This is a genomic window from Brevibacterium sp. HMSC063G07 (genome assembly GCF_001810665.1).
In the GTDB taxonomy this organism is placed as follows: domain Bacteria; phylum Actinomycetota; class Actinomycetes; order Actinomycetales; family Brevibacteriaceae; genus Brevibacterium.
On record NZ_KV802350.1, the window covers coordinates 67,635 to 125,305 of the forward strand.

A 57,671-nucleotide genomic window follows, 5' to 3' on the forward strand; every position below is an offset into this window, starting at 1 on the left:
CCCCTCCACTGTCGCTCACGCCGTGTCAGCGGCCGCAAGGCGACGGGCCGCTGTGACAACAGCCGCGCGTCGCCTGCAATGCTCCTCCTCGGTGGGCGGACCACACAGCATCCGGGCCACCTGAGGCACCGTGGACCACCAGCCCGCGATCGAGAGCACGAACAGAATCAGATGGGCGGCATCAATGTCGCGGGTGATCGTGCCCGCCTCCTGCCCCCCCACGACAGCAGCCGACTTGTAGCCGTAATACTCCCTCCGCTGGGCCTCGTCGGGCACTTCGTCGTCGAATGCCAGAGCCTCCCAACGCAACAGGCGGATCAGCTCGGGCCGCTCACGGTGATAGTCGTAGACCCGCCCGGCGTAGTCCCCGACGTCCTCCCTGGCGAACGAGGCCACGGGCACCGACTGAGCGACCTGCGCCAACTCGTCACGCAACACCGCAGCGAAGAGCTCCTTCTTGCCTCCGAAGTAGTTGTACACCCGCTCCTTGTTGACACCTGCCTTCTTCGCGATCTGCTCGATCGTCGTGCCATCCGGCCCGCGGTCGGCGAACTCCACCGTGGCCGCGTCCTTGATCTTGCGCTTGGTTCCCTCTGTGTCCCAGGCCACAGTCTGCGTCACACTCCTAAATTGCATCTCCAACGTTGAGGTTGCACCCCACGCCCGAGCATACTAGGGTAAATTCCAACGATTGCGTTGGAAGGAGACGTGCATGCCCTCGAACCTCCCACATCCCGAAACGACGGCTCCGGAGAGGTCGCCCTCACGTGACATCGCCAGCCCGGACTTCCCGGCTGGCGGGGTCGCCGTCGTCATCCTGGTAGTGACGGCCCTGTTCGTCCTGACACAGCTCTACGCGGCGATCCCGCTCTTGAGTCCAGTGGCTGCCGACCTCGGGGCTGATGCGACCTTCGCCCTGTCGACGAGCTTCAGCCTCACCTACGCCGTGGGCTTCCTCATCTGGGGGCCGATCTCCGACCGGTACGGTCGAAAGCGGGTCATGGCCGTCGCCATCGGGGTGCTCGCGGTTGCCACGCTTGTGTGCGCGACGGCTTCCTCCGTGCCGGTGATGGCGGCGCTGCGTGCTCTCCAGGGCCTCTCGGCAGCCGGGTTCGCCCCCGTTGCGCTGGCCTATCTGACCGAGGCTGTCGCACCCAACAGACGGGCTGGAGCGATCGGAGCGATGTCGACCGCGTTCCTGGTCGCGGGCATCTTCGGCCAGGTCGTAGCCTCCACGGTGGCGCTGCAAGCGGGCTGGTCGTGGTTCTTCGTGCTCTGCGGTGTCGTTCTCGCGATCACCTTCGTGCTGATCCTCACGCTCGTGACCGAGGCGCCCAAGCATGCCCCGTCGATGTCGCTCCTCAAACAGTTCGGCAACCTTGCGCGACTGCTGGTCATGCCAGCGATCGTGCTGCTCAGCATCGCGCACGTGACGCTTCTGCTGTCCTTTGTCGCCCTCTACACCGGCATCGGACAGCACCTGGAAAGCCTCGACGTGCCTGCCTCCGACATCATTCTCATCCGATTGGCCGCCCTGCCAGCGATGTTCGTCAGCCTCGGCGTTGGGGCTCTCGCGAAGCGTTTCGGCATCGTCCGGGTCGCCCAGACCGGCTTCACGCTCGCGGCTGTGGGCATGCTCGGAGAATTCTTCCTCTCCGGCACCTTGCCCGGCCTGATCGCCGCGAGCATCGTCTATGTCGCGGGCGTCGCCCTGGCTGTACCGTCCATGATCAACCTGTACGGAGAGACAGCCGCCCCGAATCGGGGCAGCGGGATGGCCATCAACGGATTCATCCTCTTCATCGGAGCCAGCATCGGCCCGATCGTAGGTGGTGCGATCACCAACCTCAGCACTCTGGCTATCGTTCTGGTCGCGCTTCTGGTCATTGCCGCAGTGTCCATCCTCTGTGTCTCCATGCTCAACCGAAAGGCGACCCGGTCATGACTGATGTCCTACTCCTGGGGGCTACTGGCCGCACCGGCAGTTTCCTGCTGAACCATCGCCCCGCGGGTATACTTCTGCATGCGGGAGTTCGACCCGGAGACGCCACGCGACCACTGCCGGTACCTGAGCACGCCGACGATGCGCGGGCCATCGACATCGATGACCCCACCCGTATGCGAGAAGCACTCACAGGCATCGACATCGTCGTCAACACCATCCGGCTGCGAGAGGAGATCGCGGCGACAGCACTGATCGATCTCCATGACCGGATCGTCGACGCTCAAGACGAGTCTAAGACTCCGTTGATTGTCCACGTTGGCGGAGCCGGGGCGCTCCATATGGGCAACGGCCGACGTTTCTGGCAAGACCCCGCCTTTCCCACCGTGACTCTCCCGCGCGGAGTCGCCCATGCCGCACTCCGAGACCACCTCGAATCCGAGACGGCGCCACACCGATGGGCTTACCTCATCCCGCCACCCAGCTACCAACCCGAGGGGCAGTTCACCGGCTCTTTCCGGAGACGGCCGCCCGCCGCCGACGAACGCACGTTTCTTCAGTCCAGCATTAGCTACGAGGACTTCGCCCTCGCCCTCGCCGACGCGATCCGCGACGCCTGGACTGGAACACATCTGATCTCAGCCTGACCGCACCAGCTGTTGGCGCATCGCCGAGCAACGATGGTCGACGCCAAATAGCAGCGCCCGCTGCAGGCCGGTGCGGAGCACGAATCCAGTCGCGTCTGTGCAGTCGGCAGGCTCTTGCGCAATACGTGACGCGACACCCAAGGTGGCACATCCCAACATGCCTGGCCGTTCAGGGAGACCCCTCGACCCCAGCTTCACCCCAGCACTTCGACAAGCCGCGGCCGAGATCCTCGCCGAGGGCAGCAAGCTCACGGTGCACGCCCTCTCGGAGCGCACAGGGGTGGGCAAACCGGCGATCTATCGCCGCTTTCCGAACACCGCTGCGCTCGCTCTCTCCGTCGTCGCCGATCGTCTCACCGGGGGACAGGGGCCAGACACAGGCAGTCTTCGTGGTGACCTCACCGCGACCCTCCGGCGACTACGCGACAGTCTCGCCGACCCCGCGATATCCGCTGGCCTGGCCCTAGTCGTCGCAGAACGGCGTCTGCCCGGGGTCGACTTCGGTCGAACCCTCATCGACCCCTGGTCGGACTCCATAGCGCTGATGATACGGCGCGCGGTCGAGCGCGACGAGATTCCTCCGGGAGTCGATACCGAGGCCGTGTTCCTTCTCCTGCTCGGGCCCCTTCTGCTACACGTGATGCTGCCCGAGCGTCCCGCGCTCGACGACGACTATCTCGAGTGGTTCGCCCAAGCCGTACTGTCCGGCCTGGGGCATCTCCCCGAACTCGCGCATCCCCGATGTGCCAGCCAGCGCATCCTTGATGCCGCAGGAGCCGAGTACGCTGCTCATGGCTTCTACGCGACCACTTTGGATCAGATCAGCGAGCGAGCAGAGGTCGGCCCCCGCGAGATTCGCGCCCGATTCGGCGATACGAAGCAGCTCGCTCGGGTGCTCCTGGACTACGAGCGCACCGCATGGGCGGCATGGGAGAAGACCATCCGCGGCCGATCACTGACTGGCGTCGCCGCCGTTCGCGAACTCCTCCTGCTGGCCGCCAACCATTACGCCACCGATCAACGCCTCCAAGGCGCAGCCAGGCTCGCCGTCGAGTCTCATCACATCGATCCACGCCGTCCTCACCCCTACAAGCGCCAGCTCCAGGTACTGCGCAGAGCGGTAGGCCGGGACCTATCGGGCCTACCCGACGGGACAACCGCAGACGGATTCACCGCCACTGTCCTGGCCACCTTCGCCGGCCTGACCACTGCGGTGAACGGCCAATGGGCCGACCTTCCTGAACGGATCGGACAGTTCTGGGATCTGCTCAAAACCACCATTTAGGTGAGGCATCTCGCCGGCTCCTTCCGCGCGTCCCCGATGCCAAAAACCGCTTCGCTTGGAGCGAACTTGCGTGCCTGCTCCGCCCAGTCCTCGTCTCTGGCGAAGGAGGTCTCGTACGGAGAGTCGGGCGGCAGCGACAAGCCCTCCTGGCCACGAAAAACACATCGCGGCCAGGAGGGCAGGGCGTTCGAGGAGATGCTGCAACGGCTGCTAGGCCGCGTTGGCGTCCGCATCCCCGCCGGAGGCGGTGGTGGCCGGGCGGTCGCTCTCCCCGTGGAGCTGTTCGAGGATGGTGTCCGAGAGGAGGTCTTCGGTGCCCTTGAGGGCGTCGGCGACTTCCTGGTCGGTGGGGAAGACCATCTCCGCGGCGACGTTGTCCTGCACGATGCGGGCGAGGTTGTCGAGGGCGACGAAGACGTAGTCCTCGGGGATCTCGGCGGCGGGCAGGTCGATCAGGTGCGTGTCGACGCGGGCGGGGTCCATGAGCTCGCGGATGATGATGGAGTTCTGGTTGAGTACCGAGGTCGTCCAGATCGAGATCACCACGACGTAGAGGTCCTTCCACTGCTGGTGGCCGATCTTCTTCTTCCACCGCTTCATGATCTTCTGGACCCCGGTGATCTGGGCATCGGAGGCGTACCACATGTTGGTGCGGATGCTGTCGTAGACGCTGCCGGAGAACGCCTCGAACGACCGGATGGAGAAGTAGCCGAGCTCGATCGACTTCTCGATGAACCGGATGCCGGAGTCGAGGATGTGCCGGCACGAGCGCTCCAGCTCGCCCGGCAGGTCCGCGTCCCGCAGCTGTTGGCGGGCGGCGCCGAGGGTGTCGGCGAACGCGGAGAGCGGGGCGACCCAGTCGCTGGTCTCGGACCCCTTGAGGTAGGGCGCGATGATCGAGAAGATCCCCAGCGGGACGTGCGCGATCGACTTGGCCAGCTCGAAGGTCTCCGGGATCGGGTGGAGGGTCTCGGTCTTCCCGTTGTGCACGAGCGTGTACTCCCCGCCCTGCGGATCGTTGTTCACGATGATCACCGGGGACAGGTGCTCGATGAGCTCGGCCTTGAGGGCGGCGTAGTTGCGCTGCATGTCGGTGTCGATCTGGAAGATCGCGTTCCGGGCGCGCACCGTCGGGCTGGACCAGTACGCGGTCATGTCCAGGTCGTGCGGGTCGATGTCCTCGGCGCGACGGTGCGGCGAGCGTGACGGACCCTGTGGGCGCGGCTGCTGGTGGTGGCTGGGGTTTCCGCCGTGGTCGTGGCGGACCGGGCATCCCTGGTTCTCGTAACCCATGGGTCTCTTCCTCCTTGAAGATGCAGTGTGATGTGACCTCTGGTGCCCGGCCCCCCGGGGTCGGGGGTCGGGCACCAGAGCCGTGGCGAGTTCGGGTTACCGTCTCGCCGGGTTCGGGGTGTTACCGGAGGTTGCCGGGGTCGGCAACGACGACGCCGTAGAGGTCGGCGATCGTGGCCAGCGCGCTGTTGTGCAGCTGGGTCGAGGGCACCTCGGCCACGGCGGTCTGCAGCGGGCGGGTCGCGCAGGCGCTGGCGACCACGGTGGGCTTCTTCCCGTGCAGGAAGGTGCCCTCGGCGGTGAAGGTGACGCACATGTTGGTCATGAAGCCGGCGATGATGACGTCGTCATGGCCGGCGGCGGCGACGAGCTCGCCGAGGTTGGTGCCCACGTAGGCGTTCGGCGCGGTCTTGGCGACCACGGCCTCGCCCTCGATTGGTGCGACCCTCGGGTGGATCTGGCCGATCTCGTCGTGGATGTCGTACGGGGTGCCGTCGCCACCGTCGTTGACGATGTGGATGACCGTCGCCCCGGCCTGGCGTGCGCGCGCCAGGAGATCGGCGCCCGCGTCCAGGGCCGGTTCCCAGCCCTCGAGTTCCATCACGCCGCGGGTGTAGGTGTTCTGGAAGTCGACCATGACCAGGGTCGAGTCGGCCAGGGTGGCCGGGGTGTCGTCGAAGCCGTTGAGCTGGCGGAGTGTCGTGCGTGCCATCGTTCTCCTCGTCCTAAGAGTTCCGGGTTCCTCCCGTGTCCGGGAGGGGGTACTTCGACGCTATGATCCGACCCAGCGCGTCGGCAATGTCATGTAACCTGCAAATACCGACATGTCGAGGAGTGGGTTCAGCTGAGAAGGGGTGAAGGGCGTGGTTGAACGTCTCGTGGTGGTGGTGCTGTTCGAGCGGGTCGATCTGCTCGACGTGACCGGCCCGCCGGAGGTGTTCGCGCTCCTGCAGCGCGAGATGGATGAGCCGACCGGCTACGAGGTCCTTCTGGTCGCACCGTCGATGGAGCCGGTGACGACATCGGCGGGTGTGCGTGTCCTGCCGGATGCGACCTTCACCGATCTCGAGGGCCGGTCCATCGACACCTTGGTCGTGCCCGGGGCGGTCGATGTCGATGAGGACCGGCGGGTCACCGCGCTGGTCGATCCCGAGATCGCCGCGCATGTCGCGGACCTGGCGCCGCGCACCCGCCGGGTCACCTCGGTGTGCGTCGGCGCACACGTGCTCGCCGCGACGGGATTGCTCGACGGCAAGCGGGCGACGACGCACTGGTCGACGGCCCAGCAACTCGCCGCCGAGCATCCCGCGATCACCGTGGACGCCGACCCGATCTTCATCCGTGACGGGGACGTGTGGACCGGTGCCGGTATCAGCTCTTGTCTCGATCTTGCCCTGGCCCTGGTCGCTGATGACTTCGGTGAAGCGCTCGCGCAGAAGGTCGCCCGCCAGTTGGTCGTCTACCTCAAGCGTCCCAGCGGGCAGAGCCAGTTCAGCGTGCCCTTGGAACCGGCCTCGACGACGCGGCGGGTGGACGAGCTGCGCCACTACATCCGGGAGCACCTGGCCGAACCGCTCACGGTCGCCGAGCTCGCCGAACGGCTCCACGTCAGCGACCGGCAGCTCACCCGGATCTTCAAGACCGAGCTGGGCATGACCCCGGCCGCCTACCTCGAATCGGCCCGCCTGGAAGTCGCGCGGAACCGGTTGGAGACCAGCGACGACACCCTCACCCGCATCGCAGCTGCCTGCGGATTCGGCACCGTCGACACCCTCACCCGCGCCTTCCGCCGCGCTCTCAACGTCACCCCGGCCGAATACCGCGCCCGCTTCCGCATCCACTGACCAACCCGACCCGGTCCCTTGCCGGTCCTCGCGTCGTCCGGCGCCTAGAGAGCTGCCGTCCCTACTACAGCCCCGCGCACCCCACACACTGTTGGCACCAGGGGTGCCCGGGGTGCGCTGACGCGCACCTAACCCCCGAGGCGGCCCCTCTCCGAGGCCTTCTCGGGGAGGGGGTACGTGATGGTGATGACGATCCGCGTGATGTCGTCTGGATCGGGCTACGAGTACCTCCTGAAGTCTGTCGCCACTGCCGACGTGCCCCGCGAGGCCGGTTCATCCCTGACTCGCTACTACACCGAGACGGGCTGCCCGCCCGGCACCTGGGCCGGCCGCGGACTCGACAGCCTCGACACCGGACAGGGCCCAGCGCTCGCGATCGGTGACACGGTGACCGAGGAGCATCTCGAGAAGCTCCTCGGCCGCGGCGTGCACCCCCTGACCGGTGCGAAACTGGGCCTGCCGTATCCGAAGATGCGTTCGGCGCAGGAACGCATCGCTGACCGCATTGCGCGCCTGTCCGACGAGCTGCCGGCCCAGGCGCGCGAGCGGGCGATCGAGGAGATCCGCAACGAGGAGATTGCACGCAAGCAGCCCAAGGCCGTTGCGGGATTCGATCTCACGTTCTCGCCGCCGAAGTCGGTGAGCGTGCTGTGGGGCGTTGCCGATGCCGCCACGCAATCCCGCATCGCCGAGGCCCACCATGCCGCCGTGCGCGACGTGCTGGCCCTGCTCGAGGAACGGGTCGCGGCAACCCGCGTCGGGCACGGTGGCGTGGCACGTATGCCCGTGACTGGCGTGATCGCTGCGGGTTTCGATCACTTCGACTCGCGGGCCGGGGATCCGCAGCTGCACACGCACCTGGTCGTGTCGAACAAGGTCCAGGGCATCGACGGCAGGTGGCGCAGCCTGGACTCTCGCACCCTGCACCGGGCCACCGTCGCCTTGTCGGCGACGTACAACGCGCTGCTGGCCGATCACACCACGCGCATGCTCGGCCTCGCCTGGACGGATGTCGACCGCGGCCAGGACCGCAACCCCGGATGGGAAATCGACGGGGTGCCCGCTGAGCTCATCGCCGTGTTCTCCCAGCGCACCACCGGCACTACCGACGGCGAGGGCATCGCACAGGCCACTCAGCGGCTGATCGAGGAGTACACCACCACGCACGGGCATGCACCGTCGAAGGCGGCGATCGCGCGGTTGCGCCAGCAGGCAACCCTGGAGACCCGTCCGAACAAGGAACTGCACTCCTTGGCCGAGCTGACTGCGCGGTGGCGTGCCCGCGCGACCGAGCTGCTGGGCGAAGACGCAACCGGCTGGGCGCACGGCGTGCTTGCACGCAATCCCCACACCGTGGTGCGCGCCGACAACATCACCCCGGAGCAGATCAGCAAGGTGGCGGAGAAGGTGCTGGCCGAGGTCGGCGACCGGCGCGCCACCTGGTCGCGGTGGAACCTCCACGCCGAGACCGCCCGCCAGCTCATGGGCGCACGGTTCGCTACCACCGAGGACCGCACCACGGTGCTCGACCGCATCGTGCACCAGGCCGAGGAGGCCTCGGTACGGCTGACTCCCGGCTACGACCGGCTCGTGCCTGATCACTATGTCGATGCGGAGGGGGCGAATCGGTTCCAGCCGGTCGACCAGATCGCCTATACCTCGCAGGAGATCCTCGACGCCGAACAGCGCCTGCTCGACCACTCCGACCGCACCAAGGCTCCTGCCGTAGACGAGCGGCGGATACGCCGCCATACCCGGCGGAAGATCGACCGGGTTCGGCTCGCCACTGACCAGGTGAGCGCGGTGACACGGATCGCGCGGTCCGGTCTCACGCTGGACCTGCTGGTCGGTCCCGCCGGGTCCGGCAAGACCACCGCGCTGAGGGCCTTGCGGCGGGCGTGGGTCGCCGAGCACGGCAGAGACTCGGTGATCGGGCTGGCGCCGTCAGCTGCGGCTGCCGAGGTCCTCGGTGACTCGTTGGGGGTGCGGGCGGAGAACTCGGCGAAGTTCCTCTACGAACACGACAAGGGCCGCTGGGACCTCGCCGCCGGGCAGCTCGTTCTCCTCGATGAAGCCTCGCTGGCCGGCACCCTGACCCTTGACCGGATTGTCACGCATGCCGCCGAGGTCGGTGCGAAGGTCGTGCTGATTGGGGACTGGGCGCAGCTGGCCAGCGTGGAGACCGGTGGGGCGTTCGGCATGATCGTGCGCCACCGCGGCGCCGTTCCCACGCTGACTGGTATCCACCGGTTCACCCACGACTGGGAGAAGAACGCCAGCATGGGCCTGCGTCTCGGGAAGACCGCGGCCCTCGACACCTACGAGGACGAGGGCCGCCTGCACGATGGCGAGCTCGAGAACATGCTCGATGCGCTCTACCAGGCCTGGCAGGCCGACCGCGAGACCGGACTGTCCACCCTCATGATCGCCGGCAACGCCGAGACCGTCGCCGAACTCAACCAGCGCGCCCGCGCCGACCTCATCGCCACCGGCGACGTCAAAGAGCAGGGCGTCGCGCTGCGGGACGGAACCGAGGCCGGCGTCGGCGATCTGATCGTCACCCGCCGCAACGAGCGCCGCCTGACGACCGGGAGCATGAACTGGGTGAAGAACGGCGACCGCTGGCAGGTCACCGGCCGCGGCAAAGACGGGTCGCTGACCGTCCGCCGCCTCGGCAAAGGCGACCGCCCCCACGGCAGGGCCCTCACGCTGCCGGCCAGCTACGTGGCCGAAGACGTAGAACTCGGCTACAGCACCACCGCACACCGCGCCCAGGGGGCGACGGTCGACACCGCGCACGCACTCATCGACCCCAACAGCGCCTCCAGGGAGCTGTTCTACGTCGCGATGACCCGCGGACGCGAGTCCAACCATGCCTACGTCGTGCAGCCAGATCCGCACGAGCTCGAACCCCACCTCGACCCGCCCGAAGAGCTGACCCGAGTCGAGCAGCTGGCCCGCGTGCTCGCGCGCAGCGACGCAGACCTCTCAGCCACCGAGACCCTGAAGGCCGAGATCGACAGGCACGCCTCCCTGAAGACTCTGATGGATGAGTACGACGTGCTCGCCCGCGAAGCCGACCACGACCGCTGGGAGGCCCTGCTCGACGTCGCCCCATTCACCCCCGAGGTGGCCGACGCCGTGTTCACCAGCGCCTACTACGAGCGCCTCGAAGCAGCACTGTCCCGCCACGAAGCCGACGGCCACTACCTCACCACGCTCCTCACATCCCTGGCCCCGACCATTACACCCGGGGACGATCAGAACGATCCTGCCGCGCAGCTGGCGTCCATCGTCGAGAAGGCAACCCGGTCGCTCCCGCGACGCCGCGACGCTCGGCCCCGCGTCGCCGGCCTCATCCCCACACCAGCCGGACCCCTCGACGACGACATGCAGGCAGCGCTAACCGCTCGCCAGGACCTCATCGAAGCAGGAGCACGCAGGCTTCTCCTGCATGCACTTGATACTGGGGAAGACTGGACGAAGGAACTGGGAACCCCACCGACGCGGGGGCGGGTCCGGACAGCGTGGATGGAGAACGCCGCTACCGTCATGCTGTATCGGTACCGCAACGACATCGAAGATGCGGCGCCGCTGGGTGAACCGAAGCAGATCCGCGGTACCGCGCAGGACGCCCAGTACCGGCACGCTGCGGCTGCTCTCCGCAACGTCAACGAGATCAACAGCGGATTCGAGGCGGACGCTCGCCGGAGCCCTATCCGACGAGACCAAGGACGCTCTCTGTGACCGTGAGCGCCGAGCTGCCTCACAAGAAGGCGCCCATGCTGACGAACGCGCCGGCCACGGCGCCGCGCTGAGCGAGCCCCGTGAGGATTTTCGGCTTGTGATGGCGACGTGGCGCTGCCATCCCTTACTGGTCTCGCTGGTTTTATAGACCGGCACATTCTTTTGGCGGACATCGCAGACTACGACAGCGCCATCCTCCTCGTTTCTCGACGGCAGAAAACCGCGCCGCGCAACACGATCGCCATATATCTCCACGAGTCACTAGAGCCTGAGAAATCAGCCTAGAGAGCCGTTGAGGGCCCCGCGGATGTATGGGTGAAGGCGTTCTATCCTTGCAGGGAGTGATGCCCAGGAGTCAGCGAGACCCGCGAGCACCTGTTCTCCGATGAACATGGCATTGATGACTTCGGCAGCCTCAGCAGTCGCGACATGTGAGGGAATGGAACCGTCGCCTTTTCCGGTATCGATAACATCTTTCACGATATCGATCCACCGGAAGAACGGGTTGCTCGTATTCGTCGGAAAGTCGACGCTCGGCTGGTTTATGAGGCGAATGCCGCCTTGAACCAAGGAGTCATCGGCGATCAGGCGTGCCAGATCGTCGGCCAGCCGGAGGATCGTTTCGGGTGCCGGGAGGTCACTCTCGAGTGCTGCGTCGAGCACGCTGAGCATGCGTTCTTGCTGGGCTTCGATGACAGCGGCCGCGATGTCTTCCTTCTTTCCAAAGTGGAAGAAGAGAGCGCCTTCGCTACTGATGCCGGACTCTTTGCTTATGTCCTTAAGTCGCGCCTCGGCGAATGTGAGTCTCGCAAACACTCGGCCTGCGGCGTCCAGGAGCTTTGCTCTCGTTGCGATCGAGCGCTGCTGCCGGGGCCGGGCAGGGCCCTCGCGCAGCATTGCATCTTCTATTCGGTTGGTCATAGACACCTGCCGTTGCTCATCGTGTGAGCACCTCTCTTCGTTGCTTCGGGCTGACGCGACACGCACCCGCCCAACTCTACTTGGGGCGGCCGTTGGTGGCCTGGCTCCAGCTTGACCTGGGCTCCTGCATGCTTCGACGATGCCCGTCATCGGTCCCTCACGAACTGGTTCCTAGCAAGCCCCTGGTACAGGCTCGAGGTCCTGAGTAGCTCCTGGTGGTCCCCGACGGCGGCGACCGAGCCTTCGTCAAGGACGATGATCTGGTCTGCCTGCTGGACCGTTGCCAGCCTGTGGGCGACGACGATCATCGTACGAGTGCCGCCGAGTTGCTTAAGCGCGATTTGGATGGCTTCTTCGTTGCCGGAGTCCATTGCTGACGTCGGTTCGTCAAGGAGGAGCTGGGCGGGGCTGAGCAGGGCTCGAGCGAGCGAGAGGCGCTGCTTCTCCCCGCCGGAGAGGTTGACTCCGCGCTCACCCAACACCGTGTCGAGGCCATCGTCGCGCTCGAATCTTTCGCGGAGGTTGACCATGTCGAGGACTTCCTGGCATGCCTCTTCGGTGACCGTCGGGAAGCCCAGCTGCAGGTTCTCGCGCACGGTGCCGGAGAGAACCACAGGATTCTGCTCGACGTAGGCGATACGGCCTCGGAGGTGATCACGATCGACGGTGCTGATGTCCTCGCCGCCTAGCTCAATCCGTCCGAAGTCTGGCTCGTAGAAGCGCTCAATCAGCGAGAGCAAGGTCGACTTGCCTGACCCCGAGGGGCCGACGATCGCGGTTGTGGCGCCTTCTTCCAGTCTGAAGGACACATCGTCGAGGACAGGAGCCCCATCGTCGTAGGAGAACGTGACGTGCTGAACCGAGAGGTGCGGCGTGCGTGTGTCTGCGCCGTCTGCTTCGACTGCACCACCACTGGGGCGCTCGCCCTCTCCTTCGATCGGGATCCCCATGAGCCTGTTGATCCGTTCCATCGCGCCCTGCGCGCCACGGATCGTGACCAGCGACGTGAAGACGCGCCCTAGGGGGTTGATGAGCATGAACAGGAACAGGACGAATGTGACCAGATCGGCGAGAGACAGCGCGCCGGAGGCCACACGCATCCCGCCGATTCCGATGACGATGAGTAGCGCGGCTTGTACGACGACGCCGCTTACGGGAGATAGCAGGGCCTCCGTGCGAGCGATCCTGAGACCTCGGTCGTACGCTTCTTCCGCGTCAGCGACGATGCCCTTCTCGAGCTGCGATTCTGCGCGGGTCGCCTTCACCGTGCGGATGGCGAAAAGGGCGCGTTCCATGCTTGCGGCGAGCCTGCCTACAGCGTCTTGGGCGGCTACCGTCGAGCTGCGGATACGGCGGGAGGCGAGGATGACGACGGCCACTCCGGTACCAGCGACGGCGAGGACCACGACGAGCATGGGCGGGTCGATGGTCGCCATGGCGATGATCGCACCGACGAACAGGAACACGCTTCCGACCGCGTCGACAGCGCCCCCGGTGAACACGGCGCGGACCATCGATGTGTCGGCGCTGAGACGGGTGGTCAGGTCGCCGCTGTGGCTGGTGTCGTAGACCCGCAGCGGCAGACGGATCATCCGACGGACGATCCGCTTGCGCAGGTCGAGAACGGTCTGCTCGGCAGTTCGGGTCAGGAGGTACTTCTGCAGGGCTGCCAAGATGGAGCCGAGCAGCAGCAAGGCGATGAGCAGTGCCACCCACCCTGCGAGGTGCCCGGACCCGAAGAGGGTAATGAGCCTGTTCACCACGAGTGGCTGAGCCAGGGTTGTGGCAGCTGTGAGAACGGAGAGCACCGCGACAGCGATAAGGGGCCGGGTGCGTGCCTTCACGAGCGGAAGTAGAGCGACGAGGGCAGCAGAATCCTGTGTCGTGCGGGTCATGTCCCCACCTCCTCCCGTGATGCTGGGCGCTGCTGTGCAGGGGATGGGCGGTGACCATGGTGGTTGCACCACGGTCACCGCCCATCGGATTGCCCGAACCACTGCCTGGATCAGGCATCGGAGCAGATGTCAGGGAGCAAGAGCTCGCGGGACCTTCCGTCCGATGATCGGCGGGACTGCTCACGCGGAGAAGTCCCGGATCGGGAGAACCGTCTCGATCTCCGGCGCCCAGGGGAACTCTCCCGTGCTGGCGTGGAAGTCGCCGAGCTCGACGATCTCCGGAGTGATGTAGGTGGTCTTCATCGTGGATTCACCTCCTCTCGGTGCTTGCCGAGCCGTGACAGCTCGGGTGTGTAGTCACGTGCTGGTCCGGCCTCAGCCGATCGACCGGTCCGCGATCGCGACGAGGAACTCGGTCTGACCTCCGAGGCCGAAACCGGTCTCGGCGTGGAAGTCGCCGAGCTCGACGAGCGCGGGGCTCTCGTATGCCTTCTTCACGATGCTCACCTCCTTTCCGTGATCGTGGGATGCCCTGGCGGTCGCCAGGGCAAGCTCAGGGACGGGCCGCGCTCCTTGAGGAACGACCGGCCTCGACTTTGTAGAACGTCCGGTAGTCGCCCACCAGCAGGATGTCCTCGACGACGCGGTCTTCCGCTTCCACCCACGCGTGTGCGGTGAACGGGGGCGTCAAGGACACCCCGACACACCAGGACGGCCATCTGCCGCGCAAACGGCAGAGCAGCGCGATCGTGATCGAACGGGTCAAACAGGCATCGTTCCCGCGGCACTCGGGGCTCGCCGTCAGGACCTGTTCCTTGATAGCGTTCGTCTCTTCGTAGGCAGCGGGGCGGGCTCGACACGCAATCGTGGTCAGCAGCTCGCGCAGACGGGCGGAGTCGCGCCTTTGGATGATCGAGGCGACACGGACAGTGAGCTGGATGAGCACCCTTCGAGGGAATCTCACCGGCACTACTTGGCGAGGGAGTACGTAGCTCATCGCAGCCCCTTCTCGTCCAGCGCGCGGCAGAAGGCCTCGACGTCGCGGCGAGCGGTGTCGGCGTCCACGTCGTACTCGTCGACCAGCGCACGAACGATCGCGTCCGTGTCATCACCAGCGTCGAGTCGAGACTTGATCAGCGCCGCGGTGGCATTGAGGTGCAGATAGGCGCCGTCCGCTTCGTTGAGGAGCACCTGACCGTACTCGGTGTCGACGACGTGGACCTTGGGAGAGGAATCCTTCTTCCGCGGCATGGCATTTACCTCGCTTCTTCACTGCTCTGTGGGACGGGGGAATGATGGACATCGCGGAGGAACAGTGCGAGATTGGTCAGGGTGATGACCATCGGCGAGGGGATCCGCGTGTCATTGGGCCGGCTGGCTTCGACCAGGGCCTGTCGGTCGATTAGGCCCTGGTCCAGGACACCGGACTCCTCCCAGATCGCAGCGAGCGTCGGGTAGTGCTTGGCGTAACCACGTACAGCCTGTGGTCCTCCACCGACCTTCGTCGCCCGGTGCAGGTAGTCATCCGGTAGCAGCCCCCGCATCGCCTCCTTCATCAGCGGCTTCCACTCCATCGGGGTGTCGCGCTCGTCGTACCTGACGGCGAAGACGGCTTCGATCACGTGGTCGTCGATGAGCGGAGAGTCGAACAAGACATCGTCGGGCTGGCCGAGATAGGACATGCCCCTGGCTACACGCCCGGCCTCGTGCATGGTGTAGAGGTCGAAATGCTCGGCCACGCTGCTGCTGAGACTGGATGCGTCGCTGGCCAGCTCGATCATCCTGGCGATGACGGCGTCGACCGCGTCGTCGGTCATCCATGCTGGGAAGGCCAGCGGCGCGCCCCAGTCGCTGAGCCCAGGAGGGGCGATCGTGTCCGACCGCTGACTGGCGTCACGGAGTGCGGTTCTCAGCCAGGTCGCATAGTCCTGCCGGTCGGTGAGCTGCCGCAGTGTCGTCCGGAAAGACACACGATTGGCTCGTGCCTCGGTTCGCGCTCGCCTCCATGCAGTCATGGGCTTGGACCTGGCGAGATCGTGATCCCACGCGGCGACGCTTCGGAAGAGATGGTCGCCCCCGATTCCGGTGAAATGGATGCCGACACCGCGTTCGACATCCCCGGCGACCATCGCGAGCAGACGCGGTGCGGCCATGAACGTCTGCGATGGCTCGTCCAGCCCGAGGTGCAAGTCCTCGAGCCCGCCGTAGAAGTCCGGCAGAGAGTCGACGGAGATGATCTCGTGCTCGGTGACACCCGGCATAGCCACGAGTGCCCGCTCAGCCCAGTGGAGATCCTCGCGACCGCCCGGGTCGTCGGTGTAGAACGTTCGCGCCAACACCCCGGAAGGACCCTGCGACGCGAAGTAGCACACCGGCGTCGAGTCCAGTCCGCCGGAAAGGTCGGCGGACACCGCCACGCCAGAACCCGTACGAGCCGCCAGCGCCGAGTCGAGCGCATCGCGGAGGAGACCAGCCCCTTCGTCCCTGGAGAGTTCAGGAGCGGGCCGTGTCCACCAGGTCCGCGTGGAGGTTCTGGTGCCACCCGAATCCACGTCGATGTAGGCGCCACCGGCGACCGGATGCACCTCATCCCACATCGCAAAGTCATTGTGCGGGTGCGGGAGGTTCGGCAACAGGCGCATGCCCACAGCCACTGGACTGATCGTGCGCTCACCCAGCTGGGCGAGAACATCAGCCCGATCACCGATCAGCGTCACACCGTTGACCGTCGAGTGGAAAAGCCTGCGGTTCTGGCTCACCGTCCCACAAGCGACGGTACGGCCGTCGACGCTCAGGTACATCGCGAAGTTCCCATGGAACCGATGAACCCTCTCGATGATCCCGGCGACGTCGCGTCCGAGACCAGTGAGGGAGACGAGATCGCGCTGAGTCGCCGAGGTCGGCCCGATGAGAACCAACCGCGTCGCACCCGAGTCCGAGACAACCACCGGATCAGCGCGAAGACGGGCGCGGATCCAGGGACGGCCCGACGCATGGTCAAGCACGAGGCTCGCTCGTTGATCGAGCCGCGCAGCGATCGGGCCGGATGCGTCGGCGTCCGGCAAGGCGACCGCGAAGGACTCCGGGAGTTCCATGACCGCTCCTTCCGTAGCAGCTGGTGCTTGATCCGAGTATTTAGTTGCGCGCCCAACTTGTCAACCATGATGACGGAGCCTAGCCTGGATGTCGAACCTGGGTCGCCCGGAAGCGCAGGCTGCATGGATCGATGTGCGCTGACGCCAGCGGCTCATCGAGCCAGCAGTGCCGGAGGGTCCCGATGGAGACGAAGCTGACGGCTTCTGGAGCGTGGCTCCAGCAGCATCGGTGGGTCACGGACTCGCTCGTGAGCATCCTCGTCCTCGGCTACGAGGCGATGTACATCGCCCTGGTCTCCTACCAGCGCGGCTTGGGACCGGGTGCCATCGCAGCCTTCATCGCCGCCGTCGCCATGTGCGCGGTATTCCCGCTGCGTCGTCGCTGGCCGTTGGTCACGTTTGGCATCGTGTCGGTCGCAGCCTGGGGGTTGCTCCTGCTGGGCCTTGGCCTCTCGCCGGGATCGATGACGATGTCCGCGCTGTTGTTGTTCACCCTCGCCACCAGGTTCGGGTGGACAGTGGTCGCCTCGGCGCTCGCCGCCGTGTGCGTGTGGGCGGTCGTTGGCGGTCTGGCCTTCATCGAGGCGGGCATGATGCGCATCGGTGAAGTCGGTGTCATCGTCCTGGCCGCTGTGTGCGTGGCGATGTTCGGGGTTGCTGCCCGTCATCGGCGCGGTCGCCTCGAGGCTCTCCGGGAGCGCGCGGACCAGCTCGCACGCGAACGGGACGCGCAGGCCGCGATTTCGGCGGCGGAAGAACGAGCCCGGATAGCCCGGGAGATCCATGACATCGTCTCGCACAGTCTGGGCACGATGGTCGTCATGGCCGACGGTGCAGCCCGAACCGCCGAGTCCGCACCCCAAGAGGCGAGTCGAGCAATGGCCAGGGTGCGCGATACCGGGCGAGAGGCGATGGCGGAGATGCGCCGGATGCTCGATGTTCTCCGTGACGACGAGGCCGCGCTGCGGGCTCCGCAGCCGGGGTTGGACTCGCTGGAGCGGCTCCTTGAGGAGAACCGTGCGACCGGCATGCGGGTGGACCTCACGGTGACAGGAAGCCCGGTCGAACTGCCTACGGGCGTTGACCTGGCGGCCTACCGCATCGTGCAGGAGGCGTTGACGAACGCCCGGAAGCACGGAGGCCCGCTGCTGAGCCTGGTCATGGTCGCGATCACCTATCGCGACGCTGTCATCGACCTCCGGATCGCTGACGACGGCGCCGGGGTGAACGCGGAAGCGCCCGCATCGAGGTCGGGACACGGCCTGGTGGGGATGCGAGAACGAGTCACAGCTTACGGCGGCTGGCTGAAGACCGGGCCACGGCCGCAGAGAGGCTTCGAGGTGCACGCCGTGCTACCGATCGGAGGGACGACATGAGCAACCATTCACCGATCCGCCTGCTGCTGGTCGACGACCAGGAGATGTACCGGGAGGGCTTCCGGATGGTGCTGAGCACCCGGCCGGAGTTCGAGGTCGTGGGCGACGCCGAGGACGGTATGGCGGCGATCAACCTCCTGCGCACCGTCAAGGCGGACGTCGTGCTCATGGACGTGAGGATGCCGCGGATGGACGGCGTCGAGGCGACTCGACGCATTCGGGAGGCCGGGGGCCCACCTGTGCTGGTGCTCACGACCTTCGACCTGGATGAACACGCCTACGACGCGATCCGGGCCGGTGCTTCGGGCTTCCTGCTCAAGGACGCGCCTCTGGACGAGCTGGTCACCGCGATTCGTCACGTCCATGACGGCGACGCCGTGGTGGCTCCCAGCACCACGCGCCGACTCCTGGATAGGTTTGCCGCTCTGCGCCCGGAGGAGGCCCCGCAGCGCGATGCGGGAGAGCTCGACGTACTCACGGACCGCGAGCGGGAGGTGCTCAGCCTCATCGCGCAGGGACTGTCCAATGGTGAGATCGCTGAGGAGCTGGTGATCGCCGAAAGCACGACGCGTGTGCACGTCGGCCGGATCCTCGCCAAGCTCCGTCTGCGCGACCGAGCGCAGGCGGTGGTCATGGCCTACCAGGTTGGATTGGTCGGCCATGACCGAACCTCGGAGGGCGAGCGTTCGCAAGCAAGCAGTTCGCCGTCCCAGTACCGATCAGACGAGAGGAGGTGAGACAGCGATGAAGACGTACCAGACTCCGCAGATCACGGACGTCGGGAGCTTCCACGAGGACACGGGTGGACTGCCGTTCCTCCCGTACCTGGAAGAGGCACTCCCGTTCTTCGACCGCGACAACCCGTGACCGAAGACGACCCTACGGTGACAGCCCTGGTGAGGGCTGAATTGCGAAGGCCGCATCGTGGCGTTGCCGCGTCATGAAATCAGGTCTCGTGCTGAGCACGTCGCAGTTGGCGGTGCTCGCCGCGGCGGGGAATCCTCTCCGTTCGCAGCGAGCACCGCCTCACCATCCGGTTGATTCTCTGAACTCTTGAAACCCGGGCGATGAAAGTAAGAGGCTCATTCAGGACCGAACAGATAAGCGTGGTGCTTACGGCTCACCGCGCGGTACTCAGAATGCTTAGCCAAAGATAGTCCTGCTGCGAGACGACATCGCACGCGGTGCGGACGAGAGTGGATGCATGTCCTACATCGTCGCCACTGAGAATCTCACAAAGACGTACGGCAGCCGCACCGTCGTCGACAAGCTCAACCTACGCATCCCCGAGGGTAGCGTCTACGGGTTCCTCGGCCCGAACGGGTCGGGCAAGTCCACGACCATGAAGATGCTGCTCTCGCTCATCCGGCCCACTAGCGGACAGGCCCACGTGCTGGGCCGTCCCATGGACCGCAGCACGCGCCGCGGCTTGCTCGGCCAGATTGGCTCGCTCATCGAGTCCCCGCCCGGTTACGCACACCTCACCGGCGCCGAGAACATGCGCATCGTCCAGCGCCTGCTCAATCTGGACGACAAGAACATCGACTTCGCCGTCCGGACCGTGCGCATGCAGGACCAGATGAACAAGAAGGTCCGCGAGTTTTCACTCGGGATGAAGCAGCGCCTGGGCATCGCGATGGCGCTGGCGCGACAGCCTAAGCTGTTGATTCTCGACGAACCTACCAACGGCCTGGACCCCGCGGGCATCGAAGAGATCCGCGACCTGCTCAGGCGGCTCGCCGCCGGCGGCGTTACGGTCATGGTCTCGTCCCATCTCCTCGGCGAAGTCGACAAGACCGCCACCGTGCTGGGGATCCTCAGCCAGGGAAAGATGATCTTCCAGGGCACGCGGGCTGAGCTGTTCTCCGCCGCGGCGCCCGATCTGCTCATCGACTGCTCCGACCCGCGGCGGGCGCAGGCCATGCTCGCGCGGCCTCATGGGGCGCGGCTTGAGAACGGCACGGTCCGTCTCTCCGGGGTTGAGACCAACAACGCCGTCGCAGCAATCGTCACAGGACTGGTCGGCGAGGCGATCGGTGTGCACGGGGTGCGCCGCGACGAGCAGACCCTCGAGAGCGTGTTCATGGGCCTGACCGCCGGTGGTGGGCTGTGATGGGGCGGGCGCTGGTCAATGAGTTCGCGAAGATGCGGCACCTGCATGTGCTGCTCCTAGTCGCCGTTCTCTTCGTCGTCGTGGTCGTGATCGGCCTGTACGCCGGCGTGCTCACCCCCGACTTCGACGTGTCCACCGAGTCGGCGTGGAACACGCTGCTTCTGGGCATGGGTTCCGGAGTCAGTCTCGTCTCGCCGCTGCTGCTGGCCGTGATCGCCAGCCGGCTCGTCGACGCCGAGCACCAGGGCGGCGGCTGGCTCATGTCAGCGACCTCGGCGCTCGCGCCTGGACGGCTCTGCCGCGCGAAGTTCCTGGCGCTGGGGATCCTCATCACCGGTGTCACGGTCGGCTCCAGCCTCGTGCTCGCCGCGGCCGGCTTTGCCTTCGGGATCGCGGCACCGTGGCCGGCAGATCGATGGATCGGGCTGACGCTGTGCATCCTCGTGGTCAACCTCGCCCTCCTGGCACTGCACATCGTGCTCGCCGCCCGGGTCGAGAACCAGCTTGTCGGCATCGGCATCGGACTGCTCGGCGTCGTCCTGGCGATGTTCTCGACAGCGGTGCCCGTCTGGCTCGCACACCTGACTCCGTGGGGTTACTACGCGCTCTCCACCGCCGCCGGCTACGTCGACGGCGAACTCGCGCCGCTCACCCCCAGCTATCTCAGCGTTGCCGGTCTCGGCCTGGTCGCCGCTGTCGTGTTCGCACTGTTCGCCCGCTCGTTCGACCGTCAGGAGGTCTGAGATGAAGGTCTTCGCCGCAGAGCTCATCAAGCTCAAGCGTTCGCTCAGCTGGGGCGTCGCCGTCCTGCTGCCCATCATCATGGTCGCCTCCGGGTCGATCATCACCCTCATCGACGGCCGCGCCCTCGAAGACGGCTGGCACACGCTGTGGATGCGCTCGATCGTGTTCTACGGGCTGTTCCCGCTCTCCGTGGGCATCGCCATCCTCGCCTCCCTCGTCTGGCGCACAGAGCACCGCGGGAGCAACTGGAACGCCCTCATGGCAGGGCCCACCTCCTCGCTGAGGATCGTGCTGGCGAAAGCCGGAGTGGTCGCCGTGCTCGCCGCGATCATGCAGATCATTGCCACGGCCTCGACCGTCGTACTGGGCAAACTTGTCTTCGGCCTGCCAGGGTTCCTTCCCCCGCAATACTTGGCGGTCTCCGTCACCATCGTCATCGCCTCGATCCCGGTCGCCGTGCTGCAGTCGTGGCTGTCGATGCAGATGCGGTCGTTCGCCGCCCCCGTCGCCGTCGCCTTCCTCGGGGCCGGGTTCTCCACGTTCCTGCTCGTCGTCGGGATCGACCCTGCGATCTTCGTCAGCCCCTACGCCACCGTCAGCCGCGCCGCCCAGCTCGGCACCGGGAACTTCGCCGACACCGGCGAGATCACGGCCGCTGTGCTCGCAATCATCACTGCGGCGTCCCTTGTGCTCTCCGCCGTGCTCACCGCGGCCAACACCCTCGTCCTCGAGCGCACCGACGCACACACCTGACGCACTCTCGACCCTTCAAGTACCTACGATCCCAAGGAGAATCACCATGAATGACCCGAAGAACCAGCCCGACTTCTGGAACAGCCCCAAGCCCGAGCCCACACCGAGCGCTGCTGCCCCTGTCGACGCCGACCAGCGCCAGCACAACCGCGGCGGCCGCGGGTGGATCTGGTCCTCACTCATCATGAGCGGCCTGGCGGTCATCGGCGCAATCGTCATGCCGCACTTCGCTGCGATCCTCGCCATCTTCTCGGCAGGATCGGCCTGGAACGGTATCCGACTTAGCACGGGCACCCCGAAACTCGGTGTCGGAGCGCTGATCGCCGCCATCGTCGTCTTCGTCGCGGCCGTCATCTACACGATCGTGAGCTACTACATCTTCCTGCCCTCGGCCTGGGAGAATGTGCAATGACCACGCGCGCATACGCCCAGCCCGTGAACCACGCGGAAGGCCCCGATCCGATGACTCGCGTCACGCAGCACGAGACGCACAAGAGGAACCCATTCGCCGTGTGGACACGCACTGCACGCCTCGAGCCGCACGGGGGCCTCACCGCCGCCTACAGCATCCCGGGCACTGTCAGTACTTTTCACCTGTCCACCTTGATGGAGGTCCAGCGACAAGCCGGAATCGTTCACGTCCACCGTGGCCTCGGCATCCCATACGACCACGTGTTCGTCCTCGACCTCATCGAACTGCGGTTGCACGAACACGTCGAGAGGATCCCGGTATCCGGCATCGTCAACGTCACGGTGACGAACTCCGACCGGGGCGCGCGCAGGCGACTCGATCAGGAGTACACCATCGTCACGCAGGACGGCCGCGTTGCGAAGGGCCGGACACGGGCTCGATTCATTCCACGCCCGGTCTACGAACGGCTGCGCCAACGCAACCCGATCGGGACGCCAGATCACGGGGACCGGGACCTGGAATCACCGGAGATATGGCACGACCACCCGTTCGTTATAGATGACACCGACCCGATTCTCTCGGATCACGCCTCTGACCACGTCTCCGCAATGAGCGTCGTGTGCGCCCTCGAGCGCATCCTCGGGGCAACCACAGGCGAACCTCAGCTGAGATCCCTGCAGCTTGAGTTCCTTCACTACACCGAACTCGAGCCGCGATCGATCATCCGGTTGCAGAAGACCGAAGGCGATAATGTCGCAGGACGGCTCATGCAAGACGGCGTAGGCAAGGCAGCGTTCGCGGGTACGCGTGTACCTGCACTAGCTGCCAAAGTGCAGGAGGGAGTGGCTGATGAGCACTGAAGGGAGAGTTGTCGTCGTGACCGGCGCCTCGGGAGGGATCGGGCAGGCGATTTGCAGCCGGCTCGTCGCGGAGGGCTACGCCATCATCGCGCAGTATCACCGCGGCGAAGAGAAGGCCAAACACCTCCGAGACCGGGTGAACGACGCGGGTGGACATCTCTCGCTCGTCCGGGCTGACCTCCGCGAGCAGGACGCGGTCGACCGCATCGCTGCGGAGGCTGCTCGTGCCGAAGAGGACGGTCTGGTGCTCCACGGACTCGTCAACAACGCGGCGAAGCTGCTCAGCCCCTCGTTCTTGGACACGACTCCCAAGGATTTCGACGAGTACTTCGCCATCAATGTGAAAGCGCCGCTGTTCCTATCCCAGGCGCTTATGCCGCGAATCCGCACGGGAGGGGCCATCGTGAACGTCTCCTCAGCGAGTGCTCATTTTTCTAGCTCGGGGGATCTGGTCTACGCGATGAGCAAGGCTGCCCTGGAGTCGTTGACGGTTAATATGGCCGAAGCTATCGCGCCCTCGGGTGTACGTGTCAACTACGTAATCCCCGGGTTCACGAACAACGGGCATCGAGCCTTCGGCGACGAGCGCGTTCGAGAGTACATGTCGTCCTTCTCAGTTCTTGGAAACGTGTCGCAGCCAGCGGATGTCGCCGCCGGAGTGCATTTCCTCCTCTCGGATGAGTCCTCTCGCACCACCGGTACTGGGCTGGACGTAAGTGGTGGCAGCACTCTAGGCGCGCGGGGAAGGCGTGAAAACTCGGTGTCTGCATTACTCGACCGTGAGGCTTGACACGCGGACGATGTCGACATTGAGCCGATTCTCGCGAGCAGGGCGAGTGGGCGGCTAGATCCTGACATCATGTGAGGTGTTAGCCCGGATCAATCACAAGTTACCAAATGTGGCTAATCCCACTTGCGCCCCGTCTACTGTGACGTGCGCGTCGGCAAGCGCGAGGCAACCAGGCGGTGTCCTCGAGCCCTGTGCCCTCAGTCACGGGCTTTTCGACCGCGACCCGCGCGGCGCGTGATCTTGTGCGAGCATCGAGTCGAGAACCGTGTCGCTGATCTTGTCGAGGGCCCTTCAGTAACTGCCTCGGGAGTGAGCTGGTGGTAGCTTGCTCTCTTTTCCTTCAGATTTTTGTCGACTGCCCGGTCGATTCATCGGCTGCAGTGAGGTTTGATAGTTCTAAAATAGAGTGTTGATCCTTGCGCGGGTGATGGTGGATCGCATATGTGTAGAACATAGCGAATACGTGGGCAGACTTCACCTTTCTTCCAGTCCATCGCTTGCCACCACAAGAGCCGCCGTTAGGAGATGTCGACGGCAGACTGTCCAGCGTCCTCGTATGCAACTCAAGTCGATGCCGTTAAATGCGGGAGCTGGAATACGTAGGTGTCCTGCGAATGTACTAGCCTCGATTGATACTTCGCATTGGGTGAAATCGAGCCATGACTCTGTCAGCGGAAACCAGGTCTTAAAGATGCTCTCCTTTATGCTGAAAAGGAGGCGGTCCCAGGCAACATACGGCTCGGACGATACGAGGTAACGGATTGCTTGTGCCTCGTTTTCGGACATTATCAAATCCGCCACCTCCACGGGGAGCGGCTCGTTGATCTCGGCGTCAATTCCAACCGCAGCCATGTCGGCTTTTGATGCAACTGCGGCGGCTCTGTATCCATCGCAGTGCGTCATGCTGCCGACAATCCCATCTGGCCAAATTGGTTCGCGCCGCCGGCCGGACAAGATGGGAACAGGAGGGTATCCGAGCTGTCCTAGGGCTTGGCGGGCGCAGAAACGTACGGTTGCGAATTCCCGGCGTCGCGACCGGACTGCATCTACCGCCTGTGCCTTCTCCTCGATAAAGAGCTCCGATTCGCTCACATCCTCGTCGGTCTCTTCGACAGCGATGGCAACAGGGAGAATTGCGCGAAAACTGTCAGGACTGTGTAGAGTCTCATGCATACGAAATCCGCGTATTTTCTATTTGGATATTGTTGAGCCCTCGTTCTATTCCTTCTTCAGGCCGAGGTTCTGGCGGATGGCGTTGGCATCAATTTTGCCGATGGTCGTGAGTGGAAGTGCGGGCATACATTCGACGACGTCAGGGAGCTTGTGCGCGGCGATCCCTTCGGCAAGCAAGAATTCCCGCAGTTGCTTAAGGGTCGGCGGGGTGCCTGAGGGGACAATGACCGCGCAGATCCGCTGATCCACACCGTCACCTGCGATCCCGACCACTGCACAGTCGCTGATAGCGGGGTGTTCTCGTAGGATGTCGGTGATGTCATCGGTGGCAATAGACTCCCCGCCCTTGCTGATTGTTTCGTTGACTCGACCCGAGACGACCAAGTTTCCGTCGCTCAAGCGTCGAACACGGTCGCCAGAACGATAGAAGCCCTCGCTCGAAAAGGCTCGTTGGTTGATCTCATCCTCGGCGACGTATCCGCGGATGGTGTAGGGACCTCGGGCCCAGAGTTCGCCGTCCTCACCGGAAGGCACGTCTTTCCCATTTTCGTCGACTATCCGGATTTCATCCAGGGAGGACAGAGGCCGTCCTTGGGTGTTATCGGTGATGTCGTCGGGGTCATCAAGGTGGGTAAAGTTGAGCAGTCCTTCGGCCATGCCGTAGACCTGTTGCACAGTCACCTGCCAGTCAGTTCGAACTCGACGGGCAAGGCTGGCGGGCAGCCGTGAGCCGCCGGCCTGCAACAGTTCCATGCTGGACAGATCGGGGTGCTCCCATTCGGCGGCGTCGAGCCAGACTTGCACGAGCGAGGGGACGAGTGCGGTATGCGTGACCCGGTGCTGCGCGATGAGGGTAAAGCACTCGTCTGGTGCGGGCGATGGCGCCAGAACCACGGTGCCACCGGACGCCCATGTACCGAGAATTCCGGGACATGCGAGTACGAAGTTGTGCGCTGTAGGAAGAGCGGCAAGATAGACGGTGTGGGAATCGAAGCAACAGAGCTCGGCGGAAGCGCGGGCGTTGAAGGCGTAGTCGTTGTGGGTGCGCGGAATGAGCTTCGGTACGCCGGTAGTGCCTCCGGACAGGAGCAGAAGCGCGATGTCGCCCGGGTCCGCACTCTCATCGCTTGGCACACTCGCAGGGTCCGCGTCGACGCGTGCCAACGATAGGTGGGGTCCCGGATTTCCGTCGACGAAGACCTGTCGAAGTTGAGGAGCTGCTGACTGTACTTCGGCAGCGAGATCCCGGTAGTCGAAGCCCCGCTCACGATCGACCGTCACGTAGGCAACGGCTCCAGAACGTCTCGCGAGGGCGGTGATTTCCCTGTGTCGATGCGCCGGCATAGTGAGGATCGGCACGGCACCGACACGGATGAGTGACAGCAATACGATCGGGAACTCGATACGATTGGGCACCTGCACCAGTACCCGGTCACCCGGACGGATACCTTGACCAGACCACCCTGCCGCCCGGCGGGCAACTCTGTCGGCGAGTTGCGTGTATGTGAGCTTCTCCACGCCTGCTATCACGGCAATCGCATCAGGGCTCCTGAGACACCAGTCGTTGAATTCCTCGGTGAGAAGTCGGTCTGCCCACGCTCCAGCTCGTCGGTAGGTCAGGGCGGCGTCGTTCGGCCACGTGGTCAGGCCGGATGGTCGGATAGGTGGTGTGAGGGTCATATGGAGGCTCCTGGTCTCGAACAGTGGGTTGCAGGCGCAATTACGGGGTGGACGGCCAGTTGGTGAGCTCGGGTGCTAACGCACTGGTGACTTCGCTGACGGCCGTTCGAGGATCCTCGGCGAGATAGAAGTGCCCGCCGCGCAGCACCCGGATCTCGAACAAGCCACGGGTGACGGCCGCCCATTGTCGTCCGTCGGCCGGGCTGGCTTCTGAGTCACGATCGCCGACGATTGCGGTAACCGGCGTCTCAATCATGGGAATGCATGCCTCGCTCGGAGCGGTGCCCGGTTCAAGCGCGCTGGGCTGGTAGGTCTCCGCGAGTTGGTAATCGGCCCGGATCGTGGGGAGTAGCAGCGAGCGGATCTCGGGATCGTCCAGGACTGGCGAAGCGGTCCCACCGAGCCGACGCAGATCTGCGACGAGCTGGTCATCGCTGGCCAAGTGCAGGGTGCTTGCCCTCCGGATGTGCGGTGCGTGCCGGGCAGACACGATCAGACGGTCAGGCTGGAGGTCTTGGTTCTCCAAGAGTCGGGTGACTTCGAAGGCAATGGCTGCTCCGAGGCTATGCCCGAAGAGTGCCCACTGTGGTCTAGGGCGCTCTCGAAGTTCACTGGCAACGGCGGCCGCGACCTCGTCAGCGAGTGCTGACACGGTCCCTGGCACAGGCTCGGATATCCGGTCCTCGCGGCCGGGATACTGGACGCCGAGGAGTTCGACCCGTTCGGGTGTGACAGGTATCCACCGTCGGAAATAGCTTGACGCTCCACCGGCGTGGGGTAGGCAGATCACGGTCAGGTCAGGTGTACGGGGGCTCGTCAGCGGACGTAACCAAGTGTCGTGAGCTCGAGTCAAAGCTCTCCTTCCTCCTCATGCGTGGAAGTCTGGGCCTGGGTGGGATCAATGAGTTCAAGGCTAGGACCGATCTCGATCACCGAGACACCCTGTAGGCCGTGGAGGGAGGTGATGATCGCGGATGGGTCGAGGATCTCTTCGGCCCTGTAGACGCCATTTGGGATCTGATCGGAGTGGACGAGCGCTGCCACGGTGGAAGTGACGAACGCGGTCACCTGGTACCCGTCTTCGCAGCTGAGGACGACGGTGCGGACGTCGCCGGCATCGGTGGCGGCTTGCATTACGATTCTGTGATACGGAGCCTGGCCCTGCATGTCGTGTGCGACGGCGCTTCGCAGTTGGGCGACGGCGTCGTCGAGGCCGGTATCAGGTATGGGTCCGAGCGTGGCGATGACCTGTTCGGCCTGACCGGCTGGGAAGATGTTGAACCATCGTGCCTTCGGCACCTTGTGCCGGTGACAGATTCGCTCGAGTTCAGCTGGCAGATACGGAAATGCCGATACGCTGCCGGGGAAGAACGGCAGATTGATTTGTCGGGTTGGGCGTAGAGCCGCGGTCCGGCGTTGATGATTGGACCAGTCGGCGAGCGGCTGGCCTATTCCCGCTTCCTCGCTGAGGAGGAAGTCTGCAGCGGCGGCATCGGACAAGGGTGCGATGCCGCCAGCGAGGCAGGAAAGGCGATGGATGGGCTCGTCGAATCGGGTGACGAGCCAGGACGGAATCATAGCGCTGACGCCGGGCAAGAGCCCGGCAGAGACGACCGCTGCCCTCTGTGGGCCGGGGGGCCGTTGGAGACGTGTGTAGACGGGGTCGTCGCCTGCGGGATCGACGTAGTGAGCTCCATTGCTGAGGGCAGCGCGAGCGACGGTGTCGAGGATCCTGTAGGACGGGCCAGCACAGTTGACAACGACCGAACATCTCCGACAGAAGGCGTCGAGGGAGACCGAATCGGTGATGTCTACGTGTGCGACCTCGATGTCGGCATGCGTTGGATGGTTGATTGCTGACCTCCGACGGGCGCTGAGCAGGACCGGGAGACCGGCTGAGTGGAGTCGCTCCGCAACAGCTGCGCCGACCATCCCAGTTGTGCCAATGACGCCGATCATGGTTCGCCCTGCTGATCTCGGTGCTCGATCCATGCCGCCACCGTGTCGACATGGGGCTCGTGCAAGCATGAGAAGTGGTCGCCGGGGATGTCATGGATGGTCAATGACGCGCCGCACAGTTCTCGCCAGAAGGCTGTGGGCTCGTCCACGACACCAGGGAGGAAAGGCACGTCGGAGGCATGGCTCAGGAACTCCACTGGCCCGTCGTAAGGATCCGGGCGCCATTGAACGACACCGGTGATGCTATGGGTGAACACGGTGAGTCCTTGTTCCAACTGCTCGGCTGTGTCTCCGGTCTGTGCGGCCAGTGCCGAGATGCGCTCAGCGCGGGCAGCGGCGAGATAAGATCCGAGCACTGTGTCGAGGCTGCCCTTGGGCACGAGTCCATGCCGGTCGAGCGCCGCCCGTACTTCGTGGCCGACAGCACCAGGATCGGCGGGCAGGCCCACGGAGGTCGGGTCAACGCCGCGTAGACGGGCATACCCGTACTCGACCAGCCCGGGTTCTTCGACCAAGTAGGGAACACGGTGACTGTCGATCACGGTGAGGCGTTGGACATGTGTCCCGCGATGGCGGAGCTCGCGCGCCAGTTCCAGTGCGGTCATGCCACCCATGCAATAGCCGATGAGTTCGACCGGAGGACCTCCCGCCAGTAGTTCTGCGTATTCGCGCGCGAGCCCGGTCACGAGCGTCTCGGTTGAACGCGCGAGGTAGTCATCGAGCCGTGGCGGGGCCAGGCCGAGTAGTGGAGCATCGGAATCGAGTGAAGCGATCAGGGACCGGTACGGCAGCAGGGTCGCGCTTCCGTCATGGACCAGCACCCGTCGACGATCCGACGTGGCGGATGCGCCATGCAATACACGCAGGGTCTGGGGGGAATCAGCACGGCGCAGCTGAGCGGCGAGGTCCATGATCGTCGGCCGTGACATCAGCTCCGGGATCAGTGCCTCCCACGTGATGCCTGAGGCCTCCGGGACCGAGGTCCGCAACTGTTCGGCGAGCCGGGCGATCAGCAGCGAGTCACCGCCGAGGGCGAAGAAGTCGTCATTTCGGCCCACGGTCTCGAGCCCCAGCAACTCCGCCCAGATGGTGGCCAGACGCCGCTCGAGGTCGTCACGCGGTGCAACGCTGGCTCCTATGGCGGCAGGCTGCGAGCGTGGCACACGTGCAGCGAGAGCAGTTCGATCGACCTTCCCGTTCACCGTGAGTGGAAGTGCATCTACCGGGATCAAGCGTGAGGGCACCATCGGTTCGGGCAACCGTTCGGAGAGCCACTCGGCGAGGCCATGATCCTGGATGCCGTCGACGTCGGAGCCGAACCGCACGCAGAATGCGGCCTGCCCGAACTCTTCCATGACCCGATCATCGGGGAGGCAGACCTCAATGGCCCCGCCTGCCCGGCGCAGAACATCTAGCCATTCATCGCGAGTCAGGAAGATGCGATCCTGCCCGTGTCGCGCATCGGCGAAGTCCGGGCGCGTGGTGTCATCAAAGGTCATCAAGAACTCCATCGACATCATCACCGATGTGTTCTCACGCACGGTTTCGATGAACACGAGTCGCCCTCCAGGAGCGAGGAGTGCACGAAGCCGGTCGATGACCACATCGGCCGACGTGGCGTTGTGCAGGACGTTCGCGCACAGGATCACGTCGTATCCGCCCGGTTCGACATCCTGTCCGGCGAGGTCGGCATTGATGTCGAAAAGCCCGTATCGCATTCCCGGAATGTTGGAGAACTGCCGCTGCGCGTCGGTGAGGAAGAACCGCGACAGATCAGTGAACAAGTAGTCGATTCGTGTGCCGGCGAGTGCCGTGACGACGTCAGCGGTCGTCCCTCCGACGCCAGCACCGACTTCGAGTACACGCAGAGTTCCCGTGTGCTGGTCGGCAAGTGTTCTCATCACGGCGGTTACGGCCTGATTGACGTATCTGCTGATGATGTTGTCCTTGTACGCCGCCTCGGCCGTTCCTATGTCGCCGTGCGGGAACAGCAGAGAGAGGGCAGAGTCCTCGCCGCGCACCAGATCGGCTAGCCTCTGTGCACACGAACGCAAGAACGTGATGAGCTCGGCACCATCGTCCAAGCCTTGATGCGCCTGCTCCACTGAGTCCCACGCATCCTGGACATCCTGGCCTGTCACAGGGGTCAATTTGGTCCAGTCGCCCTCGGGCGTGCGGGTGACGAGGCCATCGGCAGCGAGTGCCCGTAGCCAACGCCTCACCACCCGTCGGTTGGCAGGGGTAGCTCCGGACTGCGTGAGCAGCCCTTCCGTGCTGTACGCGGCCACCGGATCGGAGAACAGGCCGAGTTCACGAAGGGCGCAGGCCATGGACAGTCGAGCTGCCCGGTCCATCTGGTCCGCGAACTCTGCCAGCCGATCCGGGTCGGTTCCGGTCAGGATGCCAGCAGCGGCGTTCTTCGCGTCGGCTCCGAGCTGTTGATCGGGTACAGCAATTTCGCGCAGGTGGTCGCGAGTGTAGAATCCGACCAGCCGACGTTCCAGTGAGCGGTCGCCGTCGACGATGACCGCAGCGGCAGTGACCGGTGGGAAGGCTTGCATCGCCGTCTCCACTTCGGCCAGTTCGATCCGGTGTCCTCGAATCTTGACCTGTTGATCTTCGCGGCCGAGGAACTCGATGATCCCGCCGGGTAGATACCGTCCGATATCGCCGGTGCGGTACATGCGAGTCCCGGACAGCGGATCGGTGACAAACCGGGCAGCGGTCAGGTCGGGGTCACGGAAATAGCCGGTGGCAAGGGCGTCCCCGCCGATCCACAACTCACCGGGTACCCAATCGGGCTGATCATGGCCGTGTTCGTCACGGACGGCGAAGCTGTGGGCCAGCAGCGGCACTCCGTACGGAATACTGCGCCAGTGCGGCGGAACCTCGGCTATGGGATGGAATATCGACCAGATGGATGCCTCGGTTGCCCCGCCCAGGCTCACCTGATGTGCCTGTGGCAACACCTCGGAGAGCTCGCCGGGCAAGGAAGTGGGTATCCAGTCTCCGCTCATCATGATCAAGCGCACCGATTCGAGACGCGCACGCCCGCTTTCTGGCTGCGAGCGCAGGTACTGGACGAGCATCTGAGGCTGAGCCGGAACACTATTGACCACCGACACAGCGTGGTCATCGATGAGCTGGGCCCAGCGGGCGGGGTCGCCGCGCCGGTGCGGCTCCGGCAACACGACCGCGGCCCCTGCTGCAAAGGTGCCGAAGATATCGAACACGGACAGGTCGAAGCTCAATCCGGAGAGGCCGAGCACCCGGTCTTGATGGTGTAGCTGGAATCGGTCGACTATGTCGTCGAGCGTGGCCCGAACTGCGCGATGGGACACCGCGACGCCTTTCGGACGGCCCGTTGACCCTGATGTGTAGATCACATACGCGAGCTCGTCCGGGCCGGTGTTGCGTGCCGGGACCGAGGCGGCCATGTCCGGGGCAGGGATGTGGTCGATGGGGACCACAGTGAGGGCATCGGGCCATGTGTGAGGGCCGGCGCCGTCCGTGAGCAGCACGTCGACGCCGGCATCGTCGAGAATGCTCGTCTGCCGTGTAGCCGGCTGTCGTGGATCGAGAGGCAGGTAGGGTCGTCCGGCCAGCAGTACGGCGATCACGGCCGCGATCTGTGCGGCGCCCTTGTCGAGCGCCACTGCTACTGGAACCGGCGAGTCGTGGTCTGGGATAAGGGTTGCCAGTTGGGCGGCGGCGCTGACGAGTTCCTGGTACGTCAGGGTTGTATCCGGCGCAATGATCGCCGGTGCGTCCGGGGTGCGGTGCGCGGCGGCGAGGAGTGGACTATGTACGAGCCCGGCGTCCGGTCCGGGAGCTGCGGGTGTGGTGACGCGGTTGAGGTTTTCCCGGGTGCGTAGCTGGGATTCCGGCACCGGTATGGGGCAATGCAGTTCCCATGTTTGGAGTGAAGCGGGGTTCCGTTCACTGGGTGCCTCGGTGGACGCGGGCCGGCCGGCGAGGACGTGGAGAAGCGACTCAAACCCGGCGAACATGTCCTCGATGACGCCCGCTGGATAGACGCCGTCGCGGACATCCCAATTGACGACGAGGCCACCGCGGTCCTCGAGCACCTGGCAGTCCAAGTGAACCTGTGGAGTCTGGCTGATGCCGTAGCGGGAGGTCGCTTCCGTCATGAGACCGTCTGCAGTGCCCTCGGTGCGACCTGTGTCTGACTCGGTTGTGCGGGTGAGCCCGAGTGCGCTGGTGAACACGACGGGCATGAGCGCGGTCTCGGACCCGTGACGGCGACCGAGTTCACGCAGGACCTCGATGCCCGAGAACATTCGATGGTCGAGGTCGTCGGCGAGCTGATTCTGCACGGCCATGGCCCGCTCGACGTAGGTCGCAGCCGAATGATCCACGGCCAAGGGGATCACAGAGGTGAAATCGCCTACGACAGCATCGATATCAGGATGTAGGGGCAGGCGCCCCTGCAAGGTGACATTGAGGGAGAACCGGTCGTGTCGTGACCAGCGCCCGATCACTTCGGCGTAGGCGGACAGCAGTGTTCCCGAGGGAGTGAGCCCGTGGTTGCGGCCGGCTTCTCGCAGTGCAGCCCATGACTGCGGTGACAACCGCAGCGTTCGACGGGTGAAGCGAGGCTGGGAGTCCTCGACCGGGGCGGGGCCGGCGACGGGTGCGCCATCTCCAGCCGCGGGCAATTCCGGGGCCGAGGGGAGGGTATCGATGCGGTTGAGCCAGTAACTGCGGTCGCGCCTCCACTCTGGATGCTGAGGCAGTTGGCGATGAGCCAACACATAGTCGCGGAACGTGATTCTCGGCTCATCGGTGTCGACCCCGGAATAGCTTCGGTCGAGATCAGCCAGGAGCAGTTGGATGCTGACGAAGTCGGCGATGAGCATGTCGATCGACAGATGCAGGATGTCTTGATCCGGCAGCCTTGTGATCCGGAGTGTGAATAGGGGCCATTCATGCGTGACGTACACGGTGTGATCGATTTCGGCGCGCGTTCGCGTCAGATGCGACTGGCGCGCTTCCCGATCAGCGCCACGTAGGTCCGTGACCGCAATTCTGTAGCGCGGTACCTCTGGCAGCACACGCTGTTCGCCACGCTGCAAGATGACTGCACGCAGCATCGGGTGCCGATCGATGACTGCCTGCCATGCGCGTTCGAGGCGGTCCACGTCCAGGGAGCGGAAAGAGATCTCCATGTAGCTGTGGCACCCCACCCCACCGAGCCTGTTCCCACGCACCCGCCCGAGCAGATATGCGGCCTGCACGTCGGTCAAGGGGAAGGGCGCATGACAGGCGTCCGGCTCGGGGATGGCCTCGGGCAATGCCTGCTGGCGCAACAGCTGAATGATCTCGTCACGTCGTGCGGAAACTTGCTCGCGTCGTTCCTGGCTCATGACACCGCGGGGCCCGCGGAACCGGAGCTTGTCGCCGTCAAGCCAGAGATGCACCCCGGCATGTTCAAGTTCGGTAATCAGTGCGTTGGCGTTCACAGCTCTCCTTCCTCGAAATCCTCAGTCCCGGCCTGCATCTGCCCACCATGTGGTCCCATCCCGGTCGCAGCCACCGCGGCGATCGTTGGGTCAGCGAAGAATTCGCGAAGGCTCAGTTTGATCCCCACCTCAGCGCGCACTCGGGCAACCATGCGGGTAGCGACGAGAGAATCGCCGCCCAGACCGAAGAAGTCAGCAACACGATCGATCCCGGTCGACCCGAGGAGCTCCTCCCAGATCCGGGCAACAGCCGACTCGACGCCGGGGCGGGGCTTGCCGGCCTCGGCGACTGGGGAACTCTCGCCTCGTATCGAGACGGGCCCCTGTGGAGACGATGCTGGTTGGGCGAGGTGGGACGCGGATGCTGCCGGTAGGCCTGGACGGGAGTCGGCCCAACCCGGATCGGCGATCGCTGAGACGAGCCGGGCATATTCGTCGAACATGGACTCGATGGTTTCGGCCGCAATCAACCCTTCTACGGCATCCCACTGGATAACCAGCTCTCCGTCGGGAGTCTGCGAAACCTGATGGTCGAGCCAGATTTGCGGGGTTTGCGAGATGCCCCAGATCCGGTCAGGAAAGCCAGGCCCCGGATCGAGGGACATCGCCGTACCCAGCCCGAGACCACTGGTGAAGACCACTGGGGCACCGGCCACGGCACCGCGTCGGCGGGCCATTTCGCGCTGCACCCAGATTGCTGAGACCGAGCGATGCTCTAGGTCGGAGGCCAGCTGATCGCGGAGGCGAATAGCCCGTACGCCGCGCGTGTCATCCGGGCTGGTTCTGATCTCGACGAGGAGCAGCGAGGTGAAGTCACCGAGGATGCGATCGATGTGCGGGTGAACTTCCTGCCGGTCGAACAGCGTCACGTTCACGCTGAACTCTGAACTGGTGCTCCATCGGCCGAGCACTTCCGCGTAGCTGGACAACAGGACCACCGCTGGGGTGAGCCCCAACTGGCGGGCGTTCTGCAGGGCCGACTTCCAGGTCTCCGCGGGGATCCGGCGCTGCCAGCGCCGGAAACGGGGTTGCGTCACTGTGTCGGGGTCGACCAGTGTTGGCAACTGCGGTCCTGGCGGGATGCTGTCCAGACGTTCCTGCCAGTACTCTCGATCGGCGCGCAGTTGTGTGTCCGATGGTTCAACCTGAACGCGGTAGTCGCGGAACGTCAGTTCCCTCTCGGGCAGTGAGGCACCGGGATCGCGGTAGAGTTCTTCGAGCTCGGAGAAGACGATCATCATCGACAGGCCGTCGAGGATGATGTTGTCCAGTCCTATGCCGACCCGTGTGCGCTGCTGACCGAGCTGATGGTAGGTGACCGCTTCGACCGTGAACAGCGGCCACCTGCCGGGGTCGAGCACGCGATGCGAGAGGCGATCGCGCAGTGTGTCCAGTTCCTGGTTCACGGCCTCGGGTGTAGTGGTGGCGTCCAGTTGCGTGTGTGGCACATGCAGAACCGTCTGGTCAGATGGCAGAAACTGTTGTCGGCCGTCGGGCGTGAACACGCTACGCAACTCGGCATGGCGGCGCACGAGAGTGTTCCACGCCTGCTCGAGGCGGCTGATGTCCACCTCGGCGCCGTCGAACTCGCTGTAGTAGTAGGCACCGACTCCGCCCAGGGCGAGGTCGCTATGACGGCCGACCCAGTACGCGCGTTGCACGTCGGTGGCCTCGAACGGCTCGGTCATCTCCGCCGGGTTCGGCACGACTCGCCGCCGTCGATCCTGACGTGGGGTCCGCGTAGCGAGGCCGATGTAGAAGTCCTCGAGCACGGGGCGGGTGAAGATATCGGCGACCTGCACTCCTGTCGCCCCGGCATCGAGCAGGCGTCCGATCAACCTGGTGGCCAGGAGGGAGTCGCCCCCGAGGGCAAAGAAGCTGTCGTGAGCGTTGACCTCAGCGACAGCGAGCACGTCAGCCCATATCGCGCCGACCTGGTCTTGTGAGAGGGCAGCATCCCCGTTCGGGGACGCGTCGATGGCCGCGACTTCCTCTGGGGTCGTGAGGCCGGGAGCGGATTCAGCCGTGCGGGTCCTGACGGCAGACAGGTCGGCGTTCGGAAGTTGTTCCAACAGGCGCCGATACTCTTCGAACATGTCGTCCAGGAGTCCGGGGGCGAACAGGTCTTCAACGGCATCCCAGTGATAGAGCAAGGCTCCGGATTGTTCCATGACCTGATGGTCGAGCCACACCTGTGGGGTCTGGGATGCGCCGCCGACGAATGTGGGAAATGGTGGACGGAGCCGGTCGAGAACGTGATCGGACAGGCCCAGCGTGCTGGTGAAGACGACCGGCATCGCGGCCTCGGTCGGGCTGGTTCTTCGGGCCAGCTCTCGCTGGACCCACAACGCCGAGACACCCCGGTGATCGAGGTCTGAGGCGAGCTGGCGTTGCAGCCGTTGTGCCGCATCGGCGAGGCTCTCCTCAGCGGTCGGGCGATGCTCCAAGAGCGTGAGACTCGTGAAATCCCCGAGCACGCGGTCGATGTGCGGATGAACGCGGGAACGGTCGAACAGGGTCAGATTGAGCGTAAGCTCGGGCCGCGCGCTGAACGCAGAGAGCACATGCGAATAGCAGGCCAAGAGCACCGAGGATGGCGTCACGCCGGCCTGCCGGCACCACTGCTTGACCTGGGTCCACTGCTCGGCCTCCAACCGTCCGGCACGCCGTTGGAAGACGGGCGTGTCGATCTGTGCCGGATCGACGGCAACCGGTAGGTGCGGGGCCTGTGGCAGGCTCTCCAGCCGGTCCGTCCAGTACGAGACGGATGCTTCTCGGTCTGCCGGGGAAGTGCCCGCTGCGAGGACGTAGTCACGGAAAGACACGTCAAGCTCGGGAAGCGACGTCTCCGGGTCGAGGTAGCACGCGGCGAGTTCTGTGAGGAGAAGTTGGACGCTGAACCCGTCCAGCAGCAGATAGTCGACCGCGATTCCCACACGCACTCCGTCGGGATGACGGATGAGCGCGGTCGCGAACGTCGGCCACGTCGACAGATCGAACGAGGAACGTGCAAGCAGCTCGTGGAGCCTGGCCGAGGCCGACTGCTCATCGTCGGCGTGGCCGATGGTCACCGGTGGAGCCGGTAGATCCTCTGGTGGGAGGATGCGCTGCTGTTCACCCTCGACGATCACCCGAAGCATGTCGTGTCGGTCGATCATGCGACGCCAGGCCTGCTGCCAGCGGTCGATGTCCACGCTCTCGGCGCTCAGTTCCAGATAGTAGGTCGTGCCGATGTTGCCCAGCGGCATCCCCGGAGCACGGCCCCGCAGATAGGCCAGCTGCACGTCGGTGAGCGGGAAAGGTTCGTGCCGCTGGGCCAGACCCGGTGCCAGCTGCAACGGGAGAGCATCTGAGACGGCCGGGCGTAGGCGCTCGGCGAAGTCGGCGAGCACCGGATGCTCGAAGAGCGCTCCGACTCCGACACCGCCGAGTGCCCTGCCCGTGCTCGGCGCGTCTCGTAGCCGAGCCACGACCCGGGTAGCGGCGAGGCTGTCGCCACCCAGGGCGAAGAAACTGTCAGATGGTGCGGGCAAGGTCGGCAGGCTGAGAACCTCCGCCCATACCGCGGCCACCTTGTCCACACGCTCGTCGGACCGACTGCTTGACTCGGGCGATGCCGGTGTCTCGGGTTCCGCGTTCGTGATCGCAAAGATCTTGGTGGCAACTGCTTCTCGGTCGAGTTTGCCATTGCCAGTCAGCGGGATGGCCGGAAGCTCGACGACAACGTCTGGGCGCATGGTGGGCGCGAGGAGACCCGCAGCATGCCGAGCGATCGCGTCCAGGTCGAGGCCGCCATCCGCGTCTCGCTCGTCATCGGCCGAGGGGGCAACAACCGCGGCGGCAATCCGGTCAGCTGTGCCCCGCAGCACCACGGCGGCGGCGCTGACAACATCGGGGTGGTCCCGCAAGGCCGCCTCGATCTCGCCGAGTTCGATACGATGCCCGCGCACCTTGACCTGGCCGTCGTCACGTCCGAGGAACTCGAGCAATCCCGCCGGCCGGTACCGGCCGAGGTCACCGGTCCGGTACCAGCGGTGGCCTCCCACGACAGGGAAGCGTTCTCGTGTTCGCTGCGGATCCCCGAAGTACCCGTCGGCAAGGCTGTCGCCTCCGATCCACAGTTCGCCGGGCACCCAGTCCGGACAGTCCCGTCCAACACCATCGACCACCCGGAACGTTTGCCCGCCGAGCGGAGTTCCGTAGGGCACGCTCGCCCATCCGGCGATGCCGTCGGCGACCGGGTAGAAGTTCGACCAGATACCTGCTTCGGTCGCGCCGCCCATCGCGATCAGCCGTGCGCTTGGGGCAGAGTGTGCGAGGCGATCGGCCAGGTCGAGTGGCACCCAATCCCCGGACACGAAAGCGATCCGCAGACTTGAGCTGGTGTCTGGGTGCCATGCCGCTGCGGTGACGTACATGTCGAGCAGCTGGGGCACGGTGTTCCAGACGGTCACGCCGTGGTGACGGACGAGGTCGTGCCATTCGTCAGGGTCACGCCGCTGGTGCTCCAGCGCGCAGATCACCTCCCCGCCAGCGGCGAGAAGCCCGAAGATGTCATACACCGACAGATCGAATTCGAGCGCAGAGATCGACAGAACTCGATCAGCCTTTGTGATCCCGAACCGCGCGTTGATGTCGGCGATCGTGTTCCAGGCGGCTCGATGGCTCATCTGCACGCCTTTGGGTTCGCCGGTGGAGCCCGAGGTGAAGATCGTGTATGCCGTCTCCGAAGCCTCTGTCGGGGCAGGTTCGGGGAGCGGGTCGAGGTCGTTCAGGTCGGGCAGGCTGTTGAGGACCAACCGAGGCTGCACGGTTCGCGTGATGCGCTCGATCCTGGCGGTGGGCTGATCGACTCCGATCGGTATGTAGCTGGCGCCGGTGGCGAGCGTTCCGAGCACCGCGATGACCTGGTCTGGGCCCTTCGGCATGCTCACGGCAACGGCGTCGCCGCGTCTCACTCCGTTCTGCTGAAGATGCCGGGCCAGGCGAAGCGCCCGCTCGGCGAGCTGACCGTAGGTGAGAGATCCCGACTCGGATGCGCCAGGCAGTCCCCAGCGCAACGCGACAGCCGCTGGTTGCTTGGCTGCCCTGGCGAAGAACTCGACATGCAAGGCATTCGCCTGTGGCGCGAGGCTGGGCACGGCATTGACGCGAGCACGGCTGTCCTGTTGCGCCGCTGGCAGTGCGACGTCTGCGGGGATCGCGTCAACGTCTGCGGAGTCGATGAACGCGTCCACGAGACCGAGGTAGGCCTCGAACATCGCCGAGACGAGTCCCTCCGGAAAGAGTCCTTCTACCGAGTCCCAGCTGAGTAGCAAGTCCCCAGCCTGCTCAACTACCTGATGATCGAGCCACACCTGCGAGGTCTGTGATGCGCCGTCGGCGTACGCTGGGAACCCGCCTGGCGCATCGTCGAGGAGCCCGCCGCCAATGCCGAGGGTGCTGGTGAACACGACCGGAAAGATGGCCTGGGTGATCCCCTCAGTCAGCGCGATCCGCTGTTGCACTTCCACTGCCGAGACACTGCGATGCTCAAGTGCCCGGGCGAGTTCATCCTGCACCTGACGCGCGAGGTTCACGAGATCGTCCTGCCCATCAGGACGATGTGCGAGCAGCAGCAGCGAACTGAAGTCGCCGATGACGGAATCGACATCGTCGTGCACGGGCTGGCGGTCGAACAAGGTGAGGTTCAGCGTCAGCTCCGGGCGGGCGCTCCACCGCGACAGCGTCTGTGCGTAGCACGTCAGGAGGAGCGCTGAAGGTGTGAGCCCGACCAAGGCCGCTCGTTCCCGCAGGAGCCGATAACGTGCACGGGGCACCCGGTGGGCGACGCGCGCAAAGCGGGGCCGCCCGAGGGCCGCAGGGGCCGAGGCCAGCGGCAGTAGAGGAGCTGGCGGCAATTCGGGACCCACACGGTCCCAGTACGCCTCAGCGCGGGCCTTGTCATCCGGATCGACGGCGACTCCGGTGAGATAGTCACGGAAGGTGAGACCCAACGGCGGCAGGTCGAAGTCAGGATCGTCGTACAGATGTGCCAGTTCAGACAGAAGTGTCTTCACACTGCGCCCATCGAACACGATCGGATCCACGACGATCCCGACCCTGACACGTGCAGACGGTCCGTACTCGACGGCCATGGCAGCATAGGGCGGCTCACTGGCCAGATCGAACGACCGCCGCCGCAAGGGTTCCAGCAGCGTTCGTGCGGCTTCAAGAGTGGGTGCGGTCAGTCGGGGAAGCTCGGTCACGGTCATCTGTTCGACCACTTGCTGGCGTCCGTCCCGAACCGTGACTCGCAGCATGTCGTGGCGCTCTGCCAGGCGCCGCCACGCGTTCTCCCAGCGCTCATGATCGAGACGGTCACCATCGAGCTCGAGATAGAAGTTCGCGCCGATTCCGCCCAGGACGAGCGTCTCGTCACGCCCGACGAGGTAGGCATGTTGCACGGGTGTCAACGCGAAGCGCTCGAAGCGGGCCTCAGGGTGGGCGCGAAGTACCGCGTTCTCAGAGCGCGGCCCGGCCTGCGTCGTGCGAAGAGTAGATGCGAACCCTCTCACCGTGCGGCCCCGCATCAGGCCGGATATGGTGCATTCAGCGATCGCTACGCCTCCCGGCAACGTGCAGGTGCGCAGTCGGGCCACAGAACGGGTCGCGGTGAGGCTGTCACCGCCGAGTCGGAAGAAGTCATCATCTCGTCCCGACACAGTGATACCCAACAGCTCGGACCACACCTGTGCGATTGCCTCCTCCACCGGCCCCTGCGGTGGTTCGCCGTCGACGTCCGCTGAAAGAGCGGCCTCCTGCAGGAGAGCGGCCACCCGCTGACGGTCCACTTTGCCGTTGCTGTTCAATGGCAGGCTGGTCACGCTCACGATGAGTTCCGGCACCATCGCCTCAGGGAGATACCTCCTGGCCCGTTCGCGAATGGCCGCGTCAAGGTCCGGCGCATGGTTTTCAGGGTCATCGACGACGGCAAGCACGCGGATCCGCGGTCTCTTCTCCGCGTCGATGACGGTCGCGACTGCCCGCCGAACGCCGGGATACTGCTCAACCGCGGATTCGACCTCGCCGAGGTCAATGCGATTACCGGCGATCTTGACTTGGAAGTCTGTACGCCCGAGAATCTCCAACTCGCCGCTGTCTCGCCAGCGCACGAGGTCACCGGTCCGATACCAGCGGTGCCCGTCCCGCTCAACGAACTTCTGCGCAGTCAGCTCGTCGTTGTCGCGGTAGCGGCCGTGGACACCCGCCCCGCCGATCCAGAGCTCGCCCGCGGCCCAGTCTGGGCGATCACGCTCCTGTCCATCGACGACCCGCACTTTCTGATTGCGCATCGGATGCCCATATGGAATCGACCGCCACAAAGGATCGATGTCGTTGACGTCGAAGAGTACCGACTGGATCGATGCTTCGGTCGCGCCTCCGAGCACAACGCACCGACAGCCGGGGGCCAAACGCGCCAGTCGGCGGGGAAGATCCAACGCCACCCAGTCACCACCCAACATCACCAGCCGCAAGCGGGCGACCAGTCGGGCGGCGGGCGGGGACGACTCGGCGACCGTGAGCAGCATATCGAGGAGCACGGGCACGGTGTTCCAGACGGTGATCGGCGTGTCGGTCATCAGCTGCATCCACGCATCAGGGTCGGCGCGGCGGGCCTCATCTGGGAGGACGACGGTTCCACGGACGCTGAGCAATCCGAAGATGTCGACGACAGACAGGTCGAATTTCAACGCGGACACGGCAAGCACAGCATCGGTGGGGCCGACCCCATAGCGGTCATTGAGATCCTCGATGGTGTTGCTTGCCCCACGATGGGTGATCTCCACTCCCTTCGGAGTGCCTGTAGAACCGGAGGTGAACAGCACATAGGCTGGCCCATCGGGATCAGAACGACGGGCTGCCGACAGCGGGGTGGCTTCCAGAGCATCAGCGATTCGTACGATGGCCGGGCTACCGGGCAGATCCTCTGGAAGATGGGCGTTGGCGTCGGTGATGACGGCTACCATCGGAGTGGCGCGGTATATCGCCGTCTGTCGGGCAGGCGGCTCATCGACGCCGATCGGTACATAGGCGCCGCCGGCGGCGAGCACACCGAGAACGGCTGCCACTTGTGCGGGACCCTTCGGCAGGTTCACTGCGACCAGGTCGCCGGCTCTGATCCCGGAGGCGTCCAAAGCACCGGCCACACGCAGGGCCTGCTCACACAGACCGCCATAGCTGAGGGAGGCTGGCCCCTCGGCGGTTTCCCATGCAAGCGCAGTCGCCTCAGGACACTCGGCGGCCACCCGGAAGAAGGGCTCGTGCAGGATGTTGGCCCGTTGCGGTGCGCCGGTGTCGTTGACAGCGGAATGCCGGGCTGCCTGCGCAGGGGGCCGTAGGTCGTCAATGGGGCGTTGCCAGGCGGCGTCGTCTGCGACGAGCTGGGACAGCACATCCCGGTACGCACCGAACATCGACTCAGCCACACCGGGGGCGAAGAAGCCCTCACGGACGTCCCAGTTCACCAGGTAGCCACCATCGAGTTCCGTGGCCTGCGCGTCGAGCCATACCTGCGGCCCCTGTGAAACGAGCCAGACCGGATCACCGAAGACCTCCCGCACGTTCGGTGCGAACAGTTCTCCCAGGTTGAGCGCACTCGTGTACACGACGGGCGCCAAGACTCGTTCTCCTCCGGCGAGGCGGGACAGATCGCGCAGCACTTCGATGCCGGGATAGGCGCGGTGATCGATCGCCGCTCGCAACTCCTGTTGTAGACGAACAGCTCTTTCGGCAAACGGCATACGGTCCGTGACGTCCGCGGCCAACAGCACTGAGCTGCTGAAATCTCCGACCAACTGTGGCACCTGGGCGTGTAACTCTGCGCGGTCGAAAAGTGGCAGGTTGAGCAGGAACTGCGGATCGGTGGCCCACCCGCCGATGGCCTCGGCAAAGGCAGTCGCCAATGCCATTGCCGGCGTCACGCCGTGCTTTCGCGCGGCGTGTTCCAGTCGTTGGCGCTCCGCTGGATTCAACCAGTGGTGCAACCGCTGCACGCGCGTCGACGTCCGCCCGGGTGCCTGCCTCAGGCGCGGCAGGTCAGGAGCACCAGGCAGTGTGCGCAACCGTGCCTGCCACCAGTCGCGAGCTTCGGCATACTCCCGTGTGTGAGTCTCGGACTGTTCCGCCTGACGGCGGTCAGCAAGATACTGAGGGAAGCTGTACGTCAGGCTCGGCAGCACGGAGTCCGGGTCGCGATAGTAGGTAGCGAGATCGGCCATGAGGACCCTGAAGCTGGCTGCATCGGCGGCAATCATGTCGAGATTGATGTGCAATCGCGTTCTGGTCTCACTCATCAGCGACACCGCGACATCGAATACTTGTCCGGAGGCGATATCGAGTTGTCGATGTGAGGCCTCGTGACGAACACGTTCTAACGCGGCGGCCTGCTCCGCGTCATCGAGGTCACGTAGATCATGAATGGTGAGGCCCGGCCACGCCGGCTGCGGGAGAATACGCTGCCGCCCGTCGTCGCCGATCGCGACTCGGAGCATCCCATGGCGTTCTAAGATCAGCCGCACGGCTCTGTCGAGTTGGCCCGTGTCGATGCCGGGGGCATCGAACTCGTTGTACAGATGTGTTGCCACACCTCCGAACTCCATGTCCGCGTCTCGTCCGGCCCAATATGCATGCTGCATGAGCGCGAGGTCGAACGGCTCGCCAGGACTCACTGGTGGTGCCGGGTCCACAGCCTCGGGCTCGGTGCGCGGGGCATCGAGCAGTCGCCGCCAGGCGCCGAAAGTTGGGCGTTCCGCGAGCTGTTCGAAGGTGGCCGATATTCCGAGTCGGCGGGCTTGGTTGATGACGGACATCATCCCGAGCGAGTCGAGGCCGAGCTTCAACGGCTCGGCGTCATCGCTGAGGGCTCTGACATCGCAGCCGAGCCGCGCGGCAATCAATTCCGCGATGATGTCCGACGGACGCGCGTCGGCGTCGGACGATGACCCTAAGGGGACAGCTCGATCAACGTTGGACGACATGGATCTCCTTGCTGCGTATGGGTGTTCAGGGCAGGCTGGTTGTGGCATAGAGCGGATACTGGTTGGCCAGTGCCGAGACGCGGCTCGCCAGGCCGGGAACGTTCTCCGCTCGGGCCAGGGCGTCGGCCAGGATCTCGGCGACCTCGGCGAAGGCGGAGCCGTCGAAACCGCGAGTCGCAAGGGCCGAAGTGGCCAGCCGAAGCCCAGAAGGTCGACGGGATGTGCGTGCCTCGTTCGGAACCGTATTGCGATTGACTGTCACGCCAATACTCTCCAGATGCCGTTCTGCGTCTGCACCGTCGGTGAACTGGCCTTGTTCTATTGCTTCGGACAAATCAAGCAACACGAGATGACAGTCAGTGCCACCGGTCACCACCTGGATCCCCGATGATCTGATGTCGGGCTGACAGAGCCGCTCGGCGATCATCTTCGCGCCTTGGAGTGTTCGCCGTTGGCGCTCGACAAACCCAGGTCGGCCGGCGAGATGGAAGGTGGCAGCCTTGGCGGCGATGCTCTGATTGAGCGCTCCGCCTTGGTGCCCAGGGAAAACAGCCGCGTCGATTCGGTCGGCCAGTGAGCCCCGGCAGAGGATCAGCCCACCGCGCGCACCTCCGAGAGTCTTGTGGGTCGTGCTGGTGACGACATCGGCATACGGCACGGGCGAGGGGTACACACCGGCTGCGATCAGGCCAGCAAGGTGCGCCATATCCGCGACGAGAAAGGCGCCGACCTCGTCGGCGATGTGTCGGAATCCGGCCCAGTCAACCGTCCTCGGATAGGCTGTCCAACCTGCAACGATGACTCGCGGTCGATGCTGGCGCGCGAGACGGGCCACGGTCTCCAAGTTCACCAGCCCGGTATCGGCATCTAGGTGATACCGGACAGCTTTGTAGAAGGTTCCTGAAGCATTCATTGTCGTGCCGTGTGAGAGGTGCCCGCCGTGGGAAAGGGCCAAACCCATCACCGTGTCACCAGGTTCCATCAGGGCGCCGAACGCAGCGGCGTTCGCCTGAGCTCCAGAGTGCGGCTGCACATTTGCGTGGTCGGCGGAGAACAGCTTCCGAGCCCGATCAATCGCGAGACACTCAATCTCATCGATATGGGCACATCCGCCATAGTAGCGACGGCCCGGATATCCCTCGGAATACTTGTTTGTCAGCACCGAACCCTGCGCCTGAAGCACGGAGATCGGCGCGAAGTTTTCCGATGCGATCATCTCCAACGTCTGCCGCTGACGTGACATTTCCTCCGACACGAGGGTGTGCAGCTGGGGGTCTGCGTCCATCAGTGACACGTCGAGATCGTTGTGCGCTGGCGGCGACGCTCTGCGAGTTGACCGGAGGGACTCATCGGAGTCCGGCGGCCAGGCGTCAGTGCTGTCTGTCGCGGACAAGGCAATCACCTCCGATGGGCTCGGCAAGCGCGGGTGACCGGAGATCCGCCTCGGAAGGGTGTCCGCGCCGGGAAGGACCGACAATCCGATGCCAGGTGTGCAGTGCACAAATTATCGATCGGTGCCAGTGTACCCGATGCTCTTAGGCGAGGCTACCCTAATGAGATGTTGCCTATGGTTTCATCGGCTGTCTCGTCGCGATGCGGGCTGCGACGCCGTCGAGTGCACGTTCGACTGCGTAGTTGTAGAGCCTGTCGAGGTCAAAGGCATGGGCGAGCGTGTCCGCGAACATTGCCGCCCCTGGATGCTGACTGTCCTCGGACAAGACGCCGAGGCTTGCGAGGATCGCGTCCTGAAGCTTGGGGTCGACATCTCGCTCGTCTTCGGAGGCGATCAGGTGCACGGCGGTGTTCAATAGCATGATGTGTGCGGCGGGCGCCTCGTCGCCCAAGCCGGCTTCAGCGAGCTTGCTGACCCCGGTATCGATCATCAGTACCGCCGCAGGGACGGTCGTGGCGGCCATGCCGAGCCAGCGGGCGACGCCGGGGTGTGCGGACAGTGTGTCGTGCAGCGAGGTGAGGAGCTGCTGATACCACGGTCGCCACGAGAGTTCTGGTGACGGTAAGTCGACTGAGCGCATGACGGCGTCGACGATGACGCGGTCGACCTCGTGGCGTGGGCCGACGCGGTGCACGATCGCCGTCGGCCAGCAGCCGACCTCTTTCGCGAGGTCCCGAGTGGACCACCCGGCTAGGCCGCGGGCGGCTGTGAGGCGGACTCCGGCTTCGATGATCTGCTCTGTAGTCAAGGGGGCTTCGTCCGCGGCGGTGCGCGGTCCGCGCTGGCGTTTGCTCTTCTTTGCCTTCGGCTTTGTCATGCTCGGCTCCCATCCGCGGAGTGTCGTGCCACCACGATACCCGGCGTGGTTGTCCGTTGAACAAACGCGCCGGGTAAGGGTACACTCACTTCAAAGATTTGTGCACTGCACAGGGCTCGCGATCGGGGACCGTGCAGATCGCCGATGAGTGGATGCTTGAAAGGATGGCTCATGCCCGATGATGCGACCGCTACTCAGGCTGTGTTGCCCGACGCTGAATCCGAGTCGGCCCCGGACACGCTTGAGCCCGAGACGAGAGCCGCTGGTAGTGGCAAGAGCCTCGGCTCGCTGCTCGCTCCGGTGCGTGGGCGGCTGATCCTGGCGGGGGCGTTCCAAGCGCTTGGCGCGCTGACGTCCCTGGTGCCGTATGTCGCGATCTATCGGATCGTCGAGGAGCTGTTGCAGCCGGCAGCCGCGAGCGGGAACGTGGTGTGGGCGTGGGCGGTCATCGCCGTGATCGGCGTGTTGGTGCGCACTGCCGCGACAGGGGCGGCATACACCATCACTCACGGAGCGGACGGAACGGTTGGCCAGGCGCTTCGGCGGCGATTGACCGATCGGCTGTGGCGGGTGCCGCTGGGCTGGTTCGGAGAACGCTCCTCTGGTCAGGTGAAGCGCCGCCTGCAAGATGACGTGCACGACGTGCATCATCTGGTGGCACACGCGATCAACGACCTGGTGGGAGCGATAGTGGCCCCGCTCGCGGGATTCGTACTGCTGTTCGTCGTCAACTGGCGATTGGGCCTGGTGTGCCTGGTGCCGGTACTGCTGTACTTCGTCGGACTGAGCGTGATGATGCGCGGAAATACGGAGAACGCGGCACGCTGGGACGAGGCATTGGGCCGGGTGAACTCCCGGATCGTGGAGTTCGTGCAGGGCATCGCGGTCGTGAAGACGTTCGGCCGGACACGCAGCACGCAGGAGCGCTACCACGCAGTCGGTGACGAGCTGGCCGTGTTCTTCGAACGCTGGATGGGACCACTGCTACGCGTCAACGCGCTGGCGAGTGCGGTACTGGCACCGCCGACGGTGATCGCCCTGGTGCTCGCGACAGGGGCCTGGTTCGTCCATTCAGAGTGGGCGGCTCCGGCCGAGGTGCTGCTGGCGTTGATGATCGGGGTTGGACTGGGTGCACCGGTGCTGAACATGGGGATCGGGGCGCAGGCAATGCGCACCGCCACCGCGGCAGCGGCGCGGCTGGGCGCCCTGCTCCGCACCCCGGTACTACCGCAGGTCGCGCATCCACGCACCCCGGAGGGTGCCGTGGTGGAGTACGACGGCGTGCGATTCTCCTACGATGGGCAGACCGACGTGCTCTCGGACATCGACCTCGTACTGCGACCCGGCACCGTCACAGCACTGGTGGGCCCATCGGGCTCCGGCAAGTCCACGCTGGCGCGGCTGCTGCCCCGGTTCTGGGACGTCACCGACGGTGCGATCCGGATCGGCGGAGTCGACCTGCGGCACGCGGCTCCCGAAGAGATCTACCGGCGAGTCGCATTCGTGTTCCAGGACAACGTGCTGCTGCGCATGAGCGTGCGCGACAACCTGCGCCTAGCGGCCCCGGACGCCGACGACGAGACCGTGGAGGCGGCAGCGCGAGCGGCACAGATCCACGATGTGATCATCTCTATGCCGCAGGGCTACGACACGATCGTGCACGAGCAAGTGACGCCGTCCGGCGGTGAGACCCAGCGGCTGTGCATCGCACGGGCCATGCTCGCCGACGCTCCCATCGTGGTGCTGGACGAAGCCACCGCCTTCGCAGATCCCGAATCAGAAGCAGCCGTCCAGGACGCCCTGTCAACCCTGATCGCTGGCCGTGCGGTCCTCGTCATCGCGCACCGGCTGCGCACGATCACCGACGCGGACCAGATCGTGGTTCTCGAGGGCGGTCGGATCGTCGAGAACGGCCGCCATGACGAACTGCTGGACCATGGCCGGCTCTACGCCGCCCTGTGGAACGCCCAGGAAGGAGCGACCGCATGATCCGGAAGCTGCTGCCGATCCTCGCATCGGACGACCGGGCGAGGATGCGCGTCTTCCTCACCGTCTGCGTCGCCTACGGGATCCTCCAGGGCGTCGCGCTGCTGCTGGCAATCCCCGCACTACGCCACCTGCTCGCCGGTGAAGCTTCTGCGAGCTGGCCGTGGATCCTCTCGGTGATCGGTGCCGCTGTCATCGCGGGCATCGCGTTCTCGATCCAGAGCGTGCTCGGATCCCGGATCGGGCTCGCCCTGATGCGCCGCCTGCACCGCAGCATCATCGACCACCTCGGCGTGCTGCCGGTGGGCTGGTTCTCCTCCGATCGCACCGGAAGACTCTCGCAATCAGTCTCCCAGGGCACGACCGCCGTGTGGACGGCCGCCTCGACCCTGATCCAGCCGCTGGTGACCGCCGTCGTCACGCCCATGACCATCGCGATAGGACTGCTGTTCATCGACTGGCCGGTGGCGCTGACGATGCTGATCGCCGCCCCGCTCCTGTACCTGGTGTACCGGTGGGCGGCTGCGCTCGCGGAGCGCTCCGCCGATCAGATCGACCAGGCGGCGGTTGAGGCGGCCGGACGCGTCGTGGAGTTCACTCGCGCCCAGCCGGTGCTGAGGGCCTTCCGGGCCGATCAGGCCGGCAACGGCATGCTGGAGAGAGCACACCGCGCCCAACAGGAGGCCTCCCGCCGCTCGCTGCGCACCAGCCTGCCCGGCCTGATCGGCTTCGCGACCGCCGTGCAGTTGGTGTTCGCCGCCGTCATCGTCATCGGCGTGTGGCAGTCCCTCACCGGCGCGGCGAGCGCGGCGACCGCCGCCGTGGTGCTGTTCGCCGCCGCGCGCTTCACCGGTCCGCTCATCGACGCCGCCGACCTCGGCTCCGCGCTCCGGCTCGCCGGTCACGACCTGGATCGCATCGCCGATGTCCTCGACGAACCCGCGCAGCCCGAGGGCACAGACAGCATCGACCAGGCCGGAGAACTCGCCTTCGACCACGTCGACTTCGCATATCCCGGGGGCCGGCAAGTGCTGCACGAGGTGACTTTCTCGGCGCACCCGGGAACCACTACCGCTCTGGTAGGGCCGTCAGGATCGGGCAAGAGCACGATCCTGCAGCTGGCTGCCAGGTTCTTCGACCCCGACGCAGGCACTGTGCGCATTGGCGGTGTCGATGCCAGGCTGCTGCCGGTACAGACCGTGATGGAGCAGCTCTCGGTGGTCCAGCAGAACGTCTATCTGCTCGACGACACGATCGAGGCCAACATCCGCTTCGGAAACCCGGAGGCCACCGACGACGAACTGCGCGAGGCGATCCGTCTGTCCCGCGTCGACGAGATCATCGACCGGATGCCCCACGGCCTCGACACGCAAGTCGGCGAGGCTGGAGTCGCGCTCTCCGGCGGTGAGCGTCAGCGCGTATCCATCGCACGAGCCTTCCTCAAGGACTCGCCCATCGTGCTTCTCGACGAGATCACCGCATCGCTCGATCCCGAGAACGCGATCGCCGTCCACGCCGGGCTGGCGGCACTGTCCGAAGGCCGAACCATGCTGATCGTCAGCCACGACCTGACCACGATCGCCGGAGCCGACCAGATCCTCGTCCTCGGCGACGGCGCGATCGTAGAGCACGGCACCCACACCGATCTCATCGCCGGCACAGGTCTGTACGCCGACTTCTGGGTCGAACGCGAACGCGCCCGGGGCTGGCGCGTCACCGACCCCACCGATGCCTCATGAAACCACACGCGAAAACAGCGCGGTGTGCGCACACATGCGACGCCGCCGTCGTGACCGACCCGGACGCACTGAAGGGCCCCCAAGGATGACGACAAGCAACCCCGCGCCCACCGCGCAGATCAAGCTGGTGCTGACGGCGGTGTTCCTGGCCTACCTGGCGCAGATGACGCTGAACCCGATCATTGCCCCGCTCTCACGCGAGGTCGGGCTGGCCGAATGGCAGGTCGGGGTGACCATCAGCACGGCAGCGATCATGGTGGTGCTCACGGCTCAGATGTGGGGGCGGCGGTCGCAGTCGCTGGGACGCAAACGTGTTCTCGTCGCGGCGCTGACCCTCGGTGCGATCGCGACGGCAGCTTTCGCGCTGATCTCCCAGCTCGGCATGATCGGCGTTCTCAGCGGCACCGTTCTGTTCGCGCTGTTCGTCGTGCTGCGCGGTATCGGGTTCGGCACCGCCATCGCCGCTATTCAACCGACCGCGCAGGCCTACATCGCTGACGTCACCACCGATGAGACCACACGGATCAAGGGCATGGCCGGTGTGGGTGCGGTCCAGGGCGTGGCTCAGATCGCCGGTTCCGTTGTCGGTGGTCTACTCGCCGCGTTCGGGCTGATGGCCCCGATCCTCTCCGTCCCGGTGCTCCTCGCCCTCGGCCTCGTGCTGGTCGCCCTTCGGTTGCGCCCCGAGGCACGCGCCACCTTGATCGAGAAGCCAGTGAGCGTCCGGCCGACAGACTCGCGGGTGTGGCCGTTCCTGCTCGCCGGGTTCGGCATGTTCACCGCCCTGGGGTTCATCCAGATCATCACGGGCTTCATTGTCCAAGACCGACTCCACCTGGACGCGAAGACAGCCGGAGTGCTCACCGGCGCGGCCCTCCTGGCCGCAGGTATCGGCATGATCCTCGCCCAGACAGTCGTTGTTCCCAAGACCGGGTGGAGCCCAGCCACCCTGCTGCGTGTGGGCGGCGTGGTTGCGCTGCTCGGATTCCTCGTGCTGATCCCCGATGCCGGGCCGGTCGCCCTCTTCGGATCGATCACCCTCATCGGCCTCGGATTGGGTACCGCCATGCCTGGTTACACCGCCGGGCCAACACTGCTGGTCTCCCGAGAGGAACAAGGAGGCCTGGCCGGCCTCATCGCCGCCAACATGGGTCTCACCTTCGTTGTCGCACCCACCGCCGGAACCGTCCTATACGGGGCTTGGACCCCTCTGCCGATCATCATCGGCGCGGCCATCATGGCGATCGTGACCCTGTTCGTTCTGCTCCACCCCCGATTCCGACGCATCCCGATGCCGCCCGAAGGCGACGCGACGAACTCGGACGTGCCAACGCAGGACGCCGGCCATGACTGTTGAGACAAACGTCGTGAGCGGCCTCACCAGGGGCCTCGAGCCTGCGTCGACGCGTGTCCGAACCAGGAACACTGGGGGCACGATCGGAGCAGATCACCGCTTTCGACTCCACCTTCCATATGAGCCTGACTCCTCACGGCTCTCGAAGACCGCGAGCGGATACGCACCATCTCGATGGCGCAGTCTCGCGCGCAAGGCCCACTGGTGACTTCCTACATAAACACTGCTTGAAAGGACCGCTATGAACACTCCAACCCAGGACAATCCCTCCTTGTCGCGAAGGCGTCTGGGGGTCAAAGACCTCGTCACCATTGGCATCTGCGGCGTCCTCGCGATGGTGATCAACACAGTGATCGGCATGATCCTCACCCCGATCTATGGTTTCGCTTACCCCGTCGTCGGAGGCGTGTGCGCGCTATTCTCAGCCCCGGTGTACGTGCTGATGAGCTATCGGGTCGCCAAGCGCGGAACCGCTGTGCTGTTCTACCTGATCATCGCGATCATCTCCGCGCTGCCTGGCTTCTTCTACATGATCCCCTTCTACCTGGCCGCCGGCCTGATCTGCGAGGCGATCTTGTGGCGCCCGGGAGCGTACCGCAACGGCATGCTCAACGCTGTGACCTACATGATCTTCGGAATCATGTTCTCGATCGGCTCCTACCTGCCCATCTACCTCTTCGGCGACACCTACTATGACCAGTTCGAGAGCATGGGCGCCTCGGCCGAACTGTTCCTACGTTTCGCGACCTCCCCGGGTGCAGTGGCAGTGTCCGTGATCGCCGGTGCCGTCCTTGCCCTGCTCGGGCACTGGATGGGGCGGAAACTGCTGTCGAAGCACTTCGTCAAGGCCGGGATCATCACCGCCGCATGAGACCAGGCTGGCTGCGGTTCGACCCGCGCACAACGATGCTCCTGCTCCCGTTGTGCAGCATGCTCACGCTCCTCGTAGACCAAACGGGCCTGCTCTGTCTCGTCGCCGGAGCATCGGCCTATCTACTGCTCACGGGCATGTGGCGGCAGGCCGTGACTGGCGTCTGCGTGTTCCTACTGCTGTATCTGGTGCAGTACGCAATCGTTAAGTATGCGACCGGGACTGTGCTGATGCTCGGCTTCATGGTGTTCTTCGCAGCACGTATCATGCCCGTCGCGATGCTGGTGCAATGCCTTGCCGGGACACCACCAGGTGAGCTCATCGCGGCGTTGCAGCGACTCCGAGCGCCTCGTGCGCTCGTGCTTCCCTGCGCGGTCATTCTGCGCTTCCTGCCGACCATCGGGTCGGAGTTCGCATCGATCCGCGACGGGATGAAACTGCGAGGCCTGTCCGCGCTGTCGTGGCGGACTGCGGTACACCCGGTGATGGTCATCGAATCGATCTACGTGCCCCTGCTGATGCGGAGCATGAAGGTATCCGACGACCTGTCGGTCTCCGCGGCCACCCGCGGGGCCGACAACCCCGGCCCCCGAACATCTCTGCGGCAGCTTCGCTTCCGACCAGTCGACGTGATCGCCGCGGCATGCGCGATCATGGCGCTCGGATGGGTGCTGGCCGACCAGCTCGTGACAGGCACAGCGATATGATCCACCTCAACGACGTCACCTTCTCGTACACGGCCGGGACAACGCAACTGCGTCACGTGTCCTTCCAAGTCAACTCCGGCGAGTTCGTCGTCCTCACCGGGCCCAGCGGCTGCGGCAAGACCACCCTCACCCGAGTCCTCAACGGGCTCGCCCCCGGGTTCTACGGTGGGGAACTCGAAGGCAACGTGCAGATCGACGGGACGAACGCCCACGAACTGCAACCGTGGGAGTACGGGCGGCTCGTCGGCAGCGTGTTCCAAGATCCGAAAACCCAGTTCTTCGCACCAGTCGTGCGCGACGAACTGGCATTCGGATGTGAAAACTACGGCATCCCACCCGAGGACATCCAGACACGCATCGAGGACCTCTCACACCGGCTGGGCGTCAGCCATCTCCTCGACCGGGCACTCCTCACCCTCTCAAGCGGCGAAAAGCAGAAGGTCGCGGTCGCCGCTGCGGCAGGCACAAGGCCTCCCATCTACGTAATGGACGAACCCTCCGCCAACCTCGATCTCGACGCCACCCGAGAACTCGCAGGAGTGCTGACGACGCTCAAGGAGTCCGGCAGCACCATCGTGATCGCCGAGCACCGCCTCACCTACCTCATGGACCTCGCCGACCGGATCGTCTACATGGACGACGGGGCCGTCCGACAAGAATTCACCCCTGCACAGCTGCAGAACCTGTCGCAGGGCACACTCGATGAACTCGGCCTGCGTGACCCGGCTCTCCGCACCATAGAACCAGGAGCACAACATGCCTCCCGTACCACAATCGGCGGCGCCCCTGCCGTCGAAGTCGCAAACCTCACTGTCCGCAGGAAACGACGCGGCGCATCACTGTTGACGAGCCTGGCGTTCACCTTGCAACCGGGTGAAGTCGTCGCACTCGCCGGACCTAACGGCGCCGGGAAGACCACGCTCGCCCGCACCCTGTGCGGCCTCGAGCGCGCAGGCAGAGGCACAATCTCCCTGCGCGGCGCCCCAACGCGCCGAGCCAAACGGTCCCTGAACACGTGGTTCGTCATGCAGGACGCCGACAGCCAGTTGTTCTCCGACAGCGTGCTCGGAGAAATGACGCACGGCACCAAGTCCACCCCCGACTCGATGGCCCAAGCGCAACGCGTTCTCACCCAGCTCGGGCTGTGGGCGCACCGGGACCGTCACCCGGGCTCGCTGTCCGGTGGGCAAAAGCAGCGTCTGAGCATTGCTGTCGCACTCATGCAAGACCGACCGCTCATCATGCTCGATGAGCCGACTTCGGGACTCGACGGAAGAAATCTCCGCCGCGTCGTCGACTGCATCACCGAACAGGCCGAGCGCGATAAAACGATCCTGGTGATCACTCACGACCCGGAATTCATCCGGAAGGCCTGCACCAGAATGCTCCTGGTCCGAGATCAAACCCTCGCAGCAGACATCCCAATCGAACCAGACGAATTTGGACTCGTCTTAGACCATCTCACAGGGAAGACGGCCAGACATGACGAGTAGTTTCGCTCTGCTCCTTCACGGCGGCATGCACGGGGCTTGGTGCTGGGAGAGGGTGATCCCACATCTGCGGCATCGGACGATTGCCATCGACTTGCCTGGCCGACCCGGGGCCGGAAAGCAACCACCGACACTAGACGGATTTGCCGAAACCGTCGTCGACGCCATCAACGATGAACCAGGAGACGCTGTTATCGTTGCCCATTCACTGGCCGGGATAGTCGCATTGGCGGCCGCCGAACGGGCTCCGGGGAAGATCAGGAAGACCATCTTCGTTTCTGCAGTAGTTCCGCCATCGGGCTCGTGCTTCTGGGATATGCTGCCTGCGCCTCTGCGGTGGTTCGGCAGGTTCCTTCTTAGCGGAGATAGAACATCGATAATGCCCCGCTGGATGGCTCGAGCAGTGTTCTGCAATGACTTGTCGCGCGAGGACCAAGACCGATTGCTTGATCGTCTTGTTCCTGAACCAGTAAAGATACTCGATACTGAACTGCACTACAAGATTCCAGAGAATATCGGAGTCAGCTATGTTCTCACGACCCGCGATCGAGCTATCCGACCGCGAACGCAAGAAGAATACATGAACTCGCTCCCCAAGCGGACGCGTCACTTCACCTTAGATAGTGGCCACAGCGCTTGGTACTCCCGTCCGACCGAGCTTGCCGAAATCATCAATGCAGAGATTGAAGACGATGATTCTTCAATCCCACCCGGGTTCATGCGAAGCTGAAAGAGGCCGATCGTGTGGTGCTGTCGAGCCGCGGAGCTTGAAAATCACCGGGTCCACGGACGGATGCTGCACAGCGAATGGTCGCTCAGGGGTCCGGTGCTGTGGATGTATGCGAGTGCCGGCGACGGTACGCGTCCGGGGCCCAGCCACCAACGTTCTTCGCCGCGCCGAGGAGGATCTGGACTCACATTCGGGGTCCACGAAGATAGGGAGCGATACTGCGCAGCTTTTCGCAGGTTTCTTCCCACTCGCGTTCGGGCGTGGACTGGCCCATGACACCCGCACCGGCACGAAGCCAGCTTCGTCCGTCGCGCTGGAAGACGGTGCGAAGTGTCAGCGCGGCATCCAGTTGACCCTGGGTGTCGGCCATGATGACCGCTCCGCCATAAAGGCCGCGTTCCTCGCCCTCGAGCTCTCGGATGACTCGCAACGCGGCCGCCTTGGGCACCCCGGTAACGGTCACGGCCGGGAAGAGCGCTGCGAAGGCCGACCAAGACGACATGTTCTCTTGCAGCTGTCCCGTGACGCGAGAGGCGATATGCTGCACCGACCCACGTTCCTCCACGTCCATGAACTCTGTAACGGCCACCGAGCCCGGTATGCTCACCGATCGGGTTTCGTCGAGAGCGAGCCGGACAGAGATCGCGTGTTCATGCACTTCCTTCGCGTCACTGAGTAACTCTGAACGCAAGCGACTATCCGTTTCGCGATGGTGGTGCAGTGCGCGAGTACCAGCCAACGGCTGTGTGCGGACACGGCCAGTGGGGTCAACCTCTACAATGGTCTCAGGACTGAATCCAGTTGCCTTCCACCCGCCGACGTTAAGAAGGAATGAACGCGCTGGCGTGTTCGCGCGGCGACCTGACAGATAAGTCTGCGGCAAGTCGATCTCGGGCCCAGCGGGAAGGGGCACAACCCTCGAGAGAACTACCTTGTCCAAGGCACGACTCTTGATCTCACCGATTGCCTTATTGACCATTTTCTGATATCTGGCAAAATCGGGTTCCTCGATCGAGATCGGGGTGGCGTCGGACGTAATAGGTTCGGCGCGAAGCAACGCTGTGATCCGAGCAAGTATTCCCGGAATTGAGGTGCGGGTATGAACTGCATTTCCGTCGAGCTGCACTTCGACCTCAGGCAACATGAGATGGATGAGTGTGTCCGATCCTGTGTTGGTCCGGTCCTCGTACAGTAAGAACGCCAACTCGAAAGTAGCCCACCCGTAGCACCGTGATGGTCCATGCCTGCTAAGGGATGCTAGTGCCGTTGCGACAGCTTCAACGGGATCGTCTACAGGGACACTCCGGTGCCATTGGCCGACCCGCAGGTGTAGTGTGTCGCTGCTGACGCTCACCTCAGCAGCAGGTCCGGCGGCAAAACACCATGTTCCCGCTCTCTCGTAGACGAGATACTGTTCCCCAATGCCTCCTTGTGCGAGCTTGATCGCAGCACTTGCTGGATCGAATCTCAGGGCAGTGTGCGCCTCGTGGGCGAGTTTCGGTGTTCGCGAAGCCCAGTCCTCAAGGGCTTCGGCGAGTCCGTCACCGAGGGTGTCGTCAAGTCGTTGATCGTTGGCCAGTGGGTCTCTCATCGGGCTTGGACCTTCCCTCCAGTGTCCGCTCATCGAACGGTCTGCGCAGCACCTGGCCATGCGGAAGAGGCCCGTCTGTGCGGCGCACAAATATGAGGTAAGTATAGCCTTACCCGGTTCGTCCGTTCAATCGGCAGCGGGTCCCAGCCCGGAATCGGCTCCGGCTTCTATGAGGCGGGCCCTTGTGATCGAGCGCCGCGTTCTCCTTGCGGGATCGAGTGTCACGCGGCTGTTCGTGCTGACCATACAAATTCTTGGGTTCGATCACCTGGTCGGTGACCGTCAATCGCCCAAGGCGAGGTCGCGTGAGAGTGCTTGTGTGGTTCCCGTCGCCGGGCCACGGGAGGTGGCGGTACGGCCCTGCGACAGCAGCTATCGCACTGACGATGAAACAAGGCCGGAGAACGCCCTGGTCGGGCATGGCCGTGCCCGACCAGGTACGCTACCAAGCTGCACCATAGCCCGTTATTCAGTTTTCGGCTGGTGACTGGGGCTTAAGTCATCTAACCCCCAGTTAGACGAGGTCAATGGTGCAGGCCTTGCCGGAGCGTAGCTGCGTCACGTGGGTCTCCTCGGGCCAGGGTGGCGTGCCATGCCGGTGATGCCACGACCGCATTGAGGCTGGTCAGAACCTGGAGGGTGTCAGCCGGGCGGTGCCAGCGCTACACTGGAAGTCCACACCAACGTAGGTGTACTTTCCATTCCTCGACGAAGCGCCCGAGTTCAGCCGCGATGTCCTTGAAGCCATGCGACAGCCTTTGGAAAGCGGGGTGTGCAGTATTCACAGGGCGTGGGGTTCGGTTGATCTTCCGGCACAGTTTCAGCTAGTTCTGGCAGCCAATCCGTGTCCGTGCGGAGGCTCGACGGGCAGGCAGTGCATGTGCAGTCCCACTGAGAAAAGG

The 57,671-nt window shown here is 64.7% G+C and carries 41 protein-coding genes (1 of these 41 only partly in view); 22 read left to right on the forward strand and 19 right to left on the reverse strand.

Annotated elements, in window-relative coordinates:
- Positions 1-15: 15 nt before the first annotated feature.
- A complete protein-coding gene (locus tag HMPREF2757_RS05750) occupies positions 16-621 on the reverse strand; it encodes a TetR/AcrR family transcriptional regulator (RefSeq protein WP_256278275.1) in 606 nt (201 codons plus the stop codon).
- Between the two features lie 91 nt (positions 622-712).
- Here HMPREF2757_RS05750 and HMPREF2757_RS05755 point away from each other — a divergent pair, with 91 nt between their 5' ends.
- From HMPREF2757_RS05755 to HMPREF2757_RS05765, 3 genes are all read left to right on the forward strand, one after another.
- Positions 713-1,945, forward strand: coding sequence for an MFS transporter (locus HMPREF2757_RS05755; RefSeq protein WP_070574201.1), 1,233 nt, complete (start codon positions 713-715; stop codon positions 1,943-1,945).
- The gene (locus HMPREF2757_RS05760; RefSeq protein WP_070574202.1) at positions 1,942-2,589 is read left to right on the forward strand and encodes an NAD(P)-dependent oxidoreductase; all 648 of its coding nucleotides are present in this window, start codon (positions 1,942-1,944) and stop codon (positions 2,587-2,589) included. Before HMPREF2757_RS05755 ends, HMPREF2757_RS05760 begins: the two co-directional genes overlap by 4 nt.
- A 157-nt stretch (positions 2,590-2,746) precedes the next feature.
- On the forward strand, positions 2,747-3,874 hold the full coding sequence (locus HMPREF2757_RS05765) for a TetR/AcrR family transcriptional regulator C-terminal ligand-binding domain-containing protein (protein WP_070574204.1): 1,128 nt from the start codon (positions 2,747-2,749) through the stop codon (positions 3,872-3,874).
- A 210-nt stretch (positions 3,875-4,084) separates the two neighbouring features.
- Here HMPREF2757_RS05765 and HMPREF2757_RS05770 read toward each other — a convergent pair whose 3' ends face one another.
- Both HMPREF2757_RS05770 and HMPREF2757_RS05775 read right to left on the reverse strand, forming a co-directional pair.
- Positions 4,085-5,167: a hypothetical protein gene (locus HMPREF2757_RS05770; RefSeq protein ID WP_218079076.1), complete on the reverse strand. Its 1,083-nt coding sequence runs from the start codon at positions 5,165-5,167 to the stop codon at positions 4,085-4,087.
- Between the two features lie 121 nt (positions 5,168-5,288).
- Entirely contained in the window at positions 5,289-5,879 is a 591-nt protein-coding gene (locus HMPREF2757_RS05775; protein ID WP_070574206.1) for an isochorismatase family protein, read from the reverse strand.
- A gap of 151 nt (positions 5,880-6,030) precedes the next feature.
- Between HMPREF2757_RS05775 and HMPREF2757_RS05780 the strand changes: the two genes are divergently transcribed.
- Both HMPREF2757_RS05780 and mobF read left to right on the forward strand, forming a co-directional pair.
- Positions 6,031-7,011, forward strand: coding sequence for a GlxA family transcriptional regulator (locus HMPREF2757_RS05780; RefSeq protein WP_070574436.1), 981 nt, complete (start codon positions 6,031-6,033; stop codon positions 7,009-7,011).
- 180 nt (positions 7,012-7,191) lie between these two features.
- The gene (mobF, locus tag HMPREF2757_RS05785; RefSeq protein WP_083304129.1) at positions 7,192-10,758 is read left to right on the forward strand and encodes a MobF family relaxase; all 3,567 of its coding nucleotides are present in this window, start codon (positions 7,192-7,194) and stop codon (positions 10,756-10,758) included.
- A gap of 276 nt (positions 10,759-11,034) precedes the next feature.
- Here mobF and HMPREF2757_RS05790 read toward each other — a convergent pair whose 3' ends face one another.
- From HMPREF2757_RS05790 to HMPREF2757_RS05810, 7 genes are all read right to left on the reverse strand, one after another.
- Positions 11,035-11,655 (reverse strand): TetR/AcrR family transcriptional regulator, encoded by a 621-nt coding sequence (locus HMPREF2757_RS05790; RefSeq protein WP_070574208.1) that lies wholly within the window; start codon positions 11,653-11,655, stop codon positions 11,035-11,037.
- Positions 11,656-11,825: 170 nt separating this feature from the next.
- Positions 11,826-13,574 (reverse strand): ABC transporter ATP-binding protein, encoded by a 1,749-nt coding sequence (locus HMPREF2757_RS05795; RefSeq protein WP_070574210.1) that lies wholly within the window; start codon positions 13,572-13,574, stop codon positions 11,826-11,828.
- A 180-nt stretch (positions 13,575-13,754) separates the two neighbouring features.
- Positions 13,755-13,877 (reverse strand): hypothetical protein, encoded by a 123-nt coding sequence (locus HMPREF2757_RS12110; RefSeq protein ID WP_256278276.1) that lies wholly within the window; start codon positions 13,875-13,877, stop codon positions 13,755-13,757.
- A 72-nt stretch (positions 13,878-13,949) separates the two neighbouring features.
- Positions 13,950-14,072, reverse strand: coding sequence for a keywimysin-related RiPP (locus HMPREF2757_RS11690; RefSeq protein ID WP_176745897.1), 123 nt, complete (start codon positions 14,070-14,072; stop codon positions 13,950-13,952).
- 55 nt (positions 14,073-14,127) lie between these two features.
- Entirely contained in the window at positions 14,128-14,571 is a 444-nt protein-coding gene (locus HMPREF2757_RS05800; protein WP_070574212.1) for a lasso peptide biosynthesis B2 protein, read from the reverse strand.
- Positions 14,568-14,825, reverse strand: a complete 258-nt coding sequence (locus tag HMPREF2757_RS05805) for a lasso peptide biosynthesis PqqD family chaperone (RefSeq protein ID WP_070574214.1) — start codon at positions 14,823-14,825, stop codon at positions 14,568-14,570. The genes HMPREF2757_RS05800 and HMPREF2757_RS05805 overlap by 4 nt, the downstream gene beginning before the upstream one ends.
- A gap of 5 nt (positions 14,826-14,830) precedes the next feature.
- The gene (locus tag HMPREF2757_RS05810) at positions 14,831-16,669 is read right to left on the reverse strand and encodes an asparagine synthase-related protein (RefSeq protein ID WP_070574215.1); all 1,839 of its coding nucleotides are present in this window, start codon (positions 16,667-16,669) and stop codon (positions 14,831-14,833) included.
- Positions 16,670-16,917: 248 nt separating this feature from the next.
- Between HMPREF2757_RS05810 and HMPREF2757_RS05815 the strand changes: the two genes are divergently transcribed.
- The 9 genes from HMPREF2757_RS05815 (at position 16,918) to HMPREF2757_RS05850 (ending at position 23,717) form a co-directional block, all read left to right on the forward strand.
- On the forward strand, positions 16,918-18,045 hold the full coding sequence (locus tag HMPREF2757_RS05815) for a sensor histidine kinase (RefSeq protein WP_176745898.1): 1,128 nt from the start codon (positions 16,918-16,920) through the stop codon (positions 18,043-18,045).
- The gene (locus HMPREF2757_RS05820) at positions 18,042-18,782 is read left to right on the forward strand and encodes a response regulator (protein WP_083304132.1); all 741 of its coding nucleotides are present in this window, start codon (positions 18,042-18,044) and stop codon (positions 18,780-18,782) included. Before HMPREF2757_RS05815 ends, HMPREF2757_RS05820 begins: the two co-directional genes overlap by 4 nt.
- A 7-nt stretch (positions 18,783-18,789) precedes the next feature.
- The gene (locus HMPREF2757_RS11910) at positions 18,790-18,912 is read left to right on the forward strand and encodes a keywimysin-related RiPP (protein ID WP_176745899.1); all 123 of its coding nucleotides are present in this window, start codon (positions 18,790-18,792) and stop codon (positions 18,910-18,912) included.
- Between the two features lie 337 nt (positions 18,913-19,249).
- Positions 19,250-20,158, forward strand: a complete 909-nt coding sequence (locus HMPREF2757_RS05825; protein WP_070574217.1) for an ABC transporter ATP-binding protein — start codon at positions 19,250-19,252, stop codon at positions 20,156-20,158.
- Positions 20,158-20,901 (forward strand): ABC transporter permease, encoded by a 744-nt coding sequence (locus HMPREF2757_RS05830; protein ID WP_083304133.1) that lies wholly within the window; start codon positions 20,158-20,160, stop codon positions 20,899-20,901. The genes HMPREF2757_RS05825 and HMPREF2757_RS05830 overlap by 1 nt, the downstream gene beginning before the upstream one ends.
- A 1-nt stretch (position 20,902) precedes the next feature.
- The gene (locus tag HMPREF2757_RS05835) at positions 20,903-21,655 is read left to right on the forward strand and encodes an ABC transporter permease (RefSeq protein ID WP_070574219.1); all 753 of its coding nucleotides are present in this window, start codon (positions 20,903-20,905) and stop codon (positions 21,653-21,655) included.
- Positions 21,656-21,701: 46 nt separating this feature from the next.
- Complete coding sequence (locus tag HMPREF2757_RS05840; protein ID WP_070574221.1) at positions 21,702-22,067, forward strand: hypothetical protein; 366 nt, start codon at positions 21,702-21,704, stop codon at positions 22,065-22,067.
- A complete protein-coding gene (locus HMPREF2757_RS05845) occupies positions 22,064-22,927 on the forward strand; it encodes an AfsA-related hotdog domain-containing protein (protein WP_070574223.1) in 864 nt (287 codons plus the stop codon). The genes HMPREF2757_RS05840 and HMPREF2757_RS05845 overlap by 4 nt, the downstream gene beginning before the upstream one ends.
- Positions 22,917-23,717, forward strand: a complete 801-nt coding sequence (locus tag HMPREF2757_RS05850) for an SDR family NAD(P)-dependent oxidoreductase (protein WP_070574224.1) — start codon at positions 22,917-22,919, stop codon at positions 23,715-23,717. The genes HMPREF2757_RS05845 and HMPREF2757_RS05850 overlap by 11 nt, the downstream gene beginning before the upstream one ends.
- Before the next feature lie 474 nt (positions 23,718-24,191).
- Here HMPREF2757_RS05850 and HMPREF2757_RS05855 read toward each other — a convergent pair whose 3' ends face one another.
- From HMPREF2757_RS05855 to HMPREF2757_RS05890, 8 genes are all read right to left on the reverse strand, one after another.
- On the reverse strand, positions 24,192-24,890 hold the full coding sequence (locus HMPREF2757_RS05855; protein WP_070574226.1) for a 4'-phosphopantetheinyl transferase family protein: 699 nt from the start codon (positions 24,888-24,890) through the stop codon (positions 24,192-24,194).
- Between the two features lie 45 nt (positions 24,891-24,935).
- Complete coding sequence (locus HMPREF2757_RS05860; protein WP_070574228.1) at positions 24,936-26,570, reverse strand: (2,3-dihydroxybenzoyl)adenylate synthase; 1,635 nt, start codon at positions 26,568-26,570, stop codon at positions 24,936-24,938.
- 40 nt (positions 26,571-26,610) lie between these two features.
- Positions 26,611-27,360: a thioesterase II family protein gene (locus tag HMPREF2757_RS05865; protein WP_256278280.1), complete on the reverse strand. Its 750-nt coding sequence runs from the start codon at positions 27,358-27,360 to the stop codon at positions 26,611-26,613.
- A 59-nt stretch (positions 27,361-27,419) separates the two neighbouring features.
- Positions 27,420-28,562 (reverse strand): NAD-dependent epimerase/dehydratase family protein, encoded by a 1,143-nt coding sequence (locus HMPREF2757_RS05870; protein WP_176745901.1) that lies wholly within the window; start codon positions 28,560-28,562, stop codon positions 27,420-27,422.
- Positions 28,526-34,012, reverse strand: coding sequence for a non-ribosomal peptide synthetase (locus HMPREF2757_RS05875; protein WP_070574234.1), 5,487 nt, complete (start codon positions 34,010-34,012; stop codon positions 28,526-28,528). Before HMPREF2757_RS05875 ends, HMPREF2757_RS05870 begins: the two co-directional genes overlap by 37 nt.
- Positions 34,009-44,031 carry a non-ribosomal peptide synthetase gene (locus HMPREF2757_RS05880; protein ID WP_070574236.1) on the reverse strand — a complete coding sequence of 3,341 codons (10,023 nt, stop codon included), beginning with the start codon at positions 44,029-44,031 and terminating at the stop codon, positions 34,009-34,011. The genes HMPREF2757_RS05875 and HMPREF2757_RS05880 overlap by 4 nt, the downstream gene beginning before the upstream one ends.
- A gap of 25 nt (positions 44,032-44,056) precedes the next feature.
- On the reverse strand, positions 44,057-45,316 hold the full coding sequence (gene glyA, locus HMPREF2757_RS05885) for a serine hydroxymethyltransferase (protein ID WP_070574443.1): 1,260 nt from the start codon (positions 45,314-45,316) through the stop codon (positions 44,057-44,059).
- A 280-nt stretch (positions 45,317-45,596) separates the two neighbouring features.
- Complete coding sequence (locus tag HMPREF2757_RS05890) at positions 45,597-46,301, reverse strand: TetR/AcrR family transcriptional regulator (RefSeq protein ID WP_070524518.1); 705 nt, start codon at positions 46,299-46,301, stop codon at positions 45,597-45,599.
- Between the two features lie 171 nt (positions 46,302-46,472).
- Here HMPREF2757_RS05890 and HMPREF2757_RS05895 point away from each other — a divergent pair, with 171 nt between their 5' ends.
- From HMPREF2757_RS05895 to HMPREF2757_RS05925, 7 genes are all read left to right on the forward strand, one after another.
- Positions 46,473-48,290, forward strand: coding sequence for an ABC transporter ATP-binding protein (locus HMPREF2757_RS05895; RefSeq protein ID WP_070574237.1), 1,818 nt, complete (start codon positions 46,473-46,475; stop codon positions 48,288-48,290).
- Positions 48,287-50,026, forward strand: coding sequence for an ABC transporter ATP-binding protein (locus HMPREF2757_RS05900; protein WP_070524522.1), 1,740 nt, complete (start codon positions 48,287-48,289; stop codon positions 50,024-50,026). The genes HMPREF2757_RS05895 and HMPREF2757_RS05900 overlap by 4 nt, the downstream gene beginning before the upstream one ends.
- 85 nt (positions 50,027-50,111) lie before the next feature.
- Positions 50,112-51,383: an MFS transporter gene (locus tag HMPREF2757_RS05905; protein ID WP_070524524.1), complete on the forward strand. Its 1,272-nt coding sequence runs from the start codon at positions 50,112-50,114 to the stop codon at positions 51,381-51,383.
- A gap of 238 nt (positions 51,384-51,621) precedes the next feature.
- Complete coding sequence (locus HMPREF2757_RS05910) at positions 51,622-52,251, forward strand: MptD family putative ECF transporter S component (RefSeq protein ID WP_070574239.1); 630 nt, start codon at positions 51,622-51,624, stop codon at positions 52,249-52,251.
- Positions 52,248-52,958 carry an energy-coupling factor transporter transmembrane component T family protein gene (locus HMPREF2757_RS05915; protein ID WP_070777127.1) on the forward strand — a complete coding sequence of 237 codons (711 nt, stop codon included), beginning with the start codon at positions 52,248-52,250 and terminating at the stop codon, positions 52,956-52,958. The genes HMPREF2757_RS05910 and HMPREF2757_RS05915 overlap by 4 nt, the downstream gene beginning before the upstream one ends.
- Positions 52,955-54,451: an ABC transporter ATP-binding protein gene (locus tag HMPREF2757_RS05920; RefSeq protein WP_070574243.1), complete on the forward strand. Its 1,497-nt coding sequence runs from the start codon at positions 52,955-52,957 to the stop codon at positions 54,449-54,451. Before HMPREF2757_RS05915 ends, HMPREF2757_RS05920 begins: the two co-directional genes overlap by 4 nt.
- Positions 54,441-55,178, forward strand: coding sequence for an alpha/beta fold hydrolase (locus HMPREF2757_RS05925; RefSeq protein WP_070574245.1), 738 nt, complete (start codon positions 54,441-54,443; stop codon positions 55,176-55,178). The genes HMPREF2757_RS05920 and HMPREF2757_RS05925 overlap by 11 nt, the downstream gene beginning before the upstream one ends.
- A gap of 184 nt (positions 55,179-55,362) precedes the next feature.
- On the opposite strand, the gene HMPREF2757_RS05930 is transcribed toward HMPREF2757_RS05925, so the two are convergent.
- Entirely contained in the window at positions 55,363-56,829 is a 1,467-nt protein-coding gene (locus HMPREF2757_RS05930) for a salicylate synthase (RefSeq protein WP_370919389.1), read from the reverse strand.
- 629 nt (positions 56,830-57,458) lie between these two features.
- Between HMPREF2757_RS05930 and HMPREF2757_RS12215 the strand changes: the two genes are divergently transcribed.
- A protein-coding gene (locus HMPREF2757_RS12215; protein WP_370919387.1) for an ATP-binding protein crosses the window boundary here: on the forward strand, positions 57,459-57,671 show its start. It continues 408 nt past the right edge of the window; 213 of the gene's 621 nt are visible here — the first part of the coding sequence; its start codon is at positions 57,459-57,461; the stop codon falls past the right edge of the window.

Coding starts and splice junctions, on each gene's coding strand:
- HMPREF2757_RS05755 (WP_070574201.1), top strand. CDS start 713: ATGCCCTCGAACCTCCCACATCCCGAAACGACGGCTCCGGAGAGGTCG.
- HMPREF2757_RS05760 (WP_070574202.1), top strand. CDS start 1,942: ATGACTGATGTCCTACTCCTGGGGGCTACTGGCCGCACCGGCAGTTTC.
- HMPREF2757_RS05765 (WP_070574204.1), top strand. CDS start 2,747: ATGCCTGGCCGTTCAGGGAGACCCCTCGACCCCAGCTTCACCCCAGCA.
- HMPREF2757_RS05770 (WP_218079076.1), bottom strand. CDS start 5,167: ATGGGTTACGAGAACCAGGGATGCCCGGTCCGCCACGACCACGGCGGA.
- HMPREF2757_RS05775 (WP_070574206.1), bottom strand. CDS start 5,879: ATGGCACGCACGACACTCCGCCAGCTCAACGGCTTCGACGACACCCCG.
- mobF (WP_083304129.1), top strand. CDS start 7,192: ATGGTGATGACGATCCGCGTGATGTCGTCTGGATCGGGCTACGAGTAC.
- HMPREF2757_RS05790 (WP_070574208.1), bottom strand. CDS start 11,655: ATGCTGCGCGAGGGCCCTGCCCGGCCCCGGCAGCAGCGCTCGATCGCA.
- HMPREF2757_RS05795 (WP_070574210.1), bottom strand. CDS start 13,574: ATGACCCGCACGACACAGGATTCTGCTGCCCTCGTCGCTCTACTTCCG.
- HMPREF2757_RS12110 (WP_256278276.1), bottom strand. CDS start 13,877: ATGAAGACCACCTACATCACTCCGGAGATCGTCGAGCTCGGCGACTTC.
- HMPREF2757_RS05800 (WP_070574212.1), bottom strand. CDS start 14,571: ATGAGCTACGTACTCCCTCGCCAAGTAGTGCCGGTGAGATTCCCTCGA.
- HMPREF2757_RS05805 (WP_070574214.1), bottom strand. CDS start 14,825: ATGCCGCGGAAGAAGGATTCCTCTCCCAAGGTCCACGTCGTCGACACC.
- HMPREF2757_RS05810 (WP_070574215.1), bottom strand. CDS start 16,669: ATGGAACTCCCGGAGTCCTTCGCGGTCGCCTTGCCGGACGCCGACGCA.
- HMPREF2757_RS05820 (WP_083304132.1), top strand. CDS start 18,042: ATGAGCAACCATTCACCGATCCGCCTGCTGCTGGTCGACGACCAGGAG.
- HMPREF2757_RS11910 (WP_176745899.1), top strand. CDS start 18,790: ATGAAGACGTACCAGACTCCGCAGATCACGGACGTCGGGAGCTTCCAC.
- HMPREF2757_RS05825 (WP_070574217.1), top strand. CDS start 19,250: ATGTCCTACATCGTCGCCACTGAGAATCTCACAAAGACGTACGGCAGC.
- HMPREF2757_RS05830 (WP_083304133.1), top strand. CDS start 20,158: ATGGGGCGGGCGCTGGTCAATGAGTTCGCGAAGATGCGGCACCTGCAT.
- HMPREF2757_RS05835 (WP_070574219.1), top strand. CDS start 20,903: ATGAAGGTCTTCGCCGCAGAGCTCATCAAGCTCAAGCGTTCGCTCAGC.
- HMPREF2757_RS05840 (WP_070574221.1), top strand. CDS start 21,702: ATGAATGACCCGAAGAACCAGCCCGACTTCTGGAACAGCCCCAAGCCC.
- HMPREF2757_RS05845 (WP_070574223.1), top strand. CDS start 22,064: ATGACCACGCGCGCATACGCCCAGCCCGTGAACCACGCGGAAGGCCCC.
- HMPREF2757_RS05850 (WP_070574224.1), top strand. CDS start 22,917: ATGAGCACTGAAGGGAGAGTTGTCGTCGTGACCGGCGCCTCGGGAGGG.
- HMPREF2757_RS05855 (WP_070574226.1), bottom strand. CDS start 24,890: ATGCATGAGACTCTACACAGTCCTGACAGTTTTCGCGCAATTCTCCCT.
- HMPREF2757_RS05860 (WP_070574228.1), bottom strand. CDS start 26,570: ATGACCCTCACACCACCTATCCGACCATCCGGCCTGACCACGTGGCCG.
- HMPREF2757_RS05870 (WP_176745901.1), bottom strand. CDS start 28,562: ATGGATCGAGCACCGAGATCAGCAGGGCGAACCATGATCGGCGTCATT.
- HMPREF2757_RS05880 (WP_070574236.1), bottom strand. CDS start 44,031: ATGTCGTCCAACGTTGATCGAGCTGTCCCCTTAGGGTCATCGTCCGAC.
- glyA (WP_070574443.1), bottom strand. CDS start 45,316: ATGGACGCAGACCCCCAGCTGCACACCCTCGTGTCGGAGGAAATGTCA.
- HMPREF2757_RS05890 (WP_070524518.1), bottom strand. CDS start 46,301: ATGACAAAGCCGAAGGCAAAGAAGAGCAAACGCCAGCGCGGACCGCGC.
- HMPREF2757_RS05895 (WP_070574237.1), top strand. CDS start 46,473: ATGCCCGATGATGCGACCGCTACTCAGGCTGTGTTGCCCGACGCTGAA.
- HMPREF2757_RS05900 (WP_070524522.1), top strand. CDS start 48,287: ATGATCCGGAAGCTGCTGCCGATCCTCGCATCGGACGACCGGGCGAGG.
- HMPREF2757_RS05905 (WP_070524524.1), top strand. CDS start 50,112: ATGACGACAAGCAACCCCGCGCCCACCGCGCAGATCAAGCTGGTGCTG.
- HMPREF2757_RS05910 (WP_070574239.1), top strand. CDS start 51,622: ATGAACACTCCAACCCAGGACAATCCCTCCTTGTCGCGAAGGCGTCTG.
- HMPREF2757_RS05915 (WP_070777127.1), top strand. CDS start 52,248: ATGAGACCAGGCTGGCTGCGGTTCGACCCGCGCACAACGATGCTCCTG.
- HMPREF2757_RS05920 (WP_070574243.1), top strand. CDS start 52,955: ATGATCCACCTCAACGACGTCACCTTCTCGTACACGGCCGGGACAACG.
- HMPREF2757_RS05925 (WP_070574245.1), top strand. CDS start 54,441: ATGACGAGTAGTTTCGCTCTGCTCCTTCACGGCGGCATGCACGGGGCT.
- HMPREF2757_RS05930 (WP_370919389.1), bottom strand. CDS start 56,829: ATGGCCAGGTGCTGCGCAGACCGTTCGATGAGCGGACACTGGAGGGAA.